39 protein-coding genes and 1 pseudogene (2 of these 40 running past the window's edge) are annotated in these 57671 nt (G+C 72.3%); 26 read left to right on the top strand and 14 right to left on the bottom strand.

What is annotated here, in order from left to right; translation table 11 throughout:
- Together ACHZ99_RS08895 and ACHZ99_RS08890 are read right to left on the bottom strand one after the other, a co-directional pair.
- Positions 1-1692: the 5' portion of a glycoside hydrolase family 13 protein gene (locus ACHZ99_RS08895; protein WP_420303854.1), read on the bottom strand. The gene continues 48 nt to the left of window position 1, outside the view; 1692 of the gene's 1740 nt are visible here — the first part of the coding sequence; it begins with the start codon at positions 1690-1692; its stop codon lies beyond the left edge, outside the window.
- A gap of 60 nt (positions 1693-1752) precedes the next feature.
- Positions 1753-2790, bottom strand: a complete 1038-nt coding sequence (locus tag ACHZ99_RS08890) for an ROK family protein (RefSeq protein WP_420303853.1) — start codon at positions 2788-2790, stop codon at positions 1753-1755.
- A gap of 665 nt (positions 2791-3455) precedes the next feature.
- On the opposite strand from ACHZ99_RS08890, the gene ACHZ99_RS08885 reads away from it, so the two are divergent.
- From ACHZ99_RS08885 to ACHZ99_RS08860, 6 genes are all read left to right on the top strand, one after another.
- On the top strand, positions 3456-6134 hold the full coding sequence (locus ACHZ99_RS08885) for a family 49 glycosyl hydrolase (protein WP_420303852.1): 2679 nt from the start codon (positions 3456-3458) through the stop codon (positions 6132-6134).
- Between the two features lie 230 nt (positions 6135-6364).
- The gene (locus tag ACHZ99_RS08880) at positions 6365-6829 is read left to right on the top strand and encodes a DoxX family protein (RefSeq protein ID WP_420303851.1); all 465 of its coding nucleotides are present in this window, start codon (positions 6365-6367) and stop codon (positions 6827-6829) included.
- A gap of 38 nt (positions 6830-6867) precedes the next feature.
- Positions 6868-7527, top strand: a complete 660-nt coding sequence (locus ACHZ99_RS08875) for a lytic polysaccharide monooxygenase (protein ID WP_420303850.1) — start codon at positions 6868-6870, stop codon at positions 7525-7527.
- A gap of 1023 nt (positions 7528-8550) precedes the next feature.
- Complete coding sequence (locus tag ACHZ99_RS08870) at positions 8551-10119, top strand: RICIN domain-containing protein (protein WP_420303849.1); 1569 nt, start codon at positions 8551-8553, stop codon at positions 10117-10119.
- A gap of 474 nt (positions 10120-10593) precedes the next feature.
- Entirely contained in the window at positions 10594-11280 is a 687-nt protein-coding gene (uppS, locus tag ACHZ99_RS08865) for a polyprenyl diphosphate synthase (protein ID WP_420304025.1), read from the top strand.
- Positions 11277-12740 (top strand): oxygenase MpaB family protein, encoded by a 1464-nt coding sequence (locus ACHZ99_RS08860; protein WP_420303848.1) that lies wholly within the window; start codon positions 11277-11279, stop codon positions 12738-12740. The genes uppS and ACHZ99_RS08860 overlap by 4 nt, the downstream gene beginning before the upstream one ends.
- A gap of 485 nt (positions 12741-13225) precedes the next feature.
- On the opposite strand, the gene ACHZ99_RS08855 is transcribed toward ACHZ99_RS08860, so the two are convergent.
- Positions 13226-14227: a mechanosensitive ion channel family protein gene (locus ACHZ99_RS08855; RefSeq protein WP_420303847.1), complete on the bottom strand. Its 1002-nt coding sequence runs from the start codon at positions 14225-14227 to the stop codon at positions 13226-13228.
- Positions 14228-14737: 510 nt separating this feature from the next.
- On the opposite strand from ACHZ99_RS08855, the gene ACHZ99_RS08850 reads away from it, so the two are divergent.
- The 4 genes from ACHZ99_RS08850 to ACHZ99_RS08835 all read left to right on the top strand — a co-directional run bounded on the left by ACHZ99_RS08850 (position 14738) and on the right by ACHZ99_RS08835 (position 18560).
- Positions 14738-16171 carry an endo-1,4-beta-xylanase gene (locus ACHZ99_RS08850; protein WP_420303846.1) on the top strand — a complete coding sequence of 478 codons (1434 nt, stop codon included), beginning with the start codon at positions 14738-14740 and terminating at the stop codon, positions 16169-16171.
- 32 nt (positions 16172-16203) lie between these two features.
- Entirely contained in the window at positions 16204-17580 is a 1377-nt protein-coding gene (locus ACHZ99_RS08845) for an RICIN domain-containing protein (protein ID WP_420303845.1), read from the top strand.
- Between the two features lie 240 nt (positions 17581-17820).
- On the top strand, positions 17821-18216 hold the full coding sequence (locus tag ACHZ99_RS08840; protein ID WP_420303844.1) for a hypothetical protein: 396 nt from the start codon (positions 17821-17823) through the stop codon (positions 18214-18216).
- A gap of 149 nt (positions 18217-18365) precedes the next feature.
- A complete protein-coding gene (locus ACHZ99_RS08835) occupies positions 18366-18560 on the top strand; it encodes a hypothetical protein (RefSeq protein WP_420303843.1) in 195 nt (64 codons plus the stop codon).
- A gap of 31 nt (positions 18561-18591) precedes the next feature.
- On the opposite strand, the gene ACHZ99_RS08830 is transcribed toward ACHZ99_RS08835, so the two are convergent.
- From ACHZ99_RS08830 to ACHZ99_RS08820, 3 genes are read right to left on the bottom strand one after another with little or no spacing between them, the layout of a single operon-like run.
- Entirely contained in the window at positions 18592-19485 is an 894-nt protein-coding gene (locus ACHZ99_RS08830; protein WP_420303842.1) for a carbohydrate ABC transporter permease, read from the bottom strand.
- Position 19486: 1 nt separating this feature from the next.
- Positions 19487-20389, bottom strand: coding sequence for a carbohydrate ABC transporter permease (locus ACHZ99_RS08825; protein WP_420303841.1), 903 nt, complete (start codon positions 20387-20389; stop codon positions 19487-19489).
- Entirely contained in the window at positions 20386-21708 is a 1323-nt protein-coding gene (locus tag ACHZ99_RS08820; protein WP_420303840.1) for an extracellular solute-binding protein, read from the bottom strand. The genes ACHZ99_RS08825 and ACHZ99_RS08820 overlap by 4 nt, the downstream gene beginning before the upstream one ends.
- Before the next feature lie 248 nt (positions 21709-21956).
- On the opposite strand from ACHZ99_RS08820, the gene ACHZ99_RS08815 reads away from it, so the two are divergent.
- Together ACHZ99_RS08815 and ACHZ99_RS08810 are read left to right on the top strand one after the other, a co-directional pair.
- The gene (locus ACHZ99_RS08815; protein WP_420303839.1) at positions 21957-24392 is read left to right on the top strand and encodes a glycoside hydrolase family 3 N-terminal domain-containing protein; all 2436 of its coding nucleotides are present in this window, start codon (positions 21957-21959) and stop codon (positions 24390-24392) included.
- Positions 24376-25404, top strand: coding sequence for a LacI family DNA-binding transcriptional regulator (locus tag ACHZ99_RS08810; protein WP_420303838.1), 1029 nt, complete (start codon positions 24376-24378; stop codon positions 25402-25404). Before ACHZ99_RS08815 ends, ACHZ99_RS08810 begins: the two co-directional genes overlap by 17 nt.
- 105 nt (positions 25405-25509) lie before the next feature.
- On the opposite strand, the gene ACHZ99_RS08805 is transcribed toward ACHZ99_RS08810, so the two are convergent.
- Positions 25510-26928, bottom strand: a complete 1419-nt coding sequence (locus ACHZ99_RS08805) for a non-reducing end alpha-L-arabinofuranosidase family hydrolase (protein WP_420303837.1) — start codon at positions 26926-26928, stop codon at positions 25510-25512.
- 424 nt (positions 26929-27352) lie between these two features.
- On the opposite strand from ACHZ99_RS08805, the pseudogene ACHZ99_RS08800 reads away from it, so the two are divergent.
- Positions 27353-28343: pseudogene (locus ACHZ99_RS08800) on the top strand (glycoside hydrolase family 11 protein).
- A gap of 81 nt (positions 28344-28424) precedes the next feature.
- Here the strand turns inward: ACHZ99_RS08800 and ACHZ99_RS08795 are convergent.
- The 7 genes from ACHZ99_RS08795 to ACHZ99_RS08765 form a co-directional block, all read right to left on the bottom strand.
- Complete coding sequence (locus ACHZ99_RS08795) at positions 28425-29933, bottom strand: alpha/beta hydrolase (protein ID WP_420303836.1); 1509 nt, start codon at positions 29931-29933, stop codon at positions 28425-28427.
- Positions 29934-30185: 252 nt separating this feature from the next.
- On the bottom strand, positions 30186-32585 hold the full coding sequence (locus ACHZ99_RS08790) for a polysaccharide lyase family 7 protein (RefSeq protein ID WP_420303835.1): 2400 nt from the start codon (positions 32583-32585) through the stop codon (positions 30186-30188).
- Between the two features lie 236 nt (positions 32586-32821).
- Complete coding sequence (locus ACHZ99_RS08785; RefSeq protein ID WP_420303834.1) at positions 32822-33712, bottom strand: N-acetylmuramoyl-L-alanine amidase; 891 nt, start codon at positions 33710-33712, stop codon at positions 32822-32824.
- Positions 33713-33859: 147 nt separating this feature from the next.
- On the bottom strand, positions 33860-34717 hold the full coding sequence (locus ACHZ99_RS08780; protein ID WP_420303833.1) for a carbohydrate ABC transporter permease: 858 nt from the start codon (positions 34715-34717) through the stop codon (positions 33860-33862).
- Positions 34714-35667 (bottom strand): carbohydrate ABC transporter permease, encoded by a 954-nt coding sequence (locus ACHZ99_RS08775; RefSeq protein ID WP_420303832.1) that lies wholly within the window; start codon positions 35665-35667, stop codon positions 34714-34716. The genes ACHZ99_RS08780 and ACHZ99_RS08775 overlap by 4 nt, the downstream gene beginning before the upstream one ends.
- The gene (locus ACHZ99_RS08770) at positions 35664-37007 is read right to left on the bottom strand and encodes an extracellular solute-binding protein (protein WP_420303831.1); all 1344 of its coding nucleotides are present in this window, start codon (positions 37005-37007) and stop codon (positions 35664-35666) included. The genes ACHZ99_RS08775 and ACHZ99_RS08770 overlap by 4 nt, the downstream gene beginning before the upstream one ends.
- Positions 37008-37029: 22 nt before the next feature.
- Positions 37030-38559 (bottom strand): alpha-N-arabinofuranosidase, encoded by a 1530-nt coding sequence (locus ACHZ99_RS08765; RefSeq protein ID WP_420303830.1) that lies wholly within the window; start codon positions 38557-38559, stop codon positions 37030-37032.
- A 450-nt stretch (positions 38560-39009) separates the two neighbouring features.
- Here ACHZ99_RS08765 and ACHZ99_RS08760 point away from each other — a divergent pair, with 450 nt between their 5' ends.
- The 13 genes in view from ACHZ99_RS08760 to ACHZ99_RS08700 are tightly spaced (at most 16 nt apart) and all read left to right on the top strand, a layout consistent with a single transcriptional unit that may run on beyond the window.
- Positions 39010-40509 (top strand): sugar transferase, encoded by a 1500-nt coding sequence (locus ACHZ99_RS08760; RefSeq protein WP_420304024.1) that lies wholly within the window; start codon positions 39010-39012, stop codon positions 40507-40509.
- Positions 40509-41834, top strand: coding sequence for a nucleotide sugar dehydrogenase (locus ACHZ99_RS08755; protein ID WP_420303829.1), 1326 nt, complete (start codon positions 40509-40511; stop codon positions 41832-41834). Before ACHZ99_RS08760 ends, ACHZ99_RS08755 begins: the two co-directional genes overlap by 1 nt.
- Positions 41824-43083: a glycosyltransferase family 4 protein gene (locus ACHZ99_RS08750; RefSeq protein ID WP_420303828.1), complete on the top strand. Its 1260-nt coding sequence runs from the start codon at positions 41824-41826 to the stop codon at positions 43081-43083. Before ACHZ99_RS08755 ends, ACHZ99_RS08750 begins: the two co-directional genes overlap by 11 nt.
- Positions 43080-44483 (top strand): polysaccharide biosynthesis protein, encoded by a 1404-nt coding sequence (locus tag ACHZ99_RS08745; RefSeq protein ID WP_420303827.1) that lies wholly within the window; start codon positions 43080-43082, stop codon positions 44481-44483. Before ACHZ99_RS08750 ends, ACHZ99_RS08745 begins: the two co-directional genes overlap by 4 nt.
- Complete coding sequence (locus ACHZ99_RS08740; RefSeq protein ID WP_420303826.1) at positions 44480-46042, top strand: Wzz/FepE/Etk N-terminal domain-containing protein; 1563 nt, start codon at positions 44480-44482, stop codon at positions 46040-46042. Before ACHZ99_RS08745 ends, ACHZ99_RS08740 begins: the two co-directional genes overlap by 4 nt.
- A gap of 6 nt (positions 46043-46048) precedes the next feature.
- On the top strand, positions 46049-47974 hold the full coding sequence (gene asnB, locus ACHZ99_RS08735) for an asparagine synthase (glutamine-hydrolyzing) (protein ID WP_420303825.1): 1926 nt from the start codon (positions 46049-46051) through the stop codon (positions 47972-47974).
- Complete coding sequence (locus tag ACHZ99_RS08730; RefSeq protein WP_420303824.1) at positions 47971-50181, top strand: bi-domain-containing oxidoreductase; 2211 nt, start codon at positions 47971-47973, stop codon at positions 50179-50181. Before asnB ends, ACHZ99_RS08730 begins: the two co-directional genes overlap by 4 nt.
- Positions 50178-52169, top strand: a complete 1992-nt coding sequence (locus tag ACHZ99_RS08725; protein ID WP_420303823.1) for an alginate lyase family protein — start codon at positions 50178-50180, stop codon at positions 52167-52169. The genes ACHZ99_RS08730 and ACHZ99_RS08725 overlap by 4 nt, the downstream gene beginning before the upstream one ends.
- A gap of 16 nt (positions 52170-52185) precedes the next feature.
- Positions 52186-53727, top strand: a complete 1542-nt coding sequence (locus ACHZ99_RS08720) for a right-handed parallel beta-helix repeat-containing protein (protein ID WP_420303822.1) — start codon at positions 52186-52188, stop codon at positions 53725-53727.
- 1 nt (position 53728) lies between these two features.
- Positions 53729-54976, top strand: coding sequence for an O-antigen ligase domain-containing protein (locus tag ACHZ99_RS08715; protein WP_420303821.1), 1248 nt, complete (start codon positions 53729-53731; stop codon positions 54974-54976).
- A gap of 7 nt (positions 54977-54983) precedes the next feature.
- On the top strand, positions 54984-56225 hold the full coding sequence (locus tag ACHZ99_RS08710; RefSeq protein ID WP_420303820.1) for a glycosyltransferase: 1242 nt from the start codon (positions 54984-54986) through the stop codon (positions 56223-56225).
- The gene (locus tag ACHZ99_RS08705; protein ID WP_420303819.1) at positions 56222-57466 is read left to right on the top strand and encodes a class I SAM-dependent methyltransferase; all 1245 of its coding nucleotides are present in this window, start codon (positions 56222-56224) and stop codon (positions 57464-57466) included. Before ACHZ99_RS08710 ends, ACHZ99_RS08705 begins: the two co-directional genes overlap by 4 nt.
- Positions 57463-57671, top strand: partial view of a glucose-1-phosphate cytidylyltransferase gene (locus ACHZ99_RS08700; RefSeq protein ID WP_420303818.1) — the start only. 622 nt of this gene lie beyond the right edge of the window; the window shows 209 of its 831 coding nt (coding positions 1-209); its start codon is at positions 57463-57465; the stop codon falls past the right edge of the window. Before ACHZ99_RS08705 ends, ACHZ99_RS08700 begins: the two co-directional genes overlap by 4 nt.

Raw genomic sequence — 57671 nt, 5'->3', positions numbered from 1 at the left:
CGTGTGGCGGTGGGCCAGCGGGCCGGCGTCGGGAACGTTGGCGAGGATCACCTCGGTGCCGGCCCAGCCTTCGGGCACGGTCAGGGGCGTCACCTTGCCGGCCCAGTTGGCCAGGACCAGCAGTTCCGTGCCGGTGGACCGGTGGTGGCGGGTGAACGCGTAGATCGTCTCGTCGTGCGGCAGGAGCATGTGGAAGACGCCGTCGACGATGGCCGGCTCGGTCTTCCGCAGGGCGATCAGACGCCGGTAGTAGTGGAAGACGGAGTCAGGCTCTGCAAGCTGGGTCTCGGCGTTGATACGGGTGTGGTCGGGATTGACGGCGATCCACGGGGTCCCGGTGGTGAAGCCGGCGTGCTCGCTCGCGTCCCACTGCATGGGCGTGCGGGCGTTGTCCCGGCTGCGGGCGCGCAGCGCCGCCAGCACGTCGTCCGGGTCGGCTCCGCGGCGGGTGCGGTCGATGAAGTGGTTGAGCGATTCGATGTCGCGGTAGTCGTCGAGGGTGGTGAACGGGGCGTTAGCCATGCCCAGTTCCTCGCCCTGGTAGACGTATGGGGTGCCGTGGTGCAGGTGCAGGACGGTCGCCAGCAGCGTGACCGAGCGGGCGCGGTGCTCGGGGCTGTCGTCGCCGTAGCGGGAGACGACCCGCGGCTGGTCGTGGTTGTTCCAGTACAGGCTGTTCCAGCCGGTCCGGGCGAGCCCGGTCTGCCAGCGGCCGAGGCTGGCTTTGAGGTCGGTGAGCTTCAGCGGCCGGGGGTCGAACTTGCCTCCCGGGCCGTGGTCGAGGCCGACGTGCTCGAACTGGAAGACCATATCCAGCTCCCGGCGGGCCGGGTCGGTGAACTTCCGTGCCTGTTCAACGGTGACACCGGGCATCTCGCCCACGGTCAGTAGCCGGCCGGCGTAGTCGGCGAAGACCTCGCGGTGCATCTCGGCCATGAACTCGTGGATGCGGGGGCCGCAGACGTAGTGCGGGCGGCCGTCGCCGAAGGTGCTGCCTTGCGGTACCTGTCCGTCGGGGAGCGCGGGGTCTTTGGATATGAGGTTGATGACGTCCATGCGGAAGCCGTCCGCACCGCGCTCGAGCCACCAGCGCATCATGCGGTACACAGCCTGTCTGACCTTGGGGTTCTCCCAGTTCAGATCCGGTTGCTTGCGGGAGAACGTGTGCAGGTAGTACTCGCCGCTCCCCTCGTCGTAGGTCCATGCGGGGCCGGAGAACCAGGACTCCCAGTTGTTCGGCTCCGCACCGGGCGTGCCGGGCTCCATGCCCGGGCGGGCCGGGCGCCACCAGTACCAGTCGCGCTGGGGCCCGCCAGGCCCGTCGCGCCGGGAAGCGGCGAACCACGGGTGTTCGTCGGAGGTGTGGTTGACCACCAAGTCCATGATCAGCTTCATGCCGCGGTCGTGGACGGCGGCCAGGAGCTTGTCGAAGTCCTCCAGGCTTCCGAAGAGCGGGTCAACGTCCTGGTAGTCGCTGATGTCGTAGCCGTTGTCGTCGTGGGGGGAGGGATAGACGGGCGAGAGCCACAGCACGTCGACGCCGAGTTCGGCGAGGTAGTCCAGGCGTGCGGTGATGCCGGGCAGGTCACCGATGCCGTCCCCGTCCGAGTCGGCGAAGCTGCGCGGGTAGATCTGGTAGACCACCGCGTCCTTCCACCAGGACCGGGCAGGACTCATCTCGTTTTCGGGCACGTCGCAGACCTCGTTGGTGAAGGTGATGTCGGGTGGGGAGGAAGGGCGGGGCGAAGCTGTTCAGGTGACGGGGGTGGTGACGGCTTCCCGGATGACCAGGCAGGCCGCTCCGCGCGCCCACAGGTCGTGGTGTACGGGATCGACGTGGATGTCGCAGTCGTCGGCGGCGTCGGAGAAGGTGTGCGCCTGGAGCGCGGTGGTCATGGCGTCGCCGAAGAGGTCGTAGGCGACCGCGCCCTCACCGGCGATGATGATCTTTTCGAGGTTGAGCAGGTTGCACAGGCCGGCGAGCCCGCGGCCCAGCGCCGCGCCGGCTTCGGCGAAGGCGGCGCGGGCGACGGCTCGGCCGGAGGCGCCGCCCTCACGGGCGAGGCGCATGGCGGCGGCGATGTCGGGGCCGTCGACGCCTGCGTCACGGATACTGCGCAGCACCGCCCGGTCACCGGCCAGCGACTCCAGGCAGCCGCGGCGGCCGCAGCTGCACATCGGACCGGCCGGGTCGAGCGGCAGGTGGCCGAGCTCACCGGCCATACCGCTGGCACCGGAGTACAGCGTGCCGTCCAGCAGCAGCCCGCAGCCGATACCGGGGCCGACGGTGACGACCGCGAAGGAGTCGACCTCCCGGCCGGCGCCGAACCACCGCTCGGCCACCACCAGGGTGTTGACATCGTTGTTGACCACCACCGGCAGCCCGGTCGCCTGGGCCAACGGCCCCGCGACGTCCACTTTCTGCCAGTCCAGCAGCGCGGAATAGCGGCAGACACCGGCGGCGGAGTCGATGTGGCCGCTGACGCCGACGCCGACGCCCAGCACCCGGTCCGCCGCGCGCGGCACCTCGTCGAGGAGCCGCTCGGTAAGGGAGGCAGCAGCGGCCAGCGCGGTCTGGGGAGCGCAGTCCGAAAGCGGCTCCTCCGCACGGGCCAGGACGTTGGCCGCCAGGTCGGTGACCACGCCCGACAGCACCGTCGGCCCGATCTTGATGCCGACCACGGTGTGCCGCTCGGCGTTGACCCGCAGCATCCGCTGCGGTCGGCCGCGGCCCTGCGGGGCGGATTCCGTCTCGTGCAGGTAGTCGTGCTCCAGCAGCGGCGGCAGCATCCGCGTGACGCTGGAAGGCGCCAGATCCAGGCGTTGAGCCAGGCCGGTGCGAGAGATCGGCCCTGCGGTCAGCACCGTCGCAAAGATCTCCGCGCGTGTCTGGTCGCCGATGAGATGCGACAACGAGATCCGTGGAGCGTTCATTGCCTTCGTCTCCGTCCACCGTGGGGTCGAGCCGGTGCCGGGCCAGTTGCCAGCAACCTTCGGATGGCCTGGAGTCTGACCTCGCACTATTTGATGCGTCAAGCAAAAAAACGTGACGTTACGCAACCGTGATCCAGGTCGTGTGCCGCCTTCGGTGAGAAGGGAGATCCGCCGCGAGGGTGCGGCTGCTTTGCGGCATATTTCCGGACGAAGTCGACATTCAACCGCGGTTGAACGTCAAGTCTCGTGGTTGGCGGCGGTGGTCGTCGAGGAAACCGCAAGAGATCTTGTTAACTTCCTAGACACAAGAATCTACGAGTGCAACTCTCTGTCTCGGCCCAACTCTTGCTCGCGATGCTGCAGCACAGCAAGAAAAAAGGTGCCCCCTGCTGCAACAGGGGGCACCCACAAGACCGCTTCCCGAGTCCGGATGCGGTCTCTTCACCCGCCTGCGAGACGCAGGCGCAGATCTGGAGCCGACATGCAGCTACGACAACGACTCCGTCCGGCCTACGCGCACGATGGCAGCGGGCAGTTCCCAGGATACGGACGCGGACGGCCGGTCCGGGGCCGGTTGGCCACCTCCGTGCCGGTCACCCCCTTCGGCGCGGGTCTCCTCGCCGGCGGCACCGGCGTCGCCGCCAACGCCCCGGTCACCCTGTCCACCACCGGACAGAAGAGGTCTCCCACTGGCGGGGTCCTGCCGCTGCGCCGCCGGCCCGCACCACCGACGTAAGCGCAAGCCGTCGCGCCGATGCCGCGGTGGCCGACGCGGCCGCAGGGCATGCGCCCGGCCGGCCACCAGTGACCTCGGCACATCCACCGACAAGCAGTGCTTCCCGTACGTCTCAGGAGAGGACATCAGCATGCCCACAGCCGCATGGAAACGCCTGGCGGCGGCCGCCGTCGGTCTGGCGCTAGCCCTGGCCTGGGCCATCGTGCCGACCAGCACGACGACCGCGGCCGCAACGCCGATGAACCGCCCCGCCGCCGACGCCCGGACCGCATCCGCGGCTGAGCCGAGGACCGCGGACAGCGCCGAGCTGACAACGTGGTGGCACGACAACCACGAGTTCAACACCACCAGCCCGGTAGCGAACGACAAAGTGCGTCGGTCGTCGTTCTACGACGTGAAGGTCGCCACCGCGGCGGCCCCGACAGCTCGGTACGACTCGTTCGCCTACATGAGCATTCCACGCAGCGGCAAGGGGAAGATCGGCTACACCAAGGAGGACGGTGCCGAGTTCTCCTCCGCGGCGAACCTCACCATGAGCTGGTCGTCCTTCCAGTACTCCACCGATGTGTGGGTCGATGTCTCGCTGCGCACCGACCAGACGATCTCCTCGGCCGGCCAGGTCAGGATCAAGCCCAGCAGCCTGGACTTCCCCAAGGAACTCGTCGACAGCAAGACCGTGCGTGTCAAGGTGCCCTACGACGCCAAGGGCTACCGGTTCTCCGTCGAGTTCGATCCGCAGCTGTACACGGCGTACAACGACATGTCGGGCCCGGCGAACGACGCTGGCAAGCTGACCACGCAGGGCGGCGGCGGCAACCGGGCCATCCACACCGAACCCCGCAACTCCATGATGATCTTCGCCGAACCGACTCCGACCGGCGCGGAGAAGGACCGGCTGATCCCCACGGCGGCCTCAGGCAGCATCCACTACCCGCAGCAGGGCGAGGTCACCCACCTCAACACGATCAGCGAGGAGATCGTGTACTTCCGGCCCGGCACCTACCACATGACCTCGAAGTACCACGCCCTGCTGCCCAAGCAGGTCAAGTGGGTCTACCTCGCCCCCGGCGCGTATGTGAAGGGCGCCATCCGGTTCCCCGACGACAGCCAGGGCCTGTACAAGTTGACCGGCTACGGAGTGCTCTCCGGCGAGCAGTATGTCTACGAGGCGGACACCAACAACAACTACGACCATCTCAGTGGCGCCTCCAACTGCCACGCCTCGTGCGTGAAGATGCTCCAGTTCCAGTCCTCGGACCGCCAGCAGTACCTCGACCTGCAGGGCGTGACCATCAACGAGCCGCCGTACCACTCGTTCGTCACGTATGGGAACGAACAGACCTTCCAGATGCGGGTCGACAACTACAAGCAGGTCGGAGCCTGGTATTGGCAGACCGACGGTATCGAGCTCTACCGCGGCAGCACCATGAAGAACACGTTCTTCAACGCCAACGATGACGTGCTGAAGATGTACCACAGCGACGTGACCATCGATAACACCGTCGTCTGGAAGAACGAGAACGGTCCCGTCGTCCAATGGGGCTGGACCCCACGAAACATCAACAACGTGCGGGTGAGCAACACCCAGATCATCCACAACCGCATGTACTGGAAGGACGTGAAGTACAACACCTGCATCCTCAACTCCTCCTCCCACTGGGAGGACATGGGATCGACCACCAAGGCGGATCCCAACGCCTGGGTCAAGAACATGACCTTCGAGAACATCACAGTCGAGGGCAGGACAAATTGCGCGATCCGTGTCTTCGCTCTCTCCAGCACCGAGAACATTCACGTCAAGAACCTCAATATCGACGCGTGGAACGAACTCGACCCCAGCTCCCAGGTCAGTCTGCTCAAGCGTCACAGCAACTCCAGCGGCCAGAAGGTCACCCTCGGCAACGAGACTCGTGACAGCCGCGGGCTGAAGCTGGAGAACTACACCGTCGGTGGCACGGTCATCCAGAAGTCCGGAGACAACTGGGCGGCGGACAAGCTGGGCAGGATCGGCTTCGACGCTGAGACCTGGGACAACTGGAACGCCTGGGGCGCGGGGGGCAGCAACCCGGATCCTGACCCTCCGGCGGGGAGTCGGATTGTCAATGCCAACGGCAAGTGTGCCGAGGCTGCCGGCGGCCAGAGCGTCAACGGCACCCCGGCGGAGCTCGCCAACTGCACCGAGGCCGACCGCGGGGCCTGGACGCTGGCGGGCACCGAGCTGCGCGTGCTGGGCAAGTGCCTCGATGTTGTCGGCGGTCACACCGCCAACGGCACCGGGGCCCACCTGTGGGACTGCGGCGGCTGGGACAGCCAGAAGTGGGCGTTCCAGCCCAACGGCACCCTCAAACACCTGAAGTCCGGCCGCTGCCTGGACATCGAGCACCAGAGCACCGACGACGGCGCCGCCCTGCACCTATGGGACTGCGGCACCTGGAACAGCCAGAAGTGGTCACTGACCACCTGAGCTAACCCCCGGAGGGCGCCGCCGCCCCAACCAGTGGCGGCGCCCGCCTGGCCACCGCTTCAGCTGACCCTTCTGACAGAAACGCGAGACCACGACAGCACCCGCTCCGCCGGTCCGCTCCGACGCAGCCGCACAGTCGCCGACCCGCACACACGCTGACCCCGGAGTGCGCACGACCACCCCATCCTGACCGCCAGCCCACCCCCATGACCGCGCCAGGGAGGACCCATATGGAGCTGCTGCTGAAGAAGCATCGAAGGCATGCTCTGAGTCTGTACCGGATCGTCGTGGGCCTGCTGTTCGCCTGCCACGGCGCGGCCACCCTGCTCGGCGTCCTGGGCGGACCGCAAGGAGGACACGCTCCATCCACGGGACAGTGGCCGCACTGGTGGGCCGCCGGGATCGAACTGATCGGTGGCGGGCTGGTACTCCTGGGGCTGGCTACCCGCTCCACTGCCAGCATCTGCTCGGGCTCCATGGCCTACGCCTACTTCACCGAGCATCAGCCGGAGGCCCTGTTCCCCATCGAGAACGGCGGCGAGGCAGCGGCGATGTTCTGCTGGGCCTTCCTCATGATCGCCTTCTACGGCCCCGGCCGCTGGGCCCTGGACTCCCGTCTCGACCGCCTCCCGACCGTCCGCGGCAGGCAGCCCCAACGGCAACACAACCACGGCAGCCGACCGCAAGCCGGCTGACCAGCCGATTCTCCAACCAGAGAGGAAAAGACACGAGAATGCACACAGCCCGCGCGTACACCCCCCGCAGAATTCTGCTCACACTGGCGCTGCTCACCGCGGCCGCCCTCAGCCAGATCCCGTTGGCCAACGACGCCGGAGCACACGGCACGACCATCTACCCGGAGACCCGGAACTACGGCTGCTTGCAGCGGTGGGGCTCGTCCCAGCCCAACGAAGCCGAAGACCCCATGTGCTACCGCGTGTACCAGGAGAACGCCAACGCCATCACGGCGTGGAAGGCCGTCTACGCCAACAACACAGGCGACAACTACCAGCAGGTCATCCCCGACGGCCAGATCTGCAGTGCCGGAGGACAGGGTGAGACTGACTACTCGCCTCTCGACCACCCCGGCCCGTGGCGTGCCACCGGCATCAGCCCCTACTTCACCGTCGACGTCTACGACGAAGCCCGGCACGGCGCAGACTGGCTGCAGATCTACGTCACCAAGCAAGGCTACGACCCCACCAGCCAGCCGCTCCGCTGGTCCGACCTCGAACTCGTCAAGACCACCGGCAGCTACCCCGGCGGCTCGGCACACTACGTCACCGACACCAGCGCCTCCGGACGCAGCGGACATCACGTCGTCCTGACCGTCTGGAAGGCGTCCCACATGGATCAGAAGTACTTCCTGTGCAGCGACGTCAACTTCGGCTGAAGCGCCAGCACGCCGGAACGACGGCACCTTCGGCTTGACAGGCCCCGCGAGATTCAGCAGATCTCGCGGGGTCCGTCAAAGCGCCACGAACAGGCGCAGCCCGGCAGCCCTCACAGCGCCCCACTACAGCGGAGCAGGACACCACGGGACTGATGCATGATCGGGTGACACCTGAAACTGGGACCACGACGCCGCCGACCAACTGCGCGCAGCGGCCGAAGCGGCAATGTCCGCCGCTGGCGGTCCGAGGCAGCCCGACTGGAGGTTGCTCGCTTTCTTCATCCGGGGAGACGATGGGATCGGGATACGGAAGCGCATTCAGCCCAAGGCCAGTGATGTTCTCCGTGCGAGGGCGTGGGCGCAATGGTCAACTCGCTCGGACACATAATCGCCCCACGGCCCCCGGTTTACGGGCAGGCGCCATCAGCACCCGGTTCTCACCTGGAGTGAGGGACGGGTGCCTTTTGCTGCGTCCGTCCCTGGTGGTGGAGCGGGGCGCTGGTCAGCCGATGCGGATCCTTTCTCTCCTGGGGGTGCCGGCGGTCAGGGTCTGGTCCACCGGGTCGTAGGTCAGCGTCACGTTCTCGGCCCGCAGCCGGCGGCTGCCGCTTCGGGATCGGCCGGCTCGTCGCCTTCGGCGAGACGGAGCAGCAGAGCGGGCGGACGGGCCTGGACGTGGTCCTCGCGAACGTAGGTGTTGCGTGGCTGACCGGTGCCGGGGCCGGTGGCGCTGGGCTCAGCTGATGCGGATCCCCCGCTACGTGCTCGACGCAGGCGGCACCGTGGTCGGGAGCCGGAGCCCGGCTGTCCGACGGGCCGCCCCCCTCCACCTGCTCTCCGCCCCCCGGCCCGCCGCACGACCACCGCCGGGGGACGCCGTACGGGGCGGGCGTGCACATCTTTTTTGTCCGGCCCGGCAACCAATCCGTCCGGCCCGGCAACCACTTGTCGACGAGGTGGCTCGCTCGCTGCGTGCCGCCGAGCGGTTCCCGTCCGCAGACCGCCATGTAGCGAAGGATCCCCATGCCCCGAACTGGACGAAAACTCCTCGCCCTCACCTCGGCCCTCATCGCCGCTGTCGTCGGAGTGGTCATCTCCCTGGTCGCGGTTCCCTCGGCTCAGGCCGTCGAGACCGGTGTCTGGTACAACCTGATCAGCCGGCACTCCGGCCTGGCGCTCGATGTCGAGGGGGCCTCGACGGAACCGGGCGCACAGCTTGTCCAGTGGAACCCCACGAACGCCACCAACCAGCAGTTTCGGTTCATCGACGCCGGCGGCGGCTACTACCGTATCCAGGCCCGGCATTCCGGTCATGTGCTGGAGACGTACGAGTGGAGCGCCGAGGACGGCGCCACGATGGTGCAGTGGAACGATGTCAACGGCGCCAACCAGCAGTGGCAGGTCCAGGAGAGCGGCGGCTACGCCACCCTGGTCAACCGCCACTCCGGCAAAGCCCTGGACGTCTGGGAACATTCGACGGCCCCGGGCGACCGGATCTCCCAGTACACCCCGACCGGCGCCGCCAATCAGCAGTGGCAGCTGGTCAGGGCCGACGGGGGCGGTTCAGGCGGCGACTGCGGGGCCGGCACCCCGAACGCCACGGTGACCGGCAGCAGCGGCGACTACACCGCCCGCAACGGCTCCAGCACCGTCTACACCGGCGGCGACTACCGCGCGGCCATCCAGGCCGCGGTCAACTCCCTCACCTCCGGCCGCAACACCCAGCAGCGTGTGTCCGTCATGGCCTCGGGCTCCATCGGGAACTCGGCCGTCACGCTGCCCAGCCACACCGCCCTTGAGGTCTGCGGCACGATGAACGTCGGCAACCTCTCCGGACGCGGCGCTGTCGAGGCGGTGAACGGGACCAACGTGTCCATCCCGTACATGAACATGACCGGCAGCCCTTACTTCGGGATGCGCTTCTACGGCATGCACGGCCTCCACCTCGGGCAGATCAACCTCAACCTCAGCGGCGGCCTCGGCATCCGCTTCGAGCGTGACCAGCCCGGAAGCACCAACGTGAGCATGGACCACGTCGCCGTCTCGGGGACGGGCAACCACGGCGTGGAGACCTGGAACGTCGACGGGCTGCGCATCGGCACCGTCGTGGCGCGCAACGTCGGCTACAGCGGGCTGCTGCTCAACAACACGCGCAACGCCCAGATCGGCACGGTCGACGGCGACAACGTCGCCTCCGGCACCGGGTACGCCACCTTCCGCACCGCCAACACCAACGGGCGCCTCTCCAACGGCTCGTACGACACCAACATCACCGTCGACCGGGTCATCTCGCGGGGCGGCGGCCGCGGCATCTTCTGCGTCTCGCAGTCGGGCGGCCTGCTCATCCGCTCGGTCGATCTGGCGAACAACGGCAACAACTCGATCCTGATCGAGAACTGCTACAACGTCACCATCCAGGGCGGCACGGTCAACGGCGGCGGCGAGGTGCGTATCGCCGCGCGCTCCGAGTTCCCCAACACGCGGGACGTCTCGATCACCCTCACCGTGAACAACACATCGGTGCGGGAATCGCCCTGCGGCGACAACACCACCTGGAACATCTCCGGCAACGCGAGCAGGGACATCTGCTGAGGCAGGACCTCTCACCCGAGGGCCGGAGCCTCTCCTCCGGCCCTCGACTCCTGCGTACCGCCGCTCGGCACGCACCTTGGGCGCTTTCCGTCCGTCCGCTCCGCCAGACGGACGGCGGCCCCGCGTCCCGCACCGCGGCCGAGCACGTGCTGTGCACCGCCGCCCGGCTGCCGATCTTCCGGCAGTGAGTAGGGTTCGGCGATCCGGAGTGCAAGCGGGGTCTTTCGGGTCGCGCCGGGGACGTGTGCGCGAGCCCGGCTCTGGCATTCGGGCATATTCGAACGTACGAGCTGGGGGTGACGGCCGATCGTTCGGCCGCGCAGGGCCCGTTCGCGCCGTCAGACTCGCAGGAGGGCGCACGTCGGTGGGGCGTGGGCGAGGCGGGAGCGGCGAGGCAGGGTGGGCGTGACCGAGCGCGGTGTGGCCGGCCGTGCCGCCCCGGACGGGGCGGGGCCGCGGCACGTGGCCTGCGTGATGGATGGCAACGGCCGGTGGGCGCGGCGGCGTTCGCTTCCCCGTACGGCGGGTCACCGGGCCGCGGAGACCGCCGTCATCGACGTCATCGAGGCGGCCCGGGCTGCCGGCGTGGAGTGGCTCACGCTGTACGCCTTCTCCACCGAGAACTGGAACCGCTCCGGCACCGAGGTCGAATTCCTGATGCGTCTGGTCCGCCGGGTGGTGCGCAAGCATGCGCCGCTGCTGCTCGCGCGCGGCATCCGCTGCCGTTTCCTCGGGGTCGCCGACCCGCGCATCCCCCGGGAGCTGGCCCAGGACTTCTGCGACCTGGCGGCGCTCACCGCCGACAACCGGGGCATGACGCTGACCGTCGCCTTCGACCATGGCGGGCGCCGGGACATAGTCGAGGCTGCAAGGTCGCTGATCCGCAGCGGGATACCCGCCGACGAGGTGACCGAGCGGCTCTTCGCGGACCACCTGCCCTTCCCCGACACCCCGGATGTGGATCTGGTCATCCGTACCTCCGGTGAGCAGCGCATCTCCAACTTCATGCTCTGGCAGGTCGCCTACGCCGAGTGGGTCTTCCCCGAGGTGCTCTGGCCGGACTTCCGGGCGCCCGACTTCCTCGCCTACCTGCACGCCTATCAACGCCGCGACCGCCGCTTCGGCGGCGTGCCCGCCGGGAGGAACGGAGACCCCTCATGACCACCGAAGCCCCGGGAACGGCCGACGAGGCATTACTGTTCGGCCCGAATTCGCGGTTCAGCGGCTTCTTCGACGACCCGCGCTGGGCCCTGGCCATCATCCGCGCCACCGTACTGGAGGCCGCTCACCCGCAGGTCGGCGCCGCTCTCGCCGACAACTCCACCTTCGTCGCCCACCCGTGGCGCCGACTGCGCAACACCTTCCTCAGCATGCGGCGCATGTTCGGCACCGACCCGGCGGTACGCGCACGGGAGGCCGCCCGGCTCAACCGGCTGCACGCCCGCATGAGCGGCTCCGACTCCCGCGGCCGCGCCTACGACGCGATGGACCGCGCGACCCGCGCCTGGGTGGTCGCCACCCTCTTCGAGAGCGCCGTCACCATGTGCCGGCTGAGCGGCCAGCCGCTCGACCAGGACACGATGGAGCGGATGTACGCCGAGTACCGCGCGTTCCTCGCCGCGCTCGACGGCGACGCCGCAGAACTCCCCGAGGACCTCCACGACTTCTGGCGGTACTTCGACCGGATCGTCGAAAACGAGCTGGAGAACACCGAGGCGGTCCGCATCATCCTCTACCGGCTCTTCGACCACCTGCCCGCCCCTGCGCTGCTCCACGGCGCGCCGACACTGTGGGCGGCCGGCCGCACCCTCGCCGGTCCGGTCCTCGGCGCCATCACCGTCGCCTCGCTCCCCGAGCCCTACCGGCGGCGGGCCGGCTTGCCCGAGATGCCCGGCGCCCCGACCCTCATGCAGGGCGCCTACCTCGCCGCCGGGCTCACCCGGTTCCTGCCCGAGGGCTGGATCAATGCCGAAAGCATCATCGAAGCCCTCTCGCTCCCGCCCGGCAGCGACGACCCCCGCGCCCGCACCGTGACCGCCCTGCGCGCCCGCATGAAGCGGGCATCAGCCCTGCTCCGCCTCCTCACCCCACTGAGTGGCGACACCAGCCCCGCTCCGGCACCCCCGGCAGCCGCACAGGAAACCCGGCGCTCAGCGGAGGAGTTCTTCCGCCGCGTGCTGGACCAGACCGGCGACGGCCACCTCGACTGGCCCGACCTCGCCGCCATGGCACGCGAACTCTCCACCCGCCTCGACCTGGACGAACCCGAGGAGACCCGGCTCTACGACGCCTTCGCCGCCTGGTGGCGCGAACTCCAGGCCGCCCTCGACACGGACGGCGACGGCCGCGTCAGCGCCGAGGAGTACGCCGCCGCCGTTCCCTCCCTCGCCGGGCCCGCGCTCATCCGCGTCGCCGAGGTCCTCTTCGACGCCACCGACAAGGACGGCAACGGGAGCATCGACGCGGACGAATACCGCAGCCTCTTCCGCTCCGCCTTTCACCGCGACCTCACCACCACCGGCGGCGCCCACGGCCGCAGCGCCTTCGTGGGCGACTTCCTCTCCTTCATGACGGGCCGCCGCACGGGCACCCCGTACGACCCCCTCCTCGCCGACGCCTGACGAGTGTCACCACATCCGCGAGCCCGATCCCCACCGACACGTCGGCTGGTCCATCACGGCCATCCGACCGCGTCGCCGGGGACGGGAGTGTGAGCGCGCGCGCTCGTTGGCGGACCGGGCGCTTGCGGTGCGGATTGCGGTGCGGATCGGGCCGCCGAAGGGACAGGGGGTGCGGTCGTTCGGGGGCGGAGAGGGCGGGAACTTCGGGGAGGGTGGTGGCAGCCCCGCAGTTCGGCTGCGGAAGCTCGCTGGGAGCGTCGACCTTTTCGGTGGCGGCGGCCAGACCGGGATCGCCGGCGAAACCGAGAGGTCCTGTCCGGATACCGGCACCGGTATCCGGTGCCGTCACGAGGACAGCGGATGGCCGTGGACCAGGCCGTTCGTCGTGTGGGCGGGGTGGGCCCGGACGGGAGGGCGGGCGGCGTCCGGCGGTTGCGGAAGCCGCTCTCCACCGACCGCCGCCCGCGCCCCGGATCCGAACGAGGTCAGCGTGCGACTCCCGCGCCGCGGCTCTCCGGTGCCGCCGTGCCGCCCTCGTCCTGCCGTATCCAGACCGTGCGCTGCTGGAAGGGGATCTCCACGCCGGCCGCGTCCAGGTTCTGCTTGACCCGGCGGCGCAGCTCCCGGGTGACGCCCCACTGCTGGAGCGGCTTGGTCTTGACCGCCATGCGCACGACGACCGCGTCGGCGTCCAGGGACTGCACGCCCCAGACGGAGGGCATCTCCAGCAGCAGGGGCCCGTGTTCGGGGTCGTCGTGCAGCTCGCGGCCGGTGCGCTCCAGCGCCTCGTACACGGTGTCCAGGTTGGAGTCGTAGGCCACGCCGACGTCCAGGACGGCGCGGGCCCAGTCCTGGCTGTCGTTCTTCACCCGCAGGATCTCGCCGTTGCGGATGTGCCAGAGGCCGCCGTTGATGTCGCGGACCTGGGTGAGGCGCAGGCCGACGTGCTCGACCTCCCCGATCGCCTCCCCGAGGTCGACGGTGTCCCCGACGCCGTACTGGTCCTCCACCATGATCAACAGCCCGGAGAGGTAGTCGGCGACGAGGCTCTGGGCGCCGAACCCGATCGCCAGGCCGACCACGCCGGCGCTGGCCAGCAGCGGCCCGAGCGCGATGCCGATCTCGCCGAGCACCATGGCCGACGCCACGATCCCGATGACCACGGTCACGATGCTGCTCAGCACGGCGCCGATGGTCGCCGCGCGCTGTTCGCGCCGCTCCCGCGCCCGGCCGCCGTCGCGCTGCAGGACGGCGGGACCGCGGCCGCCGCGCCGTGGCTCGCCGTTCGTGTCCGGCTGGAGGATGCGCTGGACGAAGCGGGTGATGGCGCGCTTGGCGATGACGCGCACGACGATGGCGCCCAGGACGACCAGGAGGATGCTGACGCCCGTGGCGACGAGCGTTTCGGTGTTGTCCCGGAGCCAGTCCGGGGCTTCGAACGCGATCTGGTCCGTACTGCCGTGCGGGTGCGCCGCAGACGCTTCCATGGGATGTCTCTCCACTCATTTGACATCACACCGGGGGGCGGTCGGGTCCGACGAACGTACTTGTCGCCCTCCGCCGGGGTCAAAGCCCGCCCCCGCGGTGCCGCTGCCCGTTCCGGGTGCTCACACGGCCGCCCCCACCAGCCGCCTCGCCGCGGGTTTCGGCGCCTGAACGGGCCCGATCGAAATTTTCGATCCATGGGCGGAAACTTTTCTTGCGTGGAGTGTTGACGACCTGCCGCGGTCCCTCAATCATCCACGTCTGAGGTGCAGAACGCAGTTCGAAATTTCAGACGACCTCGCCCCTGAGCGATCTGTGCTGGACGGCAGATCCCCGCGTACCGCCGTACGAAAGATCCGCGCACCAAGCCGCTAGGGAGCACTCGCATGCCTGCGTCGAAACACCGCGGCCCACCCGCCGTACGCCACCCGCCGGCCGGTCCGCCCCGTGCGGGCGGACGGCGCTTCCCCGCACTCCGGTCCTTCCGTGATCTCTACCCTGGAGGAACAGCCATGGGCTCGTACGCCCTTCCCGGATCATTGGTCAGACGCAAGTCCCGCGGCCTGCTGCTGGTGCTGGTCGCCTTCGTCCTCGGTGCGGTCGCCACACTGGCCGCGCCGCCGCCGGCGCACTCCGCCGAGAGCACCCTCGGCGCCGCGGCGGCCCAGAGCGGCCGATACTTCGGCACCGCCATCGCCTCGGGCAGACTGGGCGACTCGGCGTACACGTCGATCGCGAACCGTGAGTTCAACTCGGTGACGGCCGAGAACGCGATGAAGATCGACGCCACCGAGCCGCAGCGGGGCCAGTTCAACTTCTCCAACGCCGACCGCGTCTTCAACTGGGCGGTGCAGAACGGCAAGCAGGTGCGCGGCCACACCCTGGCCTGGCACTCCCAGCAGCCCGGCTGGATGCAGAGCCTCAGCGGCGGCGATCTGCGCCAGGCGATGAGAGACCACATCAACGGCGTGATGGCCCACTACAAGGGCAGGATCGCCGAGTGGGACGTCGTGAACGAGGCGTTCGCCGACGGCGGCTCGGGCGCACGGCGCGACTCCAACCTGCAGCGCACCGGCAACGACTGGATCGAGGACGCTTTCCGCACCGCCCGCGCCGCCGACCCGGACGCCAAGCTCTGCTACAACGACTACAACATCGAGAACTGGAACTGGGCCAAGACCCAGGCCGTGTACGCCATGGTCCGGGACTTCAAGCAGCGCGGCGTACCGATCGACTGCGTCGGCTTCCAGTCGCACTTCAACAGCGGCAGCCCCTACAACAGCAACTTCCGCACCACCCTGGAGAGCTTCGCCGCCCTCGGCGTCGACGTGTCCATCACCGAACTCGACATCGAGGGCGCCTCGCCCACGACGTACGCCAACGTCGTGGGCGACTGCCTGGCCGTCGAGCGCTGCCTCGGCATCACCGTCTGGGGCGTGCGCGACACCGACTCCTGGCGGTCGGAGCAGACGCCGCTGCTGTTCAACGGCGACGGCAGCAAGAAGCCCGCGTACACCGCCGTCCTCGACGCCCTCAACGGCGACGACTCCACCCCGCCCGGAGGTGACGGCGGCCAGATCGTGGGCGTCGGCTCGGGCCGCTGCCTGGACGTGCCGAACGAAAGCACCGCCGACGGCACCCAGATCCAGCTGTGGGACTGCCACGGCGGCACCAATCAGCAGTGGACCGCCACCGAGGCCGGTGAGCTGAGGGTGTACGGCGACAAGTGCCTGGACGCCGCGGGCACCGGCAACGGCGCCAGCGTCCAGATCTACAGCTGCTGGGGCGGCGACAACCAGAAGTGGCGCCTCAACTCCGACGGATCCATCGTCGGCGTCCAGTCCGGCCTGTGCCTCGACGCCGTCGGAGTCGGCACCGCCAACGGCACCCTGATCCAGCTCTACTCCTGCACGAACGGCAGCAACCAGCTCTGGACCCGCACCTGAGGGCCCGGCCCCCGAAACGAAAGGGTGAACCGATGAGAACCAACGGTGCGGCCTCTCCCGTCCCGTTACGAAGAGACCGCTGGTGGTCCCGGATCGCCGCCGTGGTGGCGGCGGCCCTCGCGATGGGCGTGCTCGCCGTGGTGAACCCGGCGTCCGCCGGGGCGGCGACCGTGGACACCGACGCCTGGTACGTCCTGGTCAACCGCAACAGCGGCAAGGCGCTGGACGTCGCCGAGGTGTCCACCGCCGACGGCGCGCGGATCAGCCAGTGGACCCGCCACGACGGCCCCAACCAGCAGTGGCAGTTCCTCGACTCCGGCGACGGCTTCTACCGGCTCAAGGCCCGGCACTCGGGCAAGGTCCTCGACGTGGCCGGCGTCTCGACCGCCGACGGCGCCGCGATCCAGCAGTGGACCGACCACGGCGGGACCAACCAGCAGTTCCGCCTGGCCGACTCCGACGCGGACCACGTCCGGCTGATCAACCGCAACAGCGGCAAGGCGGTGGAGGTGCAGGGCGGCTCCACCGCCGACGGCGCCGGCGTGGTCCAGTACACCGATGGCGGCGGCGCCCACCAGCAGTGGCAGATGATCAAGGTGTCGTCCGACGGCGGCGGCGGCGACGGCGGATGCGGCAGCGCCCCGACCCTGACCAGCGGCACGCACACGATCCAGAGCGGCGGCCAGAGCCGCAGCTTCATCCTCAGGGTTCCCGACAACTACGACAACAGCCACCCCTACCGGCTGATCTTCGCGTTCCACTGGCGGGGCGGAACCGCCGGCGACGTCGCCTCCGGCGGATCGAGCGGGACCTCCTGGTCCTACTACGGCCAGCAGGAACAGTCGAACAACGGCGCGATCCTCGTCGCCCCCCAGGGCCTCGGGAACGGCTGGGCCAATTCGGGCGGTCAGGACGTCGCCTTCGTCGACGCCATGATCCAGCGCATCGAGGGCGGCCTCTGCGTCAACCCGGAGCAGCGGTTCGCCACCGGATTCAGCTGGGGCGGCGGTATGAGCTACGCGCTCGCGTGCGCCCGGGCGGACGACTTCCGGGCCGTCGCCGTCATCTCCGGCGCCCAGATCAGCGGGTGCAGCGGCGGCAACCAGCCCGTCGCCTACTTCGGAATCCACGGCATCAGCGACTCCGTCCTCAACATCGCGCAGGGACGGTCCCTGCGTGACAAGTTCGTCGGCAACAACGGCTGCACCCCCCAGAGCCCGCGCGAGCCCGCACAGGGCAGCCGAACCCACATCACCACCGCCTACGCGGGCTGCGACGCCGGATACCCGGTCCAGTGGGCCGCGTTCGACGGCGGCCACGCACCCGCTCCGGTCGACGGTGGCGGCGACAACGGCGCCACCACCTGGACCAAGGCAGAGATCTGGAGGTTCTTCGCACAGTTCCAGTGAGTGACCCGCCGGGACCGCGGGGTGGCGCCGGGACGATCCCGGCGCCACCCCGCGGAGGTCCGCCGGCCGCGACCGCGCGCTGATGGCGTCCCGCCGGGTGGTGTAGCCGATCAGTGGACCGGAACGTGCAGTTCACGCCGGCGTGCCTCGACCGGCCGGGGCACTCCCGGCGTCTGACCGGACCGCTGTGCGTGCCGCGCGAACGGAGTCCGCGGTACGGCCCGCCCGCTCCCCGCCGCGGTGGACCTGTCGGCGTACCGCATTGCCCAGGAGGCCCTCAACACCGGCGACAACGACCTCGCCGTCCGGCGCGGCCAGGCCGCCACCGGGCAGATCATCACGGCCGTCGCGCTCATCATGATCTGCGTGTTCACGGCATGCGCATATCGCCGGGTTCGGCTCGGCCTGGCCGTGGCCATCCTGCTCGATGCCCTGGTGGGTGCGCACGGTCCTCGTACCGGCGGCCATGCAGCTGTTCGGCAAGAGGAACTGGTATCTGCCCAGGACGGTCGACCGAATCCTGCCCCACGTCTCCGTCGAGGCCCCCGTCGACGGGCCGGCCGGCGGCGGACGGGCCCACGCCGCCCCCCGGCCGACGACCAGACCCTGGTCCTCATCGACAAGCGCGGCGCCTGACACCGGTGCTCTCCCGGCGGTGCGTCTCCGGTCGCGGGGCCGTGCCGCGTTGCTCGGTACGACCCGTACGACCTCGGACACGCCACCGTGGTCCGCGGTCGGTGGATGCCCTGAGGGGCGAACAGAGAGAACGGAGGGGTGATGAGGCCGTGGCGATCTCACTGTTCGTAGTGCTGTTAACGGGGATTGTCCTGATCGTGCTGATGCGCAGCGGCTCGATCAAGACGGGACCCGTGGTCGTCGCGGTGCTCTTCGGCTTCCTGCCGGCGTCCACCGGCTCCGGACCGGACATCCAGGAGTTCCCCGACGAGATGGCCGAGAGCATCAGCGCGCTCGGCACCTGACGGCTGACGGGGCGGGCCCGCCCCGTCCGGGTCACCGGCTGAATCCGGCGGTCAGGCCGCTGAGCAGCTGGCGGCGGCCGAAGGCGTACAGGACGATCAGGGGCAGGGTGGTGAGGACGACGGCCGCCAGGACCGCGGGGATGTTGATCCCGTACTCGCCCTGGAAGGTCCACAGCGCGAGCGGCAGCGTCCGCTGGGACGGGCTCTGGGTGAGGATCAGGGGCAGGAGGAACCCGTTCCAGATGGTCAGCGCGTTGAAGATGGTGACGGTGAGGATGGCGGGCCGGGTGAGCGGCGCCGCCAGGCGCCACAGCGTCCCCCACTCGCTGGCCCCGTCCACCCGCATCGAGTCGAACAGCTCCTTGGGCACGTCCCGGATGAAGTTGGCGAGGATCAGAACGGACAGCGGGATGGCGAAGGCGATCGACGGGAGGATCAGCGCCAGCAGGCTGTCGTACAGCTGCAACTTGATGATGATCAGGTAGACCGGGATGGCCGTCGCCTGGAGCGGGATGGCCAGGCCCATGAGGAACAGCCCGTTCACCGCGCGCAGGAAGCGCAGGCGCCAGCCGCGCACGATGGCGTAGGCGGCCATGAAGGAGACCGTCACCGCCGGCACCACGGCGCCGGCGGTGACCACGACGCTGTTCACGAAGTAGCTGAGGAAGTCGGACTCCAGGACCAGCTCGTAGTTCTCCAGCGTGGGCTCGCCCGGCGGCGCCAGCGGGTTGCTCGCGTAGTAGTTGCTCTGGGCCTTCAGGCTGGTGATGAGAATCCAGTAGAGGGGTACGACGACGATGGCGAGCCAGAGCCATCCGGCCAGGCCGCCGATCCAGTTGCGCCGGCGGGTGGTCGGACCGGGGCGCGGCCGCCGTTCGCGGGTGATCGCCTTCCTCGGCCGCGGCTTGGTCAGGGTGGTGGTCATGTCAGGCCCCCTCAAGCTGGCTCTCGCCGGCGTCCCGGCCGCCGAGCCGGCGCAGCAGCAGGGCGATGGCGAGGCCCATCAGGACGAGGACGACGGCGATGGCGCTGGCCGGTCCCATCAGGTTGGCCTGGAAGCCCCGTTTGTACATGTCCAGCGCGAGGACCCGGGTGGCGTCTCCCGGGCCGCCCTCGGACAGGACGAAGATGAGGTCGAAGAAGGTGAGCGACCCGATCACCATCAGCGTCGACGAGGTGATGATGGTGTACTTCAGCTGCGGCAGCGTGACGCTGAAGAACTGGCGGATCCTCCCGGCGCCGTCCAGCTGCGCGGCCTCGTACAGGGAGGCGGGGATCTGCTGGACGCCTCCCTGGTAGATCAGCGAGTGGAACGGGATGAACTGCCAGGAGACGATGAAGATGACGACGCCGAACGCCAGCCAGGGGCGCCCCAGCCAGTCCTTGCTGAGCCACTCGGCGCCCAGCCCGGCGCCCAGCCCGAAGTTGGGGTCCAGCAGCGCCTTGTACGCGACCGCGATCGCCGCGGAGCTGAGCAGGAGCGGGACGAAGTAGACCAGGCTCAGCACCGCGCGGTAGCGCTGGCGGCCGGCCAGGAACGTGCCGAGCAGGATGCTCGCCGGTGTCTGGACCGCCCAGGACACGGCCATTACCAGGAACGTCACCCACAGGGCGTGCGGCAGCCCTGGGTCGGTGAGCACCGCACGCCAGCTGGTCAGCCCGGACGGGTGGATGTCGCCGATCCCGTCCCATGTCGTGAAGCTCAGCAGGAGTACGCCGACGAGCGGGACGACGGCGAAGCCGACGAAGAACAGCAGCGCGGGCACGGCCAGCCACGGCAGGATGCCGCGCCGGTCCCGGCGATCCGTGGAGCCGGTGAGGGAGCTCACTTGCCGATGACCTCGTTGAGGTTGTCGGTGAACTCCTGCGGCGAGACGGACAGCTGGAACAGCCTGGCGATGTTGTCCAGCAGCGTCTCGGCGGCCGTCGGGCTGAGCGCCTGGTCCCAGGACTGGCCGAACGTCTTGGCGTTGCTGGCGACGTCGTAGACGAACTCAAGGAACTCGGCGTTCTCGGACTCGGCCAGCAGCTTCTCCGAGCCCTTCACGATCGGCACCCCACCGGTGGCGATCCACTCCTCCACCTCCTGGTCCGTGAGGACGCCGTTGGCGAAGAAGTCCTTGGCGATCTTCTTCTGCTCGGAGCTCGCCTTCGAGGAGATCGACAGGTACTGGGCGGGGTTGCCGACGGTGTTGCCCGGATCGCCCTTGCCGCCCTCGACGGGCGGGAAGTTCATGAAGCCGAGGCCGCCGCTGGAGACGAAGTCCCCGCCCTCGGCCTGCTGGAGCCCGTAGGACCAGGAGCCGTGCAGCATCATCGCGGCCTTGCCGGTGTAGAGGAGCGCCTGGTCGGCGTTGGAGTCCGCGGTGATCGAGGAGAAGCCCTTGATGAAGCCGTCAGCCTTGATGAGGTCCTGCACCTTGGTCAGCGCGTCGATGGCCGCCGGGTGGGACCAGGCGTTCTTCTCGCCGTCGAAGACGGCCTGGAACACCTCGGGCCCGCCGATGCGGTCGAACAGGAACTCCAGCCACATCATGTTCGTCCACCGGGACTGCCCGCCGAGGGAGAACGGTGCGATGCCCTCCTCGTTGAACCTGGGCACCAGGTCCATGATGTCGCCCCAGGACTGCGGCGGCTCCACGCCGACATCGTCGAAGAGCTTCTTGTTGTAGAACAGGACGATCGGCTCGACGTTCTCGAACGGCATCGCGTAGATCCTGCCGTCGACCGTCGCCGCGCCGAACGAGGACGGAAAGAGCCGGTCCTTGACCTCGGGGTGCTCCTCGAACCACGGGGTGAGGTCGTCGACCTGGTCGGCCTCCACGTAGCTGCGCAGCGTGCCGCCGCCCCACCCCCAGATGACGGTGGGCGCCTTCCCGGCCCCGATGGCGGTCTTGATCTTCGTTTTGTACGCGTCGTTCTCGAAGGTGGTGACCTCGATCCGCCCCTTGGAGCTGGACTCGTTGAATCGCTCGACCGCGCCGGTCCTGACGCCTTCCTGGGGCTGGCCGCTCAGGTGCCAGTACGTGGCCGTGGCGCCGTCGCCCCCGCCGCCGGGGCCGGACGAGCCGCAGGCGGCGAGTGCCGCGGAGGCCGGTATACCGGCCGCCAGGGCGAGGAGGGTACGACGAGACAGGTGGTTCTCCATGTGTGATCTCCGCACTTGAGGGCCGTCAGCTTCCGGCGGGCCATGGATGAAAAGTTTTCGAAACTCTGTCTTCGCTGAATCTCGTGGGTGCAAGTTAGGTATCGGGCGCAGAGCTGTCAAGGGAGGGGTCAGACCGTTGTAGTACAACCGTTGTATGCGTAACCTCGGGCAGAGATCAGCCCTTGGGGGAGCCTGCCAGGGATCGAAACTGTTTCGAGAGGTGCGTGTTGAGCACAGAGGAGGCTGCGATGCCCACGGCTGAGTCACGACCGGTGCCCGGCCGGGGCACGCCGCGCTGGCGGGACCCGGCGCTGCCCGTGCCGGACCGGGTCGACGCCCTCCTGGCCGAGATGACGGTGGCGGAGAAGGTCGCGCAGCTCGGCAGCCGGTGGCCCGGCAACGGCAACGCGCGCGTGGCGGAGGACGGCGGCGAGCGGCCCGGGGGAGCGCGCGTGGCGCCGATCCAGGAGGTGTTCGAGTCGGGGGACGTCCCCCTGGCCGAGGCCGCCCGGGACGGCCTCGGCCACCTCACCCGGGTGTACGGCAGCCGCCCGGTGACCGCGGTCGAGGGGGCCGCCGAGCTCGTCGAGTTGCAGCACACGGTCCTGCGGGGTTCCCGGCTCGGCATCCCCGCACTGGTCCACGAGGAGTGCCTCACCGGGTTCACCACCTACGGCGCCACGGTCTATCCCGGGGCCCTCGCCTGGGCGGCGACGTTCGACCCCGAGCTGGTGCGGCGCCTGGGCGCCGCGATCGGCCGGGACATGCGCGCGGTCGGCGTGCACCAGGGTCTCGCCCCGGTCCTCGACGTGGTCCGCGACTACCGGTGGGGCCGCGTCGAGGAGACCCTGGGGGAGGACCCGTACCTGGTCTCGATGCTCGGCACCGCCTACGTCTCCGGCCTGGAGGGCGCCGGCGTCGTCGCCACCCTGAAGCACTTCGCCGGGTACTCCGCGTCCCGCGCCGCCCGCAACCACGGGCCGGCGTCCCTGGGCCGCCGGGAGCTGACGGACGTCGTGCTGCCGCCGTTCGAGACCGCGATCGCGGTGGGCGGCGCCCGTTCCGTGATGAACGCGTACTCCGAGGTGGACGGCGTCCCGGCGGGCATCGACTCCTGGCTGCTGACCGATCTGCTGCGCGGCGACTGGGGGTTCACCGGCACGGTGGTCTCCGACTACGGGGCGGTCGCCTTCCTCGCCGGTATGCACGGGGTGGCCGCGGACACCGAGGAGGCGGGCGTACTGGCCCTCGGCGCGGGCATCGACGTGGAGCTGCCCGACACCCTCGGCTTCGGCCGGCACCTGGTGGACCGGGTCGAGCGGGGCGAGCTGCCCGAGTCCCTGGTGGACCGGGCGGTGCGCCGGCTGCTCACCCAGAAGATCGAGCTCGGGCTGCTCGATCCCGCCTGGACGCCCGAGGGTTCGGTCGCCGCGGCCGCCGAGGCCGATCTGGACTCGCCGGAGAACCGGGCCCTGGCCCGGGAGCTGGCCGAACGGTCCGTCGTCCTGCTCGACGAGGGCAGCGCGCTGCCGCTTCTCGGCCCCGGCCGTACGGCGCCGGACCGGCTCGCCGTGGTCGGGCCGTGCGCCGCCGACCCGCGCACCCTCATGGGCTGCTACGCCTTCCCCAACCACGTCCTGCCCCGCCACCCCGGCCTGGGCCTGGGCGTGTCGGCACCGACCGTCCTCGACGCCCTGCGCGCCGAACTCCCGGACACCGCCGTCGTCCACGAGCAGGGGTGCGACGTGTCCGGCGGCGACCGCGCCGGCCTCGCCGCCGCGGCGGCCGCGGCCCGCGGGGCGGACCTGTGCGTGGCCGTCGTGGGCGACCGCGCGGGCATGTTCGGCAACGGCACGTCCGGCGAGGGCTGCGACGCGGAGGACCTGCGGCTCCCGGGGGTGCAGGCCGACCTGCTCGCGGAGCTGTTCGCCACCGGGACGCCCGTGGTCGTGGTGGTGGTCTCCGGCCGCCCGTACGCCCTGGGCGAGGTGCATCCCCGCGCCGCCGGTCTGGTCCAGGCGTTCCTGCCCGGCCAGGAGGGCGCGGCGGCGATCGCCGGGGTGCTGTCCGGCCGGGTCCAGCCCACCGGCAGGCTGCCGGTGCAGATTCCGCGCCGCCCGGGCGGTCAGCCCGGCACGTATCTCCAGCCGCCGCTCGGCGGGAACAGCCACGGCATCAGCAGCATCGACCCGGTGCCGCTCTTCCCCTTCGGATACGGCAGGTCGTACTCCTCGTTCGAGGTCGACGACACCCGGGCGAGCGCGGCCGAGATACCCACCGACGGCGAGTTCGCCGTGTCGGTGCGGGTGCGCAACACCGGCGCCCGGGCCGGGCACGAGGTCGTGCAGCTGTATCTGCGCGACCCCGTCGCCCAGGTGACCCGGCCGGTCCGCCAGCTGGCCGGTTTCGCCCCGGTCCGGCTGGAGCCGGGCGAGAGCGCGCGGGTCCGGTTCCACGTGCATGCCGACCGGACCGCGTTCACCGGCCGGGACCTGCGGCGGATCGTCGAAGCGGGGGAGGTCGAGGCGCTCGTCGGCACCTCCGCCGCGGATCTCCCCTGCCGGGTTGCCGTAAGGTTGACCGGCCCCACCCGCGCCGTCGGCCACGACCGGCGGCTCACCACGCCGGTGGACGTGCGGCCGGACGGACAGCAGGGGGAGGAAGCCGATGCCGACGGACGCTAGACGCACCACGCTGGCGACCATCGCGCGCGCGGCGGGGGTCTCGGTCGCCACCGTGTCCAAAGTGGTCAACGACCGCACCGACGTGGCGCCGCAGACCCGCGCCCGGGTCCTCGAACTGCTGCACCGGCACGACTACTTCGCCCCCGTCTTCCGCCACACCGAGGTGCCGCAGAGCGCGACCATCGAGGTGCAGTTCGCGGGCAGCCTCAGGCCGTACGTGGCCGAGGCGGTCGAGGGCATCGCCGACGCGGCGGCCGAGCTGGGCGCCTCGGTGGTGATCGGCAAGTCCTCCCACGCCACGCACTGGGCCCGGGACCTGGTCACCGCCGGGCGCCGCGCCCTCATCGGGGTCACCAGCGTCTACACCGCCACGCATCTCAATGCCCTGGCCCGGGCCGGCCTGCCCGCGGTCGTGCTCGACCCGCTGCACCTGCCGCACCACCGGATCAACAGCGTCGGGGCGACCAACTTCACCGGCGGCCTGGCCGCGACCCAGCACCTGCTCTCCCTGGGCCACCGCCGCGTCGCCCATCTCGGCGGCCCGGCCGAGGCCGCGTGCAACCAGGCCCGCGCACACGGCTACCGCGCCGCCATGGAGGCGGCGGGAGCACCCGTACACCCCGCCTACGTCCGGCCCGGCGAGTTCACGTACGCCGCCGGCCTGGCCGGCGCCGCGGCGCTGCTGGACCTCGAAGAGCCGCCGACGGCGATATTCGCGGGGAACGACGAGATCGCCCTCGGCATCATCGAAACGGCCCGCACCCGCGGGCTGCGCGTCCCCGAGGACCTGAGCGTGGTCGGCTTCGACGACACCCTCCTGGCCCGGATGGCCTCGCCGCCGCTGACGACCGTGCGCCAGCCGCTGCGGGAGATGGGCCGGGTCGCCCTGCGCACCGCGCTCCGGCTGGCGAACGGCGAGAAGGTGGAGTCGCACCACATCGAACTCGCCACGGAGCTGGTGACCCGCGAGTCGACGGCACCGCCCGGCCCGGGAGCCGTCCCCGCCCGGTGAACCGGGCGGGAACCCGGGCCACCGGGCCGGACGGCGGAACCCCGGCCGCCGTGCGGCCGGGGTTCCGTGGAGCGGTGCCGGCGTCCGCTCCGTGGGCGGGGCGGGTCAGCGCCGCAGGGTGAGGACGCCGGGCCGCCAGGGCAGCTGGTCGTACGGGCCTCCGGAGCCGGGGGCCATCCCCTGGTAGAGGAACTGCAGGTTGCAGGGGTCGATGGTCATGGTCTGGTCGGGGTTGGTGCGGACCAGGTCGCCGTGGCTGATGTCGTTTGTCCAGGTGGCGCCGCTGTTGGCCTTGCCCGCGAAGGGGTTGCTCTCGCTCGTGGCCTGCGGGGTCCAGGAGCCGTTGAGGCTGGAGGACGTGAACGAGCGGAAGTAGCGCCCGTTCGCGCCTATCGCCTCCACGATCATGAGGTACTGGTTCCGGTCCTTGACCTTGTAGACCTGGACGCCTTCGAACAGGTTGTTCGTCGAGTCACTCATGATCGTCGTGTACGACGAGCCGAAGTTGCCCGGGAAGTTTCCGATCGGCATGCTCGCCCGGTAGATCCTGCCGTTGTCGCCGGCGAAGAACAGGTACATGTTCTGGTCGTCGGCGATCAGGGTCTGGTCGATCGGGCCGGTGCCGGAGTCGGAGATGCTCCCGGTGAACAGCGGCTGCGGCGAGGACCAGCCGTTGGGGTTGGTGGGGTCGCTCGACGTGCGGTAGATGAAGGGCCACGAACCCCACTGGTACGCCAGCACCCAGACGTTCTTGGGCGCGAAGTAGAACAGCGTGGGTGCCACCGCGGCCTGGTTCATCTCGTTCTGGCCGGCCGATCCCATGTCCGACCAGTTGGTGAAGGGGCTGAACACCATCGAGCCGTACGACGACCCCTCCACCCTGGTCCCGTAGACCAGGTGCCGGCCGTTGTGCACCACGTTGGTGAAGTCCTTCAGCGAGACCCACCCGTGCGCCGGCTGCGCCAGCGCCCCCGTCGACGACCACCGGTAGGTCGACGGAAGCGCGCACTCGCCGCCCGGTGTCCCGGACAGGCCGGCCCACTCCTGGTTGCTGCCGCCGTTGCACGTCCACAGCACGACCGCCGTGCCGTTGGCCGTGTCGGCGCCCTCGACGTCCAGGCACAGCCCGGACTCCAGGCCGACGATCGTGCCGTCGGCGTTCACCTGCCACTGCTGGTTCGCGCCGCCGCTGCACGACCAGATCTGCACCCGGGTGCCGGCGGTGGTCGCATGGTCGGGAACGTCCAGGCACTTGTCCCCGTACACGGTCAGCCGGCCGTCGTCCGTGTACGTCCACTGCTGGTTGGCCCCGCCGTGGCAGTCCCAGATCTGCAGGTACGCGCCGTCCTCCTGACTGGCGCCCGACACGTCGAGACACCGGTCGGATGCGGCGCTGCGCAAGGCGCCGGTGCTCGCCGCCTGGGCCGGGCCGGCGACGAGCGCGGGCGCCAGCCCGATCAGGACCGCGACCGCGGTGGCGAACACCACGAGCGGATGTCTGCGGCTGGAACTTCGTCTGGGCATGGGGGCTCCTCGTCCTTCTCATCCTCGAAGGGGTTCCGGTGACGCGGTGCCGTTCTATTCGACATATCGAACACGGGTCGATAGGTCGAGCAAGAAGGATGATAGGGAACCGTTGACCGACGTCAACCCCGACTTTCGCGAAAGTTTCGAAGCATCTGATCTTGTCGTTTCCCGCTCAACGCGGGGCCGGAGGGCCCGGGGTGGCAGGGTCTTCCGGCCGTTGTGGCAAGTGAGCGGCCTGTGCTGTCGGTTGGGGGCGGTTCGAAATTTGCGCTGACAGTTCAGAAAGTGTTGACAGCGAGGCGAGGGCTGGGAAACTGTCATGGCATCGACAGGCGTGACGGTGACCACTCCATCCCGCCGACGCGTTCGTCCTGTCACCTCACGCTGCCTGCCCCTCTCCAGCCTTTGTCGAGGAGGAAGCATGGACACGCACCACGACCCCGCCCGCTCGCTCGGCCGAAGACGATTCGTCGTCGGCGGCGCCGGCGCACTGGCCGCGGCGGCGGCGTCGCCGCTGCTGCTGCCGGGCACGGCGCACGCCCAGACCGTCACCACCAACCAGACCGGCACGCACAACGGGTACTACTACTCGTTCTGGACCGACGCGCAGGGCACGGTCTCCATGACCATGGGATCCGGAGGCCAGTACAGCACCTCGTGGGGCAACACCGGCAACTTCGTCTGCGGCAAGGGCTGGAGCAACGGCAGCCGCCGCAACGTGAACTACTCCGGCAGCTTCAGCCCGTCCGGCAACGGCTACCTCTGCCTCTACGGCTGGACCTCGAACCCGCTCGTCGAGTACTACATCGTCGAGAACTACGGCAGCTACCGGCCCACCGGCGAGAACCGCGGCTCGGTCACCAGCGACGGCACCACGTACGACATCTACCGGACGATGCGCTACGACAAGCCGTCCGTGGAAGGCACCGCGACCTTCCCCGCAGTACTGGAGCGTCAACCGCGGCAGGCGCTCCGGCGGCACCATCAACACCGGCACCCACTTCGACGCCTGGGCCCGCAACGGAATGAACTTGGGCGACTTCCGCTACTACATGATCATGGCCACCGAGGGCTACCAGAGCAGCGGCAGCTCGAACATCACGGTGGACGGCACCGGCGGCGGCGATCCCGGCGATCCGGGCGACCCCGGCGGCTGCACCTCGACCCTGTCCGCCGGGGAGAGGTGGGGCGACCGGTACAACCTGAACGTCGCGACGTCCGGCTCCAGCAACTGGACCGTCACGATGAACGTCCCGTCGCCCGCGAAGATCATCGCGACCTGGAACATCAGCGCCAGCTACCCCGACAGCCAGACGCTCGTCGCCAGGCCCAACGGCAACGGCAACAACTGGGGCGTGACCATCCAGGCCAACGGCAACTGGAACTGGCCCACGGTCTCCTGCAGCGGCTGACCCCGCGCCCCTGACCCGGAAAGCGTCCGCGGCGCGGGCCCACCACCCCCGCGCCGCGGTCTCCCGCCGGGCCTCCCGGGCTCAGCCCGGGCAGAAGGTGTCGGCGGCGGGGCGCCGGCCCGTCGTGAGGAAGGCGGTGACGGCGCGGTCGCCGCAGGCGTTGCCGTTGGCCAGGTAGGAGCCGTGACCGCCGCTGTCGACCGTGACCAGGCGGGCCCGGTCCCCGAGGGCCGCGCGCATCCGCAGGGCGCCGGCGTAGGGGGTGGCCGGGTCGCGGAGGTTCTGCACCATGAGGACGTTGGACGGGCCCTCGTCGGTGATCCGTACGGGCTTGTCGGCGGGCGCGGTCCGCCAGAAGGAGCACGGCGTGATGTTCACGGGCATCCCGGCGGTCAGCGGGTGCCCGGCGCGGTCGGCGGCCACCGCGCGCCGGTGCGCGGGCACGGACGCGGGCCAGCGCACGTCGTTGCACAGGACCGCGTGGGCCACGGCCGCGTCGGAGTCGGGCAGCGTCGCGGTCAGCTCCGGCGGCAGCACGGGCGTGGCGCCCGGGTCCCGGGCCTGCTGGACGAGCCGCGCCAGCGCGGGGAACGCGGCGTCGGCGTACAGGGCGCTGTGCATCGCCTGGCGCAGCCGGTTGCCGGTCAGCGGGACACCGTCGGTGGTCGTCCGCCGCGGGGCGCGGTCCAGCTCCGCCGCCAGGTCGAGGAAGAGCGGACGGACGTCCGCCGCCCGCTCCGCCAGCCGCAGTCCCTCGTCCGCGCGGGCGGGGTCCGCCGCCCAGCCGGCGAAGTCGGGGAAGCGGTCTTCCGCGCCCCGGGCGATGTTCGCCAGCCAGCCCCGCCCGACCCGCTTCGGGTCGGGGTCGCCGCTGCCGTCCAGCACCAGGCGGTCGGTGCGCCCCGGGTGCCGCTGCGCGTAGCCCGCCGCCACGTAGCTTCCGTACGAGGTCGCGTACGCCGAGAGCCGCTCCGCACCCAGCGCCCGCCGGAGCCGCTCGATGTCGCGCACCTGGTTGGCGGTGGAGAAGCTGCGCAGCACCGCGCCGCCGTTGCGGGCACACGCCTCGGCGGTGCGCCGGGCGCGGGCGACGTTCTCGCCGATCCGGCCGCCGGCGCCCGGCCACGGCCGCAGCGCCATCAGGGTCCGGTCCGCCGGGTCGAGGCCGCACGTCGCCGTGGTGCTGCCGCCCACGCCGCGCGGGTCGAGGCCGACGAGGTCGTACGTGCCGCCCAGCTCCGCGCGCAGCGCCTCCCCGCGCCGTGTCAGGCGCTCCACGCCGGAGGCGCCGGGACCGCCGGGGATCACCAGCAGCGTCCCGCGCCGCTCCGCCGGGGCCTCGCTGCGCAGCCGGGACAGCGCGAGGGTGAGGTGCGGGCCTTCGGGGTCGCGGTAGTCCAGCGGCACGGGCAGCTCGGCGCACTCCTGCCCGGCGGGGCCGCCGGGCTGGGGACACGGGCGCCAGGACAGGACGGGCGCCGCCGCCACGGGGCCGGGGCCCGGGCCACCGGCGGGCCGGGCGAGTGCCTGGGGGGCGGCGACGGCGGAAACGCAGAGGCCGAGGACGACGGCTTGGCGCAGACGGGACACGAATCTCTCCTCCTGCCGGGGCGGCGGCCGCGGGTGCGCGGCCCGACGTGTCGATGCTGCTCGCCGCGGCGGGCCCCGGGACAGCGGCGACCGGTGGAACCCGGCGTCCACCGCCCGGTGGACCCCGCGACGGCGGGCCGCCGGCGCACCCGGCCGGGGCGCCGCTCCCGCGCGGCGGGACACGGCCGAGGGGCGGCCTCCGCGAGACCGCCCCCCGACGGGCCGTCGGCCCGCTGCCTGCCGCGCCCCCGGTCAGGGAGGTCCGTCGCCCGGGGTGACCGTCATGCCGATCGAGCCGTAGCCCTCGCCGACCCGGTTGTCGCCGTAGAACTCGACGCCGGTGGAGGCCGAGGTGACCTCCATGACCCGGGTCGAGGAGCCCACGAAGTCGTTGCGGGTGATCGACACGTCGTCCGGGCCGTCCAGCTTGATGGACTGGTTCCAGCTGTCGCCCATCTCGTTGTCCGCGACGATCCAGTTCCTCATGCCGTCGGTGTTGCCGCCGGAGTTGCCGCCGCGGCCGTAGTCCTCGGCCATGAGCCACTGGTGGATGCTGGGGATGCTGTCCTCGCGGTCCGGGTTCGCCGGGCCGACGGCCTTGTTGCCGCGGATCTGGACGTCGTCGCTCGCGACGGGGTGCGAGTCGGAGACCCAGGTCTGGATGAAGTCGGTGTGGCTGTCGCCCGGGTCGCCGGTCACGAAGTTGACGGCGGTGTTGTAGAGGATCTTGTGCCGGTCGCCGAAGAAGGTGATGGCGTTGAGGTCGCCGGGGCCCTCGACGCCCTTGATGTCGTTGTTCTGGATGGTCACGTCGGTGTTGTTGTCCGAGTAGATGCCGTACTGCTGCTCGGCGTCCACGTAGCAGTTCTGGATGACCACGTGGTCGGCTTCGATCCGTACGCCGCCGCGGATGGTGTTGCCCCGGCAGTCGTAGACCTCGGGGTCGGCCGCGGTGCCGCCGGACTCTATCTCGTACCTGGAGTCCTGGTCCGGGACGAGGATCGCGCCGGGCGGGGTCGCCACGCCGCCGACGCCGAGGGACTGTCCGGGCGGCGGCGGGTCGTCGCCGGGGGCGGAGACGGCCGCCTCCGTGATGCTCGTCCACCCGGCCGAGTCGGGGGAGTCGTTGCCGTGTCCGACGATCTGCACGTAGCGGGCGGGCGTGTCGGCGAAGTCGTACGTCTCCAGGCCGCGGGTGGTGCCGCTGCTGGTGGCCCGGGACAGGACGGTCGTCCACGTCGAGCCGTCCTCGGAGAGCCGGACGTCGAACGTCGCTCTCCGGCTGTCGCCGTCGTGCCAGGCCAGCGCCACCGAGCCGACGGTGGTGACCTCGCCGAGGCCGTAGCGGATCCACACGCCGTCGCCTTCGGCGGACCAGCGGGTGTTCAGGTCGCCGTCGAGGGTGTTGGCGGCGACATTGCCGTCGTCGGTGCTGGCCACGACGTCCGTGACCGGCACCGAAGTCCCCGGAGAGGCGCCGTCGTCGTGGGTGACGTTCAGTCCGTAGATTTCGACCTGGCCGTAGTTGTCGTCGCTGCAGGGGGAGGAGTTGCCGCAGTTGGCCTGGGTGTAGGCGCCGGCTTTGAAGTAGGCGCCGGAGAATTCTTCGGAGAGCGTGGTCTGGAGTTCGCCGTTGTAGTAGGTCTTGATCTCGTCGTTGCTGACGACGAATTTCGCCTGGAATCTGGTGCCGAGTTCGTAGTTGTCGTCGACCAGGTGGTGGTTGCTGTCGTCGGGGCTGGTGACGTAGAGCTTTTCGCCTTCGAGGCGGAAGACGGAGACGTCGTCGTCGGAGTCGTGGATCTGTCCGGCGACGACTTCCGGTTTGTCCTGGGGGAGGTCGGTGATGGCCTGGTCGATGACCATGGTGTGGGTGCCGGAGGTCGAGTTCCAGCTTGCTTTGGTCTGGCCGGAGTCGGTCATCTCGCGCAGTTCCGAGCGGGGGTAGCTGGAGCCGCTGGTGGTGACGCCGTTGACGGCGGAGCGGAACCGGACGGCGTCGCAGTTCTCGGTGGTGGTGAACCAGGGGTCGATGGAGAAGGTGTCGAGTTCGGGCTGCTCGACGTTGGTGGGTGATTCCTCGTCGCCGATGGGCAGTCCGATGTACCAGTTCGTCAGGTCCAGTACGTCGGCGGGGTAGGTGCAGGAGCCGCCGTTGCCGTCGGCGCCGTAGACCGCCGTCTCGGTGATGCTGGTCCAGTCGTTGGTGGTGTTGCCGTGGCCGACGACGCGCAGGTAGCGGGCGGTGACGTCGGCGAAGTCGTAGTTCTCGGGCTGGAGGGTGGTGCCGCTGGTCCTCTTCTCCGTCAGGACGGGTGTCCAGGACGATCCGTCGTCGGACACCTCGACGTCGAAGGTGCTGGTTCTGGTGTTTCCCTGGTGCCAGGCCAGGGAGGTGGAGCCGATGGTCTGGGCTGTGCCGAGGTCGTAGCGGATCCAGACGCCGTCGCCTTCGGCGGACCAGCGGGTGCTCAGGTCGCCGTCGAGGGTGTTGGCGGCGACGTTGCCGTCGTCGGTGCTGGCCACGACGTCCGTGACCGGCAGGCGGTTGCCGGGGTCGGCCGATGCGGATGCGGATGCGAGCGGGTGGTACACGGCCGAGATGCCGAGGGCTAACAAGCCGGCCAGCAGCGCGCGGTAGAGTCGTCTCACAGGGCCTCACTGTGGTTGAAGCACCAGGTCAGCCGCGGTGCGCGACCCGATGCCGAACGGTTGCGGTTGCGGTGCCCGCGGCCGGCTCCGCCGGGCTCCGGCAGGCTCCGGCAGGTCGGTCACGCTCTCACGGGCGTGCGGGGACCGGTCCCCGACACCGTGTCGGTGTCCCGGGGACCCTTGTGCGGGATGCCGGACGTGGTGCGGGGACCCGGCTGCCGGGCCGGTCACCGGGGTCAGCCGGCCGCTGCGCGTCCGGTCCCGGCCGGTCGGCCCTCCGCCCCGTGCTTCCCCGGCTTCAGGTCTCCTCCGCCGCCTCCTTTGACCAGCACCCTCGCCTTGTTCTGCAGGCGGGCCGCCTCCTTGCGGACGAGGGGGAGCAGGCGCACGAGCGCCTCTCCGGGGCAGTTCGTCTCGTACGCCCCGATGTGCCCGAGGACGCTCGGCACGGTGACGGAGGTGCCCTTCGGGAACCGGCTGCTGCTGTTCGTGGAGACCAGCCGGGCACGGGCGCCGGGGGCGGCCCCGGTGAGCCCGAGCTTCCACGCGACCAGCCTGGCCACGGACTCCCGCAGCGCCTTCGGCACGCGCACGCCCTCCGTGTACGTGCCGATCGCGGCGATTCCGGCCGTGCCCCGGTTGAGGCCGATGGTGTGCGCCCCGACCACGGCACGGTCCACGCCACCGAGCCGGCCCTCGAAGATCGTGCCGCACTTGTCGACCAGGAAGTTGTAGCCGATGTCCCCCCAGTCCTTGCCGACCGCGTGCGTCGCGTAGATCTCGCGCACGAGATGGGGGCTGTCGGAGCAGTCGTAGTCGTTGGCGTGGCCGGTGTGGTGGATGACCACCGCGTGTACGCCGTCCGCGTAGCGCGGCTTCTGGTCGAGGAGGCGCGGATCGGCGCCCCACTGGTCACGGAGAGTGATCGCGGGGCGGAGCGTGTCGACCGGGGAGAACGGACTGGCGGTGGCCTCCGGCTCCCGTACGGCCCGCTCCGGGCCGGCGCCGAAGGGCGGGGCCCCGGCGAGGGCCAGCACGGTGAAGGCGGCCGCAACCGTGCCGCCGACGCCGGCGGCGGCCCGGCACAGCGGCCGGCGGCACGTGTCGTAACCTCGCGGGCCTCTCATATCCGTCCAGCCTGCGGGTTCCGGGGCCGCCGCGCCGGTTGGACTGCTCTGGACGGAGGCACCCGCGGCGGACAGCCGCCCGGGGGCGGGGTGCGGCCCGTACGGAGCGGGCCCGCGGGGGCGGTACGGACCGATCGCCCGCCTGGGTCACTGGCCGGCCAGCCCGGTGTGGGCGATGCCGCGCACGATCTGCCGCTGGAAGATCGCGAAGACCACCAGCAGCGGCAGCCCGCCCATGACGACGGACGCCATCATCTGCGCGTAGCGCACGCCGTAGGACGACTGGACGTTCACCAGCCCGACGGGCAGGGTCATGCCGTTCGGGTCGGTCGTCACCAGGAACGGCCAGAGGAAGTTGTTCCAGGTCGAGATGAAGGTGAAGATCGCGACGGCGGCGAGCACCGGCCGTGACAGCGGCAGCACGATCGTGAAGAAGACCCGCCAGCGGCCCGCCCCGTCGACGAACGCCGCCTCCTCCAGCTCGCGCGGCACCCCCTCGAAGAACTTCACCAGGATGAACACCATCGCGGGCACCGCCACCTGGGGCAGGATCACGCCCCAGTACGTGTCCACCAGCCCCAGCTGGACCATCTCCGCGAACAGCGGCGCGATCAGCACCTGCGGCGGCACCATGATCCCGGCCAGCACGAGCGCGTAGAGGGCCTTGCGGCCGCGGAACTCGGTGCGCGCGAAGCCGTAGGCGGCCATCGCGCAGAGCGCCACGGTCAGCAGGGTGGTCATGGTGGCGATGTAGGCGGTGTTGAACAGCCAGCGGCCGACGTCGCCGGTCTCCCACACCGCCTCGTAGGCGTCGAACGTGATCGTCGAGCCGATCCAGTCCAGCCCGGTCCGCGTCGTCTCGGCGTCCGGCTTCAGCGAGATCGACAGCGCCCAGGCGAGCGGCAGCACCCACACCACGACGAGCGCCAGCGCGACGGCGACCAGGGCGACGCGCCCACGGGTCCAACGGGGCCTGCGGCCCGAGGCTGCGGCCGGTGCACTCATGACGACTCCTCGGCGTTACGGCGGGCCAGCCGCAGGTGGACCAGCGCGACCAGCACGATCAGAGCGAAGAAGATGTACGAGACGGCGGAGGCGTAGCCGATCCGGTAGCCGGTGAAGCCCGACTGGTAGACGTACTGCAGGATCGGCCGGGTGGAGTCGTCGGGGCCGCCCCCGGTCATGATGTAGATCTGGTCGAAGACCTTCAGCGAGGCGAGGATCTGGAGCACCAGGACCACGCCCGTGGTGCGCCGCAGCAGCGGCAGCGTGATGTGCCGCAGCCGGTGCCAGGGGCCGGCGCCGTCCAGCTCCGCGGCCTCGTACAGGTGCTGCGGGATGGACTGGAGCGCGGCGAGGTAGAGCAGGAAGTTGAAGCCGACCGTCCACCACACCGTGGTCAGGACGATCGACAGCATCGCGTACCGCTCGTCCGTGAGCCACCCGATGTCCGGGTGCAGCCCGAACTGGGCGAGGAGCTGGTCGGCGAAGCCGAAGTCGGACGGGTAGATCACCCAGAGGAAGAGCAGCCCGACGACGCCGGACGGCAGCACGAAGGGCGCGAACCAGCTGAGCCGCCACAGCCACTGCACGAAGCGCAGATTGTGCGCCAGCAGGGCGAAGACGAGGCCCATGACGACGAGCGGAATCGTGGACAGGACCGTGAACCACACGGTGTTCCACAGCGAGGACCAGACGTTCTCGTCGCGGAACGCCTCGGTGTAGTTGTCGAACCCGACGTACTCGCCGCCGGAGCCGGTGATGTTGTCGCTGCGCAGGCTGAGGTGGACGCCGAAGACCAGCGGCCAGAGCAGGAACATCCCGTAGACGAGGAGGAAGGGGGCGATGAAGACCAGCCCGTGCTCGGTCCACTTGCGGCGGACGCCGGCGGGCCGCGCCGAGGGCACCGCCGCCGGCTCCGGCGCCGCCGGAACGGCGACGCTGGTGGCGGTCATACGGCGCCTCCTATCGGGTCGGGGGTGTCCAGCAGCTTCCGCAGCCGCGACTTCGCCTCGCGCAGCGCGCCCTGCGGGCTGCGGGAGCCGGTGAAGACGCTGGAGAAGACCGCCCCCAGCTCGATCTGCAGCAGCGAGGCGGAGCCGGCGAACCAGACGGCCGGGTCGAGCACGACGTCGTCGATGACGGACCGGTACGCGGACTGCGGCCGCAGCTCCAGATAGGCCGGGTCCTCAAGCGTGGGCAGGTAGGCCGGCACGTGGCCGCCCTTGGCCCAGTCCACGGAGTGCTCCAGCATCCAGGCGACGAAGGCGTACCCGGCCTCGTTCGCCGCACCGGACCGCGTGCCCTGGTGCGGCAGCACGAAGGAGTGGCTGTCCGCGTAGACGGTGGGCCGGCCGAAGAGCGCGGGCACCCGGGTCATGGAGAACGGCAGCTTGTTGGTCGTGTACGTGGTCACCTCCCACTCGCCGTTGAGGGAGAAGGCGGTTTCGCCGGCGCCGAAGATGCCGACGGAGCCGGGGTAGTCGGCGCGCCGCACCATCAGGCCCTCGTCGGTGAGCATCGCCATGAACTCCAGGACCTCCATGGCCTTGGCGTCGTCGATGGTGATCCGCGTGCCGTCCTCCGACAGCACGGTGCCGCCGGTCTGCGAGTAGAAGGTGTTGAAGAGCCGCCAGGGGGTGACGGTGTCGGTGCCGAGGGTCTCGGCGACCAGCGGCGGTGCGCCGGTGACCTCTTTGGCGGTGCGCAGCGCCTCGACGAACGCGCGGACCCCCCGGATGGGCTTCAGGCCGCCGTCGTCGGTGAGCAGCCCGGCCTCCTCGCAGATCTCGGTGTGGTAGTAGAGCACGATCGGGTGGGTGTCGAGCGGGATCGCGTACTGCTCGCCGTCCACCTGCCCGCGCCGCCAGATCTCCGGCGGGAAGCGGTCGGGGGTGATGCCGTGCGCCTCCAGCCGGCCCGGGTCGAAGGGGTCGAGCAGCTTGCCGGGGCCGAACCCGGCGAGCCGGGTGAGGTGCAGCACGCCCACGTCGGGCGCGCGGCCGCCGGCGCCGGCCATGCCCAGCTTCGTGTAGTACGGAGGGCCCCAGTCGAGCTGGGTGGCCTGCATGTCGATGTCCGGGTGCTCGGCGTCGAAGGCGTCGACCATGGCGGTCATGTTCGCGCCGTCGCCGCCGCCGAAGAGGTGCCAGTAGCGCAGCGGGGTCTTGCCTTCGGCGGTGAACGAGGGCGCGGCGCAGCCGGCCGCGGCCAGGCCGGGCACGGCGCCGGCCGCCAGCGCACCGGCCCCGGCGGTCAGCAGCCGCCGCCGGCTGAGGGGTGGTTCGCGGTTCATGCCGCCTCCCTGGTGCGTGCGTTCAGCTCAAGCGGATGACGTTCCACGACAGGGGCTCCAGGACGGCGCTGAGCGTCCCGTCGCGCAGCGTCGTGCCGGGCACGGGGTGCGGGGCGACCCGGTCCGGGTCCGCGAGGGTGTTGCGCGCCTCCGGGTCGGCGTCGGCCAGGGCGCTGTGCTCCACCACCTCGGAGACCGCGAGACCGTGCAGCGCCACCTCCAGCGGCAGTGGCCGCCGCTGGTCGCGGTTGACGGCGAAGACGGTGACCGCGCCCGACTCCGGGTCGCGGACGGCCGTCGCGTACAGCAGCGGCACCTCGCCGTACTTCCCGGTCTCGTGCGTGGGGGACTCGGCGGCGACGTGCAGCACCTGCCCGCCGCGGGCGTACCGCGCGGCCTGCGCGAAGGGGTGGAAGGTGGTCTGCCGCCAGGCCGGGCCGCCGGGTTCGGTCATGATCGGCGCGATGACGTTGACCAGCTGGGCGAGGCAGGCGACGCCGACCCGGTCGGCGTGCCGCAGCAGCGCGATGAGCAGGGAGCCGAAGACGACGGCGTCGACGACGCTGTAGTTGTCTTCGAGGAGGCGCGGTGCCTCGGGCCAGTCGAGGGGGTCCGCCTCGGTCCGCTCGTGGTGCCTGGACTGGTACCAGACGTTCCACTCGTCGAAGGAGAGGCCGATGCGCTTGGCCGACTTCAGCCGGGCGCCCACGTGGTCGCAGGTCGCCACGACGCTCTCGATGAAGGACTCCATGTCGGCGGCGGAGGCGAGGAAGGAGTCGCGGTCGCCGTCCAGCTCCTCGTAGTAGGCGTGCAGGGAGACGTAGTCGACCAGGTCGTAGGTCTCGGCCAGCACCGTCGCCTCCCACGCGGCGAAGGTCGGCATGCCCCGGTTCGAGCTGCCGCAGGCGACCAGCTCCAGCCCCGGGTCGAACTGGCGCATGGCGCGGGCGGTCTCGGCGGCCAGCCGGCCGTACTCGGCGGCCGTCTTGTGGCCGGTCTGCCAGGGTCCGTCCAGCTCGTTGCCCAGGCACCACAGCCGGATGCCGTACGGGGCCTTGTCGCCGTGGGCGACGCGCCGGTCCGACAGCTCGCTGCCGGCCGGGTGGTTGGCGTACTCCAGCAGTTCGAGCGCCTCGGCGACGCCCCGGGTGCCGAGGTTGAGGGCCATCATGGGCTCGGCCTGCGGCCCGAGCCGGCGCAGGAAGGCGACGTACTCGGCGAGGCCGAAGCGGTTCGGCTCCGTGGACCGCCAGGCCGGGTCGAGCCGCCGCGGCCGGCGCTCCACCGGGCCCACGGAGTCCTCCCACCGGTAGCCGGAGACGAAGTTGCCGCCGGGATAGCGGATCGTCGTCACCCCCAGCTCGCGGATGAGCCCGAGCACGTCGCTGCGCAGCCCGGCCTCGTCGGCGGCCGGGTGGCCGGGCTCGTAGACGCCGGTGTAGACGCAGCGGCCGAGGTGCTCGACGAACGAGCCGAACATCCGCGGACTCACGTCGGCGACGACGAAGGCGGAGTCGAGCGTGAGGCGGGCCGTGGACACGGCACGGGTCATTGCGCACCTTCCGGCGTTCGAAATTTCGGATATCGATCGCAACTTCGAACGTGACCGTAGGATCGAACCGGCGCGGCGTCAACGACTCGCGCAAACCGCGCAGGGTCGGCTACGAACTCGTAAGGGCGCCCGCGTAGATCCTGCGTAGATATTTCATACAACCTCTCCGCATACGGGTCTCGATGCTCTAGATTGACGATGCGTCACTTGTTTGATCGCGAAGCTGCCGATATCGATCCACGGCCACGCGTCGCGGTCGGACCGTGGGGCCCGAGTGGGGCCGCGGGTGCGGGGAGCACCCGGGGTTTCGGCGGGTCCCGTTGTTCAAGTAGCACTGAAATACCGGGATGTGTCCCTCGTGGGGAGCGAGGGCCTCCCGAGGGGAGCACCATCGCGGGAGGCGGGCGCCTCCCCGGGGGGGTATCAGTGTTGAACGAACACGTCGAACCCGTGGGCGGTCTGGGAGGATCCGGTCGGCGGGTCGGCCTCGTGAGCCCGATCGCGTCGGCGCGCGGGCGTCCGGCGAACGGAGCGGGCGGCGGCTGCGCGGCCGGCTGGGAGCGGCGGTACCGCCGGGCCGTGATCGTCGGCGATACGGTGGCCACCGCCCTGGTGGTGGCCGCGATCGGCGGCCTGTTCGGGGTCCGGGACGCGGCCGACTGGCACGAGAAGTGGGTGGTCCTCGCCGTCGGGACCGAGCTGCTGGTGCTGGGCGCGCTGGCGGTGGGCCGGGCGTGGGCGCCGGCCGTGCTCGGGCAGGGCGGCGAGGAGTTCCGCCGGCTCGGGCGCGCGCTGTCCGCGGCGGTCGTCGTGCTGGCGCTCGGCGGCATCGCCCTCACCTCGCGCAACATCAAGCTCTGGATCTTCGTGGCGATCCCGGCGATCGCGCTCACCACCGTGACCGGGCGGTACCTGCTGCGCCGGTGGCTGTACCGGCAGCGCCGCCGGGGACGCTGCCTGCGGCTGGTGCTCGCCGCCGGGAGCCCGGAAACCGTGCGCGGCCTGATCGCGCGGGCCCGCACGTGCCCGCGGACGGGCTGGCGGGTGGCGGCGGTCTGCACGCCGGGCGGCCCCGGCAGCGACGGCGACCTGCTGGACGGGGTGCCGGTCGTCGGCAGCCTCGGCGACGTCGCCGGGCACGTCCGCCGCGGCGGCTACCGGGTCGTCGCGGTCACCCCGGACCCGTACTGGTCGCCGGACCGGCTGCGGCGGCTGGCCTGGGACCTCGAAGGCGGCGACGCCGAGCTGGTCGTGGCCCCCGTGCTGATGGAGGTCGCCGGTCCGCGGCTGCGGGTCGACGCGGTGCTCGGGACCCCGCTGCTGCGGGTCAGCATGCCGGCCTTCACCGGGGGCCGCCGGGTGGTCAAGGAGGTCGTCGACCGGCTGGGCGCGGCGGTCCTGCTGGTGCTGTTCGCGCCGCTGATGGTGCTCGTCGCGCTGCTCGTGCTGGCGGACAGCCGGGGCGGGGCGCTGTACCGCCAGCGCCGGGTCGGCAAGGACGGCCGGGAGTTCACCCTCCTGAAGTTCCGCACCATGGTCGCCGGGGCCGACGGCTCCCGTGCCGGGCTGTCCGGCCGCAACGAGGGCGCCGGCCTGCTGTTCAAGCTCCGCCGGGATCCGCGGGTGACCCGGGTGGGAGCCGCGCTGCGCCGGTACTCGGTCGACGAACTCCCGCAGCTCCTCAACGTGCTCACCGGCTCCATGTCGCTCGTCGGCCCGCGGCCCGGACTGCCGGAGGAGTCCGCCGCGTACGGACCGGACCTCCGGCGGCGGCTCCTGGTCAAACCCGGGCTCACCGGCCTGTGGCAGATCAGCGGCCGCAGCGACCTGCCGTGGGAGGACGCGGTCCGCCTCGACCTGCGGTACGTGGAGGACTGGTCGCTCGCGCTGGACACGGTGATCTTGTGGAAGACACCGCGTGCGGTGCTCCAGGGACAGGGGGCGTACTGATGAGGATCAGCGTCTTCGGGCTCGGCTACGTGGGCTGCGTCTCGGCCGCGTCGCTGGCCGGCCGCGGCCACGAGGTCATCGGGGTGGACGTGAACCCGGCGAAGGTCGACCTGGTCACCGAGGGCAGGGCCCCGGTGGTCGAGGAGCGGCTCGGCGAGCTGGTCGCCGAGACGGTACGGACCGGGGCGCTGCGCGCCACCGGCGACGTCCGCGAGGCGGTTGCGGCCAGCGACGTCTCGCTGGTCTGCGTGGGCACCCCGTCCGCGCCCAACGGCAGCCTGTGCACCACGTACCTGGAACGGGTCACCGAGCAGATCGGCGCCGCGCTCGCCGAACGGGCCGGGCGGGGCCGCCGGCACACCGTCGTGTTCCGCAGCACCATGCTCCCGGGCACCTGCCTGAACCTGCTGGTGCCCCTCCTGGAGAAGTACACCGGCGGCACCGCCGGGGTGGACTTCGGGGTCGCGGTCAACCCGGAGTTCCTGCGCGAGGGCACGAGCGTGCGGGACTTCCTCGACCCGCCCAAGACCGTCATCGGCCAGCTCGACCCGGCCAGCGGCGACGTGGTGGCGGAGCTGTACGACGGCCTGCCCGGCCCGGTGTTCCGGGTGCAGGTGCCGACGGCCGAGGCGATCAAGTACGCGGACAACGCCTTCCACGGCCTCAAGATCGGCTTCGCGAACGAGCTGGGCGCGGTGTGCCAGGCGCTCGGCGTGGACTCGCATCAGGTGATGGAGGTGTTCCTCGCCGACCGCAAGCTGAACATCAGCCCCGCCTACCTGCGTCCCGGCTTCGCCTTCGGCGGCTCCTGCCTGCCCAAGGACCTGCGCAGCCTGGTCCACGCCGCGCAGCGGGCCGACGTCTCGGTGCCCATCCTCGCCCACGTGCTGCCCTCCAACTCCGACCATCTGCAACGCGCGGTGGAGCTGGTCGAACGCACCGGCAAGCGCCGGGCCGGCCTGCTCGGGCTGTCCTTCAAACCCGGCACCGACGACCTCCGCGAGAGCCCGCTCGTCGAGCTGGCCGAGCGGCTCTTCGGCAAGGGCTACGACCTGCGGATCTACGACGCCAACGTGAACCTCTCCCGGCTGCTCGGCGCCAACCGCGCGTACGTCGAGACCCGGCTGCCGCACCTCGCGCAGCTCCTCGCGGACTCCGTCCACGAGGTGCTCGACCACGCCGAGGTGTGCCTGGTCGGGACCCGGGACCCGGCCGTGCTGGCGGCGCTGCCGCGGCGCGGCGGGCCCGTGCTCATCGACCTCGTCCGCCTCCCCGACGCCGAGGCGCGCCGGGCCGAGCCGGAGTACGTGGGCCTTGCCTGGTGACGCGGCCGGCGCCGGCCGGGGCCGCCGCGCGCTGGTCCTGGTGGAGAACCTGTCGGTGCCCTTCGACCGGCGGGTGTGGCAGGAGTGCACGACGCTGCGCGACGCGGGCTGGGAGGTGCACGTCATCTGCCCCCGGGGAAGCGGGCGGGACACGGAGGCGGAGGCCGAGGTCGACGGGGTACGGATCCACCGCTACCCGCTGCGCGCGGCCACCGGGGGACCGGCCGGCTACCTGCGGGAGTACACGGCGGCGCTGTGGCACACGGCCCGGCTGGCCCGGAAGGTCGGCCCGGTCGCCGTGGTCCACGCCTGCAACCCGCCCGACCTGCTGTTCCTGCCGGCGCTCTGGCTCAAGCGGCGCGGCGCCCGGTTCGTCTTCGACCAGCACGACCTGGTGCCCGAGCTGTACCTCTCCCGGTTCGGCCGCGGCCGGGACCGGCTTTACCGCGCCGTGTGCGCGCTGGAGCGGCGGACCTACCGGGCCGCGGACGTCGTGCTCGCCACCAACGAGAGCTACCGGGAGGTCGCGCTGCGCCGCGGCGGCCTCGGGCCGGAGGACGTCTTCGTGGTGCGCAGCGCCCCCGACACCGCGCGGTTCCGGCCGGTGCCGCCCGAGCCGGAGCTCAAGCGCGGCAAGCCCCATCTGCTGTGCTACCTCGGCGTCATGGGCCCGCAGGACGGCGTCGACTACGCCCTGCGCGCCCTCGCGAAGCTCCGCGACGAGCAGGGGCGGACCGACTGGCACGCGGTGTTCGTCGGCGCCGGCGACACCTTCGAGGCGATGGTGGCGCTGGCCCGGCGGCTCGGGCTGGCGGAGCAGGTGCAGTTCACCGGGCGGGTGCCGGACGCCGACCTGGTGCGCTACCTGTCCACCGCGGACGTGTGCCTGTCCCCCGACCCGCACAGCCCGCTCAACGACGTGTCGACCATGAACAAGGTCCTGGAGTACATGGTGATGGGCCGGCCGATCGTCTCCTTCGACCTGAAGGAGGCGCGGGTCTCCGCCGGTGCCGCCGCCGCCTACGCGCCCGCCGACGACGTGTCCGAGTTCGCCAGGCTCATCGCGGTGCTGCTGGACGACCCGCGGCGGCGGGCCCGGATGGGCGAGACCGGCCGGGAGCGGATCGGCGGGCCGCTCGCCTGGCGGCACTCCCAGCGGTCGCTGCTCGCCGCCTACGCCGCCGCCTGCGGCGACCGGGCGCCGGCGGCGGCCGGCCCGGCCCCCGACGGGAGGGAACGGCACCGTTGAGCGAGGACACCATTCGGCTCGCCGTGATCGGGCGGATCTTCCGCCGGCGCTGGCGGCTGCTCGCCGTCGTCGCCGCCGCGGGCGCGCTCGCCGGCTTCGGCGTCTCCCTGCTGTTCCCGCCCCGGTACGCGACCTCGGCGGCCGTCCTGCTCCAGGGGGAGTGGGAGGAGCGCGAGCTGCGGACCCAGGCGGAGATCGCGACCAGCTCGGTGGTGCTCGACCGCGCGGCCGACGCGCTCGGGTGGCCGGGAACCGGCGGCGCCGGGCTGCGGGACCAGGTGAGCGCCGGGACCGCGGACGGGAACATCATCGAGATCTCCGCCACGGCCGGCTCCCCGCGGCGCGCGCAGCAGCTCGCCGACCGGGTGGCCGGGCAGTTCGTCGGGTACGCCGCCCGGATCGCCCGCGCGGGCGGCGGCGGCCCGGCGGCGGAGCGGCCCGAGGAGCTGCGGGAGCTGGTGGTACGGACCAGCCGCCGCATCAGCGAGCTGGCCGGGGCGACGGACCCGGGGCGGACCGTGGAGAGCGTCCAGGCCCGGACCGAGCTGGCGCAGCTGCGCACCTCCCTGGAGGAGGCCATGGCCAAGCTGGAGCAGGCCGACTCGCAGACCGACAAGGGCACGATGGTGGTGATGGGCCCGGCGGCCCGGCCGGGCGGCGAGGCGCCGCCGACGAGGGTGCAGCTCGTCGGCGCCGGGGCGCTGCTGTTCTTCCTCGCCGCCGTCGTCGGCCACCTCGCCGCCGCGCGCGCCAGCCGCCGGACGCGCACCGCACCCGAGATCGGCGCGGCGCTCGGCGCGGCGCCGCTGGGCACCGTCGACGTGCCCGCCGGACTGGCCGCGCGGCGGCGGCCGGACGGCCGGGGCGCGCGGGCCCGCACCCGCCGGCTGCTGGGCACCGACACCCGGTGGGACACGCCGCCCCCGCAGACCTCCGGCGACGAGAGCAGCAGGCGGATCCGCTACCGGCGGGTGTGCGCCCGCCTGCGGGACCGGCTGCCGCCGGGCCGGGGGCTGCTGGTCGTCGTGCCGGACGGCGACGAGATCGGCCGCGGGGCCGCCGAACGCCTCATCGCCGAGTACGAGGCCGCGGAAGGACCCGGCGCCGGTCCGGGCCGGGGGCACCCCGCGCCGCGCCTGGTGGAGGTCTCGGCGGCCCGGCCGACGGTGCCGGACCGCGAGGCCGAGTCCGGTGCCCTCGTCGTGCTCAGCGCCGGCAACTGCACCGCGGCGGAGCTCACCGGCATCGCCGAGGCGTGCGCGGACGCGGCGCACGAGGTGGTCGGCTTCGTCGTCGCCGGCGCGGTCCGGGCCCGTACGGCGCGCCCGGCCGGCCGCCCCGCGGAGCCGGCGGCGCCGGAGGCCGCGGTGGGCTACGGCACGGGGGGAGGTCCGTGGTGACGACGGGGACGGCCGGGACGACGGGGCCGACGGGGACGGCGCCGGAACCGGCGGCGCCCGCCCCGCTGCTGGACCTGCACGCGCTGGTGGTGGCGGTGCGCCGGCGCCGCCGCCTGTGGTGCGCCACGGCGCTGCTGGGACTGCTCGCCGGCGCCGCGGTGACGGTCCTGCTGCCCCGGCCGCCGACCGCGGCGACGACGGTGCTGGTCGCCCACAAGCAGGACCAGCCGACCGACCCCGGCACGCTCATCCGCACCGACGTCGCGCTGCTGAAGACCACCCGGATCGCCGGCGCGGCCCTCACGGCCCTCGGCTCACCGGAGCGCCCCGAGGACTTCATGCGGGACTACCGGGGGGCAGGCGTGACCAACAACCTGCTGCGGATCGAGGCGACGGGCGACAGCGACGCGCAGGCGGTGGCCCGCGCCGCGGCGCTCGCCGACGCGTTCGTCGCCGACCACGTGCGGCGGCTGCGGGAAGCCGCGGACGCCGAGGCCGAGAAGCTCCTCGACGAGCGCGACAAGATGCGGTCCGAACTCGACGAGGTCAACGAGGCGATCGGCGACGAACCCGCGGGGAGCGACCCGGAGGCGTCGGCGAACCTGGAGTCGCTCTTCGCCCGCCGGGCCGAACTCACCTCGCGGATCGACGACTTCGACCAGCGCGCCGCCGAGGCGCGCATCGGCACACCGCAGCTCGTCGCCGGTACGCAGATCGTGGACGCCGCCCGCGTGGTGGAGCACTCCCCGCTCCGGTCGGCCGCCGTCAACGCCGGCATCGGGCTCGTCCTCGGGCTCGTGGTGGGCCTCGCCGCGGCCGCGGTCGGCTCGGTGGTGGCGGACCGCCCCGTGCTGCGCCGGGACGTCGCCGCGCACCTCGGCGCCTCCGTCGTCGCGGAGCTGCCCCGCACCCGCCGCCGGCCGGCCGGCCGGTGGGAGCGCCGGCGTACCCGTACGGCGCGGGCCCGGGCCGCCACCACGGTGGCCCGGACCGTGCGCGGCTCGGCGGAGCCGGTGTCGCTGCTGGAGCTGGGCTGCGCCCGCAGCACGGCGGCCCTCGCCCGGGACGTCGCCCGGGCACTCGCCGCGGAGGGGCCGGTGGTCATCGTCGACGGGCTGCCCGGCCGCCGGCTCGCCGGCGGCCGTCACCGGCCCGGGGACCCGTCCGTGGCCGGCGGCGGCCGGCCCGGCACGGAGCCGGCCCAGCCGCCGGGGCAGCGCCGGCTCGGCGTCGGCTCGGTCGCCCCGGGCACGGCGTGGACCGACCTGCGCTATCTCGGCGGCCGGAGCGTCCTCGTCGTACGGGCCGGACACGGCAGCGCCGCGTGGCTGCACACCGTCGCGAGACAGCTCGCGGACCTGCACATCCCGGTGCTCGGCGTGGTGCTCATCGACCCCGATCCCGGGGACCGCACCGACGGCACGCTGTGGGACGGGCCGTACACCGCGCTGCGCGGCCCGTACCCGCGAGCGGCCCACCCCAACGGCACCGGCACGTCCCGGCCTGCGGAGTGGGCGGTACCGGCCGCGCCCCGCCCCGACAGCGGAAAGGACGGGTGAGCGGACGTGTGCGGCATCGCGGGCACCTACCGGTGGCCGGACGGGAAGACCGTCACCGACCGGCTCACCGACATCCTCGCCCACCGCGGCCCGGACGGCAGCGGCCGGTACGCCCACCCCGCCGGCGACGGCGACGTGCAGCTCGGACACCGCCGGCTGGCCGTCGTCGACCTGTCCGGCACCGGCGCACAGCCGATGGTCGCGGACGGCCTCGCCCTGACGTACAACGGCGAGCTGTACAACGCGCCGGAGCTGCGCGCCGAACTGGCCGCCGCCGGGGTGCGCTTCCGCGGCACCTCCGACACCGAGGTGCTGCTGCGGGCCTGGCGGCGCTGGGGCACGGGCTGCCTGCCCCGGCTGCGCGGCATGTTCGCCTTCGCGGTCTTCGACGAGCGCACCGGCGACCTGGTGCTCGTCCGCGACCAGCTCGGCGTCAAGCCGCTGTTCCTGCTGCGGCGCGGCCCGGGCCTGGTGTTCGCCTCCGAGCTGAAGGCGCTGGCGGCCGCGGCCGGCGGGTCGCTCCGGGTGGACCCGGCCGCGCTGGTGGCCTCGCTGCTCTACTACTGGGTGCCGGACTCGCGCTGCGCGTACCGCGAGGTGGAGAAGCTGCCGCCGGGGAGCTGGCTGCGGTGCCGGCCCGACGGCCGGGTGGAGCGCGGCCGGTTCTGGCACCTGAAGGAGGCCGCCGCCGCGGGCCGGGAGCGGGCCGCGCGCGGCGAGCGGCCGGACCTGGCCGCCGTGGTCGAGGAGTCGACCCGCCGGCACCTGCGCTCCGACGTGCCGGTGGCGGCCTTCCTCTCCGGCGGTCTCGACTCCAGCTACCTGACCGCGCTGGCGGCCCGGCACCGGCCGGGGATCTCCGCGTACACGATCGGGTTCCGCGCCGCGGACGCCAGGTTCGAGGCGATGCCGGACGACCTGCGCCACGCCCGGCACGTGGCCGGGCGGTTCGGCGTCGACCTGCACGAGATCGAGATCGCCCCGGACGTCCTGGACCTGCTGCCCCGGATGACGTACCACCTGGACGAGCCGATCGGCGACCCGGCCGCGATCAACACCTTCCTGATCTGCCGTGCCGCCCGGGACGCCGGGGTCAAGGTGATGCTCTCCGGCATGGGCGCCGACGAGCTGTTCGCCGGCTACCGCAAACACCTCGCCAACCTCGTCGCGCTGCGCTACCAGCGCGTCCCGCGGCCCCTGCGGCGCGCCGTGTCCGCGGCCGTGCACCGGCTGCCGGTCGCCACCGCCCGCCGCGGGTACCGGTCGGTGCGCTTCGCGCAGCGGTTCCTCTCCTTCGCCGAACTGCCGGAGGAGACCGCGTTCCGGCGCAGCTACACCATGTACGACGAGCCGGAGCTGCTCGCCCTGGTCGGCCCGGACCTGGCCGGGACCGTCGAGGACGTGCTCACCGAGCACGCGGACGTCTACTGGGACAACACCCTCGACGACCCCGCCGACTTCGTCAACCGCATGTGCCTGGCCGACTCCCGGATGTTCCTGCCGGGCCTGAACCTCGCGTACACGGACCGCGCCAGCATGGCCGCCTCGACCGAGGTACGGGTGCCGTACGTGGACGTGGACGTGGTCGAGGCGGCGTTCGCCGTGCCCGGCGACCGCAAGGTCGTCGGGCGGCGGGGCAAGGCCGTCCTCAAGGAGGCGGCGGCCCCGGTCCTGCCCCGGGAGGTCGTCCACCGGCCCAAGGGCCTGTTCAGCGCCCCGCTGCGGGCCTGGATGAGCCGGGACCTGGCACCGCTGGTGCGCGAGGTGGTGCACGACGGCGTGCTCGTGCGGGACGGGCTCCTGCGGCGGGAGGCGCTCCAGCGGCTCGTCGCCGAGGACGCCGCCGGGCGGCGCGACTTCTCCAAACATCTGTGGCATGTGCTGACTCTTGAGTACTGGTATCGCGGCGCGACTTCTGGGGAGTTCGGGTGAAACAGGTGGTGCAGAACTACCGGAGCGGCGAGCTGGCGCTGCTCGACGTCCCGGTGCCGGGGTGCAGGCCGGGCGGGGTCCTCGTCCGGACCGCCTACTCGCTGATCTCCACCGGCACCGAGCTGATGAAGGTCTCCGAGGCCGGCATGTCGCTGCTGGGCAAGGCGCGCTCCCGGCCCGACCAGGTGGCCCGGGTGGTGCAGAGCGTCGCCGCCAACGGGGTGCCCGCCACCTACCGCAAGGTGCGGGACAAGCTGGACTCGTACACGCCGCTGGGCTACTCGCTCTGCGGGATCGTCGAGCGGGCCGGCCCGGGCACCGACGACGTGGCCGTCGGCGACGTCGTGGCCTGCGCGGGCAACGAGCACGCGCTGCACGCCGAGGTCAACTGGGTGCCGAAGAACCTCTACGCGCGCGTGCCGGACGGCCTCGCCCCGCGGCACGCCGCCTTCGGCACCGTCGGGTCGATCGCGCTGCACGGCGTGCGCCGCGGCGAGCCGCAGCTCGGCGACGTGGCGCTGGTCATCGGGCTCGGGCTGATCGGGCAGCTGGTGGTGCAGCTCCTCACCGCCTCGGGCGTACGGGTCGTGGGCGCCGACCCCGACCCGGACCGCTGCGAACTCGCCGCCCGGCTGGGCGCCGTGGCCTGCGGCGGACCCGCGTCCGCCGAGGTGGCGGCGGCCGTCGCCGGGCTGACGGACGGCCACGGCGCGGACCAGGTGTACCTGGCCGCCGGCGGCGGCAGCGCCGAACCCGTCGAGCGGGCGGCCGCGCTGAGCCGGGACCGCGGCCGGGTCGTCGACATCGGCAAGTGCCGCCTCGACCTGCCGTGGAACGCGTACTACGAGAAGGAGCTGGACGTCCGCTTCTCCCGCTCGTACGGCCCCGGCCGCTACGACCCCTCCTACGAACTGGACGGCCGGGACTACCCGATCGGCTACGTGCGCTGGACCGAGCGCCGCAACCTCGCGTGCTTCCTCGACCTGCTGGCCCGCGGCCGGGTCGACGTGGAGCCGCTGGTCTCGCACGTCGCCGACTTCGAGGACGCCGTCGCGACGTACCGGAACCTGGCGGACGGCCGCCTGAAGGCGGTGGCCGTCCTGTTCCGCTACCCCGGGCAGCCCGGGCAGTCGCGGGAGCCCGGGGAGGCGGCGGCGGGGGCACCGGCGGTGGCCGTGCCCGCGGTGCCGGCGGTGCCGGTACGGCGCGGCCGGGCCCGCGCCGCCGGAACGCCGGTGCGGCTCGCCTTCGTCGGCGCGGGGAACTACGCGTCGTCGATGCTGCTGCCGCACCTGGCGGGGCGCGACGGCGTGCGGCTGTCGGCGGTCGTCACCACCACGGCGCTCTCCGCCGCCAACGCACAGCGGAAGTTCGGCTTCGCCGCCGCCACCACCGACCTCGACGCCGTGCTCGGCGACCCGTCCGTCGACGCGGTGTTCGTCGTCACCCGGCACAGCTCGCACGCCGAACTGACCCGGCGGGCGCTCCTGGCCGGCAAGGCCGTCTTCGTGGAGAAGCCGCTCGCCCTCACCGGGGACGAACTCGACGGCGTGCTCGCGGCGGTGGCGGAGTCCGGCAACGACCGGCTCCAGGTCGGCTTCAACCGGCGGTTCGCCCCGCTGCTGCGGCAGGCCCGGCGGCGGTTCGGCGCCCGCGGCGGCCCCGGGCACCTGCGCTACCTCGTCAACGCCGGCCGCCTGGAGCACGGCAGCTGGTACCTGCGGCAGGACAGCGAGGGCTCCCGGTTCGCCGGCGAGGGCGGGCACTTCATCGACACCGCGGGCTGGCTCCTCGACGCCGACCCCGTCTCCGCGTACGCGGTCGCCACCTCCGGCGGCGAGGACCTGCAACTCGTCCTGCGCTACCCGGACGAGTCCACCGCCACCATCGGCTACGTCACCACCGGCCCGCCCGGCTTCCCCAAGGAGACCGTCGACCTCGTCGCGGACGGCCGGGTCCTCAGGCTCGACGACTTCGTCCGGGCCGCCGTCTACGACGGCCGCCGCCGGCGGTGGGTCGGCTCGCGGCTGCCCCGCGCCCGGGACAAGGGCCAGGAAGCCGAACTGGCCGCGTTCGTGACGGCGGTACGGACCGGCGGGCCGATGCCCGTACCGCTGGACTCGCTCGTCGCCACGACCGCCGCCACCCTCGCCGTGCCGGCCGCCCTGGCCGCCCGCGCGCCGGTGACGCTGGCGGGGGCGCGATGACGGCGGCCGCGGGGAGCGCGGGCTGGTACCTCCGGCGGCTGTCCCGGATGGGGCCGCGGGAGGCCGCCGGCCGGGCCGGCGACGCCGTACGTCGGCGGCGGTGGCGGTCGGCGCCGCCGCACTGCCCGGCCGGGGCCGGGGCGCCGTTCACCGCGGCCCTGCCCGCCGGCGCGCTCGACGCCGTGCCGCCGGAGGCCGTGAAGCGGCTCCTCGGGACGGCGGACCGGCTGCTGGACGGGCACGCCGAGTTCTTCGGGGTGGCCCGCGACGACCTCGCCGAGCCCGACTGGTGGTACGACCCGAGGACCGGGCGCCGGGCGCCGGCGGCGTACGCCTTCGACGTGCCGTACCGGAACGAGGCCGCGGTCGGGGACGTCAAGCAGATCTGGGAGCCGTCCCGGCACCAGTACCTCACCGTGGTCGCCGCCGCCTACGCGCTCACCGGCGACGACCGGTACGCCGCCCGGGTGGCCGCGCACCTGGAGTCGTGGTGGGCGGTCAACCCGCCGCTGCGCGGCGTGCACTGGACCAGCGGCATCGAGCTGGGCATCCGGCTGCTGTCGTGGGTGTGGATCCGCCGGCTGCTCGACGGCTGGCCGGGCGCGGCCGCGCTGTTCGAGGACGCCCCGGTGGCACGGCACCAGGTCTGGCACCATCAGCGCTGGCTGGCGGCCTTCCCCAGCCGGGGTTCCTCGGCGAACAACCACGCCGTCGCCGAGGCCGCCGGGCAGTTCGCCGCGGCCTGCGCGTTCGGCTGGTTCCCCGAGTCGGCGCGCTGGCGGGCGGACGCGCTCGCGTCGCTGGCGCGGCACCTGCGCGCCAACACCTTCGGCTCCGGCCTCAACCGCGAGCTGGCCACCGAGTACCACGGGCTGGTGCTGGAGCTGGGCCTGGCCGCGGTCGCCGAGGCGGACGCCGCGGGCGTGCCCGTCCCCGCCTCCGTACGGCTCGTGCTGCTGCGGATGACCGACGCGCTCGCGGCCGTCGTGGACGGCCGGCTGCGGCCGCCGCGCCAGGGGGACGGGGACGACGGGCACGGCCTGGTCGTGGACGGCGCGGGCACCGACCGCTGGGCCTCGCTGCTGGCCACCGGGGACGCGGTGTTCGGCCGCCTCGGCTGGTGGCCGGCGGTGACCGGCGCGGACGTACGTACCCCGCTGCTGGCCGCGCTCATCCGCCCGTACCCGGCCGGGGAGACCGCGGCCGGGGAGACCGCGGCGCCGGCCCGGCCGGCCCGCCGGCCCGCCCACTTCGCCGACGCGGGGGTCACCGTCCTGCGCGGTCCCGGCGGGATCTGGTGCCGCTGCGACGGCGGCCCGCACGGCTTCCTGTCCATCGCCGCGCACGCCCACGCGGACGCGCTGTCCGTGGAGGTCAGGCACGACGGGGTGGACGTGCTCGCCGACCCGGGGACGTACTGCTACCACGGGCTGCCCGGGTGGCGGCGGTACTTCCGGTCCACCCTCGCCCACAACACCCTGCAACTCGACGGCGCCGACCAGTCCGTCTCCGGCGGCCCGTTCCTCTGGACGCGGCACGCCCGCAGCCGCGTGCTGGCCGCGGAGACCTCCGGCGCCGGCGTCGCCCGCTGGTGCGCCGAGCACGACGGCTACCGGCGCACCGTGCACCGCCGCCGGGTGGAGCTGACCGCCGCGACCCGGGAGCTGCGGATCCGCGACGAGGTGCGCGGCGGCCCGCGCCGGGCGGTGCGGCTGGCGTACCACCTCGGCCCGGCGGTCACCGCGGAGCTGGCGGGCAGCCGGGCCGTCCTCAGCTGGACCCGGGACGGCGCGGACCGCGGGGCGGTGCTCGACCTGCCCGCGCGGCTGGCCTGGCGGGCGCACCGCGGCGAGACCGACCCGCCGCTGGGCTGGTACTCCGCCGGCTTCGGGCGCAAGGAGCCCGCGACCACGCTGGTCGGCTCCGGATGGGCCGGCGGCACCGCGTCGCCGGAGGAGTTCACCACCGTACTCGGGTTCCGGGGCTAGGGGAGGGGGCGCGGTGATGACGTGGCGGCCACGGGCCCGGGCGGCGGCGCCGCTCGCGCTGGCGCTGGCCCTGCTGGCGGCCGGCTGCGAGGAGACGCCGGACGCCCGGGAGGCGCCGGGCGCCCGGGAGCGGCCGGCCGCCGCGCCGCCGTCGTCCGCGTCCGCGCCGCGGGTGTGCGCCGAGCCCGCGCCCCGGCCCGAGCGGGCGCCCGCGGGCGCGGTGCCGGTGGACCCCGCGGTGGTCGGCGACCTGGCCGCGCGGACCCGGAGCAGCCCGCCGGGCACCACGTTCTGGCTGCGGCCGGGCAGGCACCGGCTGGCGCCGGACCGCTACGCCCAGGTCGTCCCCAAGAAGGGGAACAGCTACCTCGGCGCGCCCGGCGCGGTGCTCGACGGCGGGAAGACCAACCAGTACGCGTTCGGCGGGGCGGCCCCCGACGTCACCCTCCGCCACCTGACGGTGCAGAACTTCGCCGCGCCGCACGACGAGGGCGTGGTCAACCACGACTCGGCGGACGGCTGGGTGATCGAGCACGCGACGATCCGGCGCAACTCCGGCGCCGGGCTGATGGCCGGCGCCCGCCAGCAGGTCCGCGCCAGTTGCCTGAGCGGCAACGGCCAGTACGGCATGAACGCGTACAAGGCCGGCGACACCATCCGCGGCCTGGTGGTGGAGGGCAACGAGATCACCGGCAACAACACCGGCGACTGGGAGCGCCGGCGGCCGGGGTGCGGCTGCACCGGAGGCGTCAAGTTCTGGGCCGTCGACGGCGCCGACATCCGCGGCAATTGGGTGCACGACAACCGCGGGCCCGGGCTGTGGGCGGACAACAACAACAACGACTTCCGCATCGAGAACAACCTCCTCGAAGCCAACGACGGCGCCGCGCTGATCTACGAGACCAGCTACAACGCGGTCATCCGGAACAACACGATCCGGCGGAACACCTGGGCCGAGGGCCGGAAGTACGCCGCGCGCGGCGACGACTTCCCGTACGCGAGCCTCTACGTGTCCGAGTCCGGCGGCGAGCCGCGGATCCCGGCCCGTACGGACCGGATCGAGATCTACCGGAACGTGCTGGAGAACAACTGGTCCGGGATCACCCTGTGGGAGAACGCCGACCGGTTCTGCAACAGCCCGGCCAACACCTCGACCGGTGAATGCACCTTGCTGGTGCCCGACACCGGCCGCTGCGCACAGCCGGCGATCGGCACCCCGCCGCTCTACGACGACTGCCGGTGGAAGACCAAGCGGGTGGACATCCACGACAACCGCTTCGTGCTGGACACCTCCGTCGTCCCGTGCGCCGGGGCGTGCGGGCGCATGGCCGTGCTGGCCAACTACGGCACCTATCCGGACTGGTCGCCGTACCACGGCGAGCGGGTCGCCGAGGCGATCGCCGGCGCGCAGCACAACCGCTGGCACGACAACACCTACCGCGGGCCCTGGCGCTTCGTCGTCCGGGACCCGGGCCGGGCGCTCGGCTTCGCCGCGTGGCGGGCCGCGCCGCACCGGCAGGACGAGGGCAGCACCTACGACCCGCGGGCGGGTGGCTGAGATGAGCGGGGACGGCGCCGCACCGGGCCCGGCCCGCCCGCCGAAGGCCGTGGGAGTCGTCTGGGGGCTGCTGGGGCTCAACACGCTGGGCTCCGCCGGGGCGGAGACGGTCGTTCCGCTGCCCCGCTCCCTCATCCAGATGGTCACCATGGGCGCGCTGGTCCTCGCGTTCGCGCTCGCGCTCGCGGTCAACCCGCGGCCGCGCATCCGGCCCAGCGCCTTCGTCCTCCTGCTCACCCTGCTGCTGGTGCCGAGCCTCATCGCCAGCGTGAGCCTTGCGTCCGGGTTCGGCGCGCTGTTCCGCTGCGCCCGGCTGGCCGTCTTCGTCGGCACGCTGTGGCTGCTCACCCGCTGGTGGGACGGCGGTCTCGGGTTCGTACGGAGCCACATCCGGCTGTACTGCGCGGTGCTCGGGTCGGTGGTCGCCGGGCTGGCCGTGTCGCCGGGGGCGGCCATGCCCGAGCTGTACGGCGGACGGCTGGTCGGGGCGCTGTGGCCGCTCACGCCGCCGCAGATCGGCCAGTACGCCGCGGTGATCACCGGGCTGACCGTGCTGCTCCTGCTGGGCCGCCGGACCACCGCGGGCGGCGCGGCCCTGGTCGTCGTGCCCGCGCTCGTCCTGCTCGCGCTGAGCCACACCCGGACGGCGACCGCGGGGCTGCTCGTCGGGCTGGCGCTGGCGCTCACCTCGCTCGTCCTGACCAGCCGCGCCGCCCGCCGGTTCTTCGCCGGCGCGGTGCTGTGCGCCGGGGTGGCCGCGGTGGGGTTCTCGAAGGCGCTGGAGGCGTGGGTGCTGCGCGGCCAGAGCCGGGAGAACTTCGCCAGCCTCACCGGCCGGGAGAAGGTCTGGGACGCCCTGCTGGCGGCGCCCCGGACGACCTCGGAGCGGCTGTTCGGCACCGGCCTCGGCGACAAGTCGTACGACGGGCTGCCGATCGACAACAGCTGGCTCGCCGTCTACCACGAACAGGGCCTGACCGGCGCCGCCCTGGTGGCGGCGGTCCTCGTCGTGCTGGGCGGGGTCGCGCTGCTGCGGCCGCCGTCGCTGCCGCGGGCCTGCGCGGTCTTCCTCATCGCCTTCTGCGCCGTCTCGTCGTACACCGAGGCCGGTCTCGGGGACGCCTCTCCGTATCTGCTGCACCTGGCCCTCGCCGCCTCCCTGCTGGCGGCGCCCGCCGCGGCCGCGCCGCCGGCGCCGCCCGCACCACCCCGACGTCGGGTCCCGCGCTGGGCCCGGGAACGGAGCTGACCCGGCCATGCACGTCCTCGTGGTGCACAACCGCTACGGCTCGGCGCAGCCGAGCGGGGAGAACCGCGTCGTCGACCAGGAGGTGAGGCTGCTGCGCGGGGCCGGCCACCGGGTCGAGGTGTTCGAGCGGCGCAGTGACGACATCGCCGCGCGCTCTCTGGCGGGCCGGGCCGCGGTGCCGCTGCTGGTGCCGTGGAACCCGGCGGTCCGCGCGGAGCTGGCCGGCCGGCTGCGGGCCGCGCGGCCGGACGTGGTGCACGTCCACAACGTCTTCCCGCTGCTGTCGCCCGCGGTGCTGGCCGCCTGCGCCGACGCCGACGTGCCCGCCGTCGCCACGCTGCACAACTACACCCAGATCTGCCCGCCCGGCACCCTGCGCCGCGCCGGCCGGCAGTGCACCGAGTGCGTCGGGTCGAGCCCGCTGCCCGCCGTCCGGCACGGCTGCTACCGCGGCTCCCGGCTGGCGACGGTCCCGCTCGCCGTCAGCCTGGCGGTCAACCGGCGCCGCTGGTGGTCGGGCGTGACCCGGTTCCTGTGCATCTCCGCGGCGCAGCGCGACGTCCTGGTCCGGTCCGGCATGCCGGCCGAACGGATCGCGGTCAAGCACAACTTCGTCCCCGAACCCGGCGACGTCCGGACGGCCGACGGCGAGCACCTGCTCTTCCTCGGCCGGCTCGCCGAGGCCAAGGGCGTGCGGCCGCTCATGGACGCCTGGGACCAGATCGCCGCGGACGGCGGCGTGGGCGTGCCGCTGGTGCTCGCCGGGGCGGGGCCGCTGGAGCGGGAGGTGCGCGCCTGGGCGGCGGGCCGGGACGACGTGCGCTACGCCGGCCTGTACGGCCTGCGGGAGTGCCGGCGGGCGGTGGCGCGGGCGGTCGCCGTGGTCGTTCCCTCGCTGGCCCTGGAGACGTTCGGCCTGGTGGTCGCGGAGGCGATGGCGGCGGGCGTCCCGGCCCTGGCCGCCGGGCACGCCGCGTTCGGCGAACTGGTCGAGGACGGGGTGACCGGCCTGCTGCACCGGCCCGGCGACCCCGACTCGCTCGCCGCCGACCTGCGCCGGATCACGTCCGACCCGGCCCGCAACCGGGAGATGGGGCGGGCGGCCCGGCGCCGCTACGAGCGGGGCTTCGGCCCGGAGTACGGGCTGAGGCGACTGGAGGAGGAGTACCGCACCGCGATCGCGGGCCGGTCGGTGCCGACCCCCGGCGGGGACACCCGCCGGGGCAGGGGGGAGGGGGACAGCGGATGACACGATGCCGGCTGTGCGGCTCGGCGGCGCTGGCGAGCGTCGTCGATCTGGGGGCGACCCCGCCGTGCGAGAGCTTTCTCGCCGCGGACGAACTCGACCGGCCGGAGCCGGCGTACCCGCTGCACCTGCGGGTCTGCACCGACTGCTGGCTGGCGCAGCTCCCGCCGCTGATCACGCCCGAGGAGACGTTCACGCAGTACGCGTACTTCTCCTCGTACTCGACCTCCTGGGTGGAGCACGCGCGCGCGTTCGTCACCGACGCCGTACGGCGGCTGGACCTCGGCTCCGGGGCTAGGAAAGCCTTCGTGGTCGAGGTCGCGAGCAACGACGGGTACCTGCTGAAGCACGTGGCCGGCCGGGGGATCCGCTGCCTGGGCATCGAGCCCTCGGTGAACGTCGGCGCCGCCGCGCGGGACGCCGGCGTGCCCACCCTCACCGCGTTCCTGGATCCGGCCACCGGCGCGGCCGTCCGCGCCGAGCACGGCCCGGCCGACCTGGTCGTGGCCAACAACGTGTACGCGCACATCCCCGACGTGACCGGGTTCACCCGGGGGCTGCGCGCGCTGGTCGCCGACGACGGCTGGGTCTCCGTCGAGGTGCAGCACCTGCTGACGCTGATCGAGGGGAACCAGTACGACACGATCTACCACGAGCACTTCCAGTACTACACGGTCGCGTCCGCGAGCCGGGCGCTGGCGAGCGGCGGGCTCACGCTCGTGGACGTCGAGCTGCTGTCCACCCACGGCGGCTCCCTGCGGCTGTGGGCCCGGCCGGCCGAGGCCGCCGGCGAGCCGTCCCGCCGGACGGCCGACGCGCTGGCCCGGGAGACGGCCGCCGGGCTGCGGGAGCTGTCCGGCTACCGGGAGTTCTCCGCCCGGGTGGCCCGGGTGCGCCGGGACCTGCTGCGGTTCCTCGTCGACGCGGCCGAGCGCGGCGCGACGGTGGCCGGCTACGGCGCCCCCGGCAAGGGCAACACGCTGCTCAACCACTGCGGCATCCGGCCCGACCTGCTCCCGTACACCGTCGACCGCAACCCGTACAAGCACGGCAGGTTCACCCCGGGCACCCGCATCCCGGTCCTGCCGCCCGAGCAGATCGCCGCCGACCGCCCCGACTACGTGCTCGTCCTGCCCTGGAACCTGCGGGACGAGCTGGTCGAACAGCTCTCGTACGTGCACGAGTGGGGCGGCCGGCTGGTCTTTCCCATCCCGGAACTGAGCATTGTCGAGGTCACCCCATGAAGGTCGTGCTGTTCTGCGGCGGCTACGGGCTGCGGATGCGCAGCGGCGCCGCCGACGACGTGCCCAAGCCGATGGCGATGGTCGGCCCGCGCCCGCTGATCTGGCACGTCATGCGCTACTACGCGCACTTCGGGCACACCGAGTTCATCCTGTGCCTCGGCTACGGGGCGCACCACATCAAGGACTTCTTCCTGCACTACGAGGA

It is taken from the genome of Streptomyces sp. MAR4 CNX-425 (assembly GCF_048656465.1).
Classification (GTDB): Bacteria; Actinomycetota; Actinomycetes; order Streptomycetales; family Streptomycetaceae; genus Streptomyces.
Note: the sequence above shows the minus strand (reverse complement) of the source record. Positions and strands in the feature narration are given on the sequence as shown.

Bases quoted from the DNA above. Each gene is read 5' to 3' on its own strand.
- ACHZ99_RS08890 (WP_420303853.1), bottom strand. From the start codon at position 2,790: ATGCTGCCGCCGCTGCTGGAGCACGACTACCTGCACGAGACGGAATCC.
- ACHZ99_RS08885 (WP_420303852.1), top strand. From the start codon at position 3,456: ATGGCAGCGGGCAGTTCCCAGGATACGGACGCGGACGGCCGGTCCGGG.
- ACHZ99_RS08880 (WP_420303851.1), top strand. From the start codon at position 6,365: ATGGAGCTGCTGCTGAAGAAGCATCGAAGGCATGCTCTGAGTCTGTAC.
- ACHZ99_RS08875 (WP_420303850.1), top strand. From the start codon at position 6,868: ATGCACACAGCCCGCGCGTACACCCCCCGCAGAATTCTGCTCACACTG.
- ACHZ99_RS08870 (WP_420303849.1), top strand. From the start codon at position 8,551: ATGCCCCGAACTGGACGAAAACTCCTCGCCCTCACCTCGGCCCTCATC.
- uppS (WP_420304025.1), top strand. From the start codon at position 10,594: ATGGATGGCAACGGCCGGTGGGCGCGGCGGCGTTCGCTTCCCCGTACG.
- ACHZ99_RS08860 (WP_420303848.1), top strand. From the start codon at position 11,277: ATGACCACCGAAGCCCCGGGAACGGCCGACGAGGCATTACTGTTCGGC.
- ACHZ99_RS08855 (WP_420303847.1), bottom strand. From the start codon at position 14,227: ATGGAAGCGTCTGCGGCGCACCCGCACGGCAGTACGGACCAGATCGCG.
- ACHZ99_RS08850 (WP_420303846.1), top strand. From the start codon at position 14,738: ATGGGCTCGTACGCCCTTCCCGGATCATTGGTCAGACGCAAGTCCCGC.
- ACHZ99_RS08845 (WP_420303845.1), top strand. From the start codon at position 16,204: ATGAGAACCAACGGTGCGGCCTCTCCCGTCCCGTTACGAAGAGACCGC.
- ACHZ99_RS08830 (WP_420303842.1), bottom strand. From the start codon at position 19,485: ATGACCACCACCCTGACCAAGCCGCGGCCGAGGAAGGCGATCACCCGC.
- ACHZ99_RS08820 (WP_420303840.1), bottom strand. From the start codon at position 21,708: ATGGAGAACCACCTGTCTCGTCGTACCCTCCTCGCCCTGGCGGCCGGT.
- ACHZ99_RS08815 (WP_420303839.1), top strand. From the start codon at position 21,957: ATGCCCACGGCTGAGTCACGACCGGTGCCCGGCCGGGGCACGCCGCGC.
- ACHZ99_RS08810 (WP_420303838.1), top strand. From the start codon at position 24,376: ATGCCGACGGACGCTAGACGCACCACGCTGGCGACCATCGCGCGCGCG.
- ACHZ99_RS08805 (WP_420303837.1), bottom strand. From the start codon at position 26,928: ATGCCCAGACGAAGTTCCAGCCGCAGACATCCGCTCGTGGTGTTCGCC.
- ACHZ99_RS08785 (WP_420303834.1), bottom strand. From the start codon at position 33,712: ATGAGAGGCCCGCGAGGTTACGACACGTGCCGCCGGCCGCTGTGCCGG.
- ACHZ99_RS08780 (WP_420303833.1), bottom strand. From the start codon at position 34,717: ATGAGTGCACCGGCCGCAGCCTCGGGCCGCAGGCCCCGTTGGACCCGT.
- ACHZ99_RS08775 (WP_420303832.1), bottom strand. From the start codon at position 35,667: ATGACCGCCACCAGCGTCGCCGTTCCGGCGGCGCCGGAGCCGGCGGCG.
- ACHZ99_RS08770 (WP_420303831.1), bottom strand. From the start codon at position 37,007: ATGAACCGCGAACCACCCCTCAGCCGGCGGCGGCTGCTGACCGCCGGG.
- ACHZ99_RS08765 (WP_420303830.1), bottom strand. From the start codon at position 38,559: ATGACCCGTGCCGTGTCCACGGCCCGCCTCACGCTCGACTCCGCCTTC.
- ACHZ99_RS08755 (WP_420303829.1), top strand. From the start codon at position 40,509: ATGAGGATCAGCGTCTTCGGGCTCGGCTACGTGGGCTGCGTCTCGGCC.
- ACHZ99_RS08725 (WP_420303823.1), top strand. From the start codon at position 50,178: ATGACGGCGGCCGCGGGGAGCGCGGGCTGGTACCTCCGGCGGCTGTCC.
- ACHZ99_RS08720 (WP_420303822.1), top strand. From the start codon at position 52,186: ATGACGTGGCGGCCACGGGCCCGGGCGGCGGCGCCGCTCGCGCTGGCG.
- ACHZ99_RS08715 (WP_420303821.1), top strand. From the start codon at position 53,729: ATGAGCGGGGACGGCGCCGCACCGGGCCCGGCCCGCCCGCCGAAGGCC.
- ACHZ99_RS08710 (WP_420303820.1), top strand. From the start codon at position 54,984: ATGCACGTCCTCGTGGTGCACAACCGCTACGGCTCGGCGCAGCCGAGC.
- ACHZ99_RS08705 (WP_420303819.1), top strand. From the start codon at position 56,222: ATGACACGATGCCGGCTGTGCGGCTCGGCGGCGCTGGCGAGCGTCGTC.